60 protein-coding genes (2 of these 60 running past the window's edge) are annotated in these 54,868 nt (G+C 70.4%); 13 read left to right on the top strand and 47 right to left on the bottom strand.

Translation table 11 applies throughout. From position 1 onward, the window contains the following. Positions 1-24 carry the 3' portion of a PIN domain-containing protein gene (locus GTY67_RS21445; protein ID WP_161279695.1) on the top strand. 387 nt of this gene lie to the left of the window's left edge, so 24 of the gene's 411 nt are visible here — the last part of the coding sequence; its start codon lies beyond the left edge, outside the window; its stop codon occupies positions 22-24. A 69-nt stretch (positions 25-93) separates the two neighbouring features. Here the strand turns inward: GTY67_RS21445 and GTY67_RS21440 are convergent, their stop codons facing one another. From GTY67_RS21440 to GTY67_RS21425, 4 genes are all read right to left on the bottom strand, one after another. After that, positions 94-1,470, bottom strand: coding sequence for a M14 family metallopeptidase (locus GTY67_RS21440; protein WP_093693530.1), 1,377 nt, complete (start codon positions 1,468-1,470; stop codon positions 94-96). Positions 1,471-1,646: 176 nt separating this feature from the next. Continuing rightward, positions 1,647-3,197 (bottom strand): helix-turn-helix domain-containing protein, encoded by a 1,551-nt coding sequence (locus tag GTY67_RS21435; protein WP_161279694.1) that lies wholly within the window; start codon positions 3,195-3,197, stop codon positions 1,647-1,649. Positions 3,198-3,272: 75 nt separating this feature from the next. Then, on the bottom strand, positions 3,273-4,079 hold the full coding sequence (locus GTY67_RS21430; RefSeq protein ID WP_093693528.1) for an SAM-dependent methyltransferase: 807 nt from the start codon (positions 4,077-4,079) through the stop codon (positions 3,273-3,275). Then, complete coding sequence (locus tag GTY67_RS21425) at positions 4,054-4,923, bottom strand: helix-turn-helix transcriptional regulator (protein ID WP_093693527.1); 870 nt, start codon at positions 4,921-4,923, stop codon at positions 4,054-4,056. The genes GTY67_RS21430 and GTY67_RS21425 overlap by 26 nt, the downstream gene beginning before the upstream one ends. Before the next feature lie 378 nt (positions 4,924-5,301). Here GTY67_RS21425 and GTY67_RS21420 point away from each other — a divergent pair, with 378 nt between their 5' ends. Both GTY67_RS21420 and GTY67_RS21415 read left to right on the top strand, forming a co-directional pair. Continuing rightward, positions 5,302-5,688: a hypothetical protein gene (locus tag GTY67_RS21420; RefSeq protein ID WP_093693526.1), complete on the top strand. Its 387-nt coding sequence runs from the start codon at positions 5,302-5,304 to the stop codon at positions 5,686-5,688. 148 nt (positions 5,689-5,836) lie between these two features. Further along, the gene (locus GTY67_RS21415; protein ID WP_161279693.1) at positions 5,837-6,307 is read left to right on the top strand and encodes a DUF5707 domain-containing protein; all 471 of its coding nucleotides are present in this window, start codon (positions 5,837-5,839) and stop codon (positions 6,305-6,307) included. A 79-nt stretch (positions 6,308-6,386) separates the two neighbouring features. Here the strand turns inward: GTY67_RS21415 and GTY67_RS21410 are convergent, their stop codons facing one another. Together GTY67_RS21410 and GTY67_RS21405 are read right to left on the bottom strand one after the other, a co-directional pair. Beyond that, positions 6,387-7,658 carry a DUF6596 domain-containing protein gene (locus GTY67_RS21410; RefSeq protein ID WP_343238721.1) on the bottom strand — a complete coding sequence of 424 codons (1,272 nt, stop codon included), beginning with the start codon at positions 7,656-7,658 and terminating at the stop codon, positions 6,387-6,389. A 2-nt stretch (positions 7,659-7,660) separates the two neighbouring features. After that, positions 7,661-8,011 carry a YciI family protein gene (locus GTY67_RS21405; RefSeq protein ID WP_030561860.1) on the bottom strand — a complete coding sequence of 117 codons (351 nt, stop codon included), beginning with the start codon at positions 8,009-8,011 and terminating at the stop codon, positions 7,661-7,663. A gap of 324 nt (positions 8,012-8,335) precedes the next feature. Between GTY67_RS21405 and GTY67_RS21400 the strand changes: the two genes are divergently transcribed. After that, complete coding sequence (locus GTY67_RS21400; RefSeq protein WP_093693523.1) at positions 8,336-8,650, top strand: hypothetical protein; 315 nt, start codon at positions 8,336-8,338, stop codon at positions 8,648-8,650. Here GTY67_RS21400 and GTY67_RS21395 read toward each other — a convergent pair. Beyond that, on the bottom strand, positions 8,626-11,508 hold the full coding sequence (locus GTY67_RS21395) for a LuxR C-terminal-related transcriptional regulator (protein ID WP_161279692.1): 2,883 nt from the start codon (positions 11,506-11,508) through the stop codon (positions 8,626-8,628). The two genes, GTY67_RS21400 and GTY67_RS21395, sit on opposite strands and share 25 nt — an antisense overlap. Positions 11,509-12,029: 521 nt before the next feature. Here GTY67_RS21395 and GTY67_RS21390 point away from each other — a divergent pair. Then, entirely contained in the window at positions 12,030-13,259 is a 1,230-nt protein-coding gene (locus tag GTY67_RS21390; protein WP_161279691.1) for a S1 family peptidase, read from the top strand. Positions 13,260-13,462: 203 nt separating this feature from the next. Here GTY67_RS21390 and GTY67_RS21385 read toward each other — a convergent pair whose 3' ends face one another. Together GTY67_RS21385 and GTY67_RS21380 are read right to left on the bottom strand one after the other, a co-directional pair. Then, positions 13,463-14,128: a hypothetical protein gene (locus GTY67_RS21385; RefSeq protein ID WP_161279690.1), complete on the bottom strand. Its 666-nt coding sequence runs from the start codon at positions 14,126-14,128 to the stop codon at positions 13,463-13,465. Next, positions 14,121-14,642, bottom strand: a complete 522-nt coding sequence (locus GTY67_RS21380) for a SigE family RNA polymerase sigma factor (RefSeq protein ID WP_093693520.1) — start codon at positions 14,640-14,642, stop codon at positions 14,121-14,123. Before GTY67_RS21380 ends, GTY67_RS21385 begins: the two co-directional genes overlap by 8 nt. A gap of 245 nt (positions 14,643-14,887) precedes the next feature. Here GTY67_RS21380 and GTY67_RS21375 point away from each other — a divergent pair, with 245 nt between their 5' ends. The 4 genes from GTY67_RS21375 to GTY67_RS21360 all read left to right on the top strand — a co-directional run bounded on the left by GTY67_RS21375 (position 14,888) and on the right by GTY67_RS21360 (position 18,657). Continuing rightward, positions 14,888-15,523 carry a sigma-70 family RNA polymerase sigma factor gene (locus GTY67_RS21375; RefSeq protein WP_093693519.1) on the top strand — a complete coding sequence of 212 codons (636 nt, stop codon included), beginning with the start codon at positions 14,888-14,890 and terminating at the stop codon, positions 15,521-15,523. Then, entirely contained in the window at positions 15,511-16,518 is a 1,008-nt protein-coding gene (locus GTY67_RS21370) for a CU044_5270 family protein (protein WP_161279689.1), read from the top strand. Before GTY67_RS21375 ends, GTY67_RS21370 begins: the two co-directional genes overlap by 13 nt. A gap of 154 nt (positions 16,519-16,672) precedes the next feature. Beyond that, complete coding sequence (gene coaA / locus GTY67_RS21365; protein WP_093693517.1) at positions 16,673-17,668, top strand: type I pantothenate kinase; 996 nt, start codon at positions 16,673-16,675, stop codon at positions 17,666-17,668. A gap of 23 nt (positions 17,669-17,691) precedes the next feature. Continuing rightward, positions 17,692-18,657 carry a DUF389 domain-containing protein gene (locus tag GTY67_RS21360; protein ID WP_161279688.1) on the top strand — a complete coding sequence of 322 codons (966 nt, stop codon included), beginning with the start codon at positions 17,692-17,694 and terminating at the stop codon, positions 18,655-18,657. A gap of 58 nt (positions 18,658-18,715) precedes the next feature. Here the strand turns inward: GTY67_RS21360 and glmM are convergent, their stop codons facing one another. The 4 genes from glmM to GTY67_RS21340 all read right to left on the bottom strand — a co-directional run bounded on the left by glmM (position 18,716) and on the right by GTY67_RS21340 (position 23,277). Next, complete coding sequence (glmM, locus tag GTY67_RS21355) at positions 18,716-20,074, bottom strand: phosphoglucosamine mutase (protein WP_093693515.1); 1,359 nt, start codon at positions 20,072-20,074, stop codon at positions 18,716-18,718. Positions 20,075-20,319: 245 nt separating this feature from the next. Then, the gene (gene rpsI / locus GTY67_RS21350; protein ID WP_093693514.1) at positions 20,320-20,847 is read right to left on the bottom strand and encodes a 30S ribosomal protein S9; all 528 of its coding nucleotides are present in this window, start codon (positions 20,845-20,847) and stop codon (positions 20,320-20,322) included. Between the two features lie 44 nt (positions 20,848-20,891). Continuing rightward, positions 20,892-21,335: a 50S ribosomal protein L13 gene (rplM, locus tag GTY67_RS21345; RefSeq protein ID WP_018960214.1), complete on the bottom strand. Its 444-nt coding sequence runs from the start codon at positions 21,333-21,335 to the stop codon at positions 20,892-20,894. Between the two features lie 322 nt (positions 21,336-21,657). Beyond that, positions 21,658-23,277: an ATP-binding cassette domain-containing protein gene (locus GTY67_RS21340; protein ID WP_161279687.1), complete on the bottom strand. Its 1,620-nt coding sequence runs from the start codon at positions 23,275-23,277 to the stop codon at positions 21,658-21,660. Positions 23,278-23,367: 90 nt separating this feature from the next. Between GTY67_RS21340 and GTY67_RS21335 the strand changes: the two genes are divergently transcribed. After that, positions 23,368-24,228, top strand: coding sequence for a hypothetical protein (locus GTY67_RS21335; protein ID WP_161279686.1), 861 nt, complete (start codon positions 23,368-23,370; stop codon positions 24,226-24,228). A gap of 50 nt (positions 24,229-24,278) precedes the next feature. On the opposite strand, the gene truA is transcribed toward GTY67_RS21335, so the two are convergent. From truA to rpsJ, 31 genes are all read right to left on the bottom strand, one after another. Next, positions 24,279-25,136 carry a tRNA pseudouridine(38-40) synthase TruA gene (gene truA, locus GTY67_RS21330; protein ID WP_161279685.1) on the bottom strand — a complete coding sequence of 286 codons (858 nt, stop codon included), beginning with the start codon at positions 25,134-25,136 and terminating at the stop codon, positions 24,279-24,281. 90 nt (positions 25,137-25,226) lie between these two features. Continuing rightward, positions 25,227-25,742, bottom strand: a complete 516-nt coding sequence (rplQ, locus tag GTY67_RS21325; RefSeq protein ID WP_093693510.1) for a 50S ribosomal protein L17 — start codon at positions 25,740-25,742, stop codon at positions 25,227-25,229. Between the two features lie 177 nt (positions 25,743-25,919). Continuing rightward, positions 25,920-26,942 (bottom strand): DNA-directed RNA polymerase subunit alpha, encoded by a 1,023-nt coding sequence (locus GTY67_RS21320; protein WP_003966937.1) that lies wholly within the window; start codon positions 26,940-26,942, stop codon positions 25,920-25,922. Positions 26,943-27,081: 139 nt separating this feature from the next. Further along, positions 27,082-27,486 (bottom strand): 30S ribosomal protein S11, encoded by a 405-nt coding sequence (gene rpsK, locus GTY67_RS21315; RefSeq protein ID WP_003956432.1) that lies wholly within the window; start codon positions 27,484-27,486, stop codon positions 27,082-27,084. Between the two features lie 104 nt (positions 27,487-27,590). Then, positions 27,591-27,971, bottom strand: a complete 381-nt coding sequence (gene rpsM, locus GTY67_RS21310; protein ID WP_014047799.1) for a 30S ribosomal protein S13 — start codon at positions 27,969-27,971, stop codon at positions 27,591-27,593. A 195-nt stretch (positions 27,972-28,166) separates the two neighbouring features. Continuing rightward, positions 28,167-28,280 carry a 50S ribosomal protein L36 gene (gene rpmJ, locus GTY67_RS21305; RefSeq protein WP_003956441.1) on the bottom strand — a complete coding sequence of 38 codons (114 nt, stop codon included), beginning with the start codon at positions 28,278-28,280 and terminating at the stop codon, positions 28,167-28,169. Between the two features lie 60 nt (positions 28,281-28,340). Next, complete coding sequence (infA, locus tag GTY67_RS21300; protein WP_003956442.1) at positions 28,341-28,562, bottom strand: translation initiation factor IF-1; 222 nt, start codon at positions 28,560-28,562, stop codon at positions 28,341-28,343. Between the two features lie 182 nt (positions 28,563-28,744). After that, positions 28,745-29,581, bottom strand: coding sequence for a type I methionyl aminopeptidase (gene map, locus GTY67_RS21295; protein WP_093693509.1), 837 nt, complete (start codon positions 29,579-29,581; stop codon positions 28,745-28,747). A 151-nt stretch (positions 29,582-29,732) separates the two neighbouring features. Further along, on the bottom strand, positions 29,733-30,392 hold the full coding sequence (locus GTY67_RS21290; RefSeq protein WP_093693508.1) for an adenylate kinase: 660 nt from the start codon (positions 30,390-30,392) through the stop codon (positions 29,733-29,735). Further along, a complete protein-coding gene (secY, locus tag GTY67_RS21285) occupies positions 30,392-31,705 on the bottom strand; it encodes a preprotein translocase subunit SecY (protein WP_093693507.1) in 1,314 nt (437 codons plus the stop codon). The genes GTY67_RS21290 and secY overlap by 1 nt, the downstream gene beginning before the upstream one ends. Positions 31,706-32,085: 380 nt before the next feature. Beyond that, positions 32,086-32,541, bottom strand: coding sequence for a 50S ribosomal protein L15 (gene rplO, locus GTY67_RS21280; RefSeq protein ID WP_003966942.1), 456 nt, complete (start codon positions 32,539-32,541; stop codon positions 32,086-32,088). Position 32,542: 1 nt separating this feature from the next. Next, entirely contained in the window at positions 32,543-32,725 is a 183-nt protein-coding gene (rpmD, locus tag GTY67_RS21275; RefSeq protein ID WP_015610734.1) for a 50S ribosomal protein L30, read from the bottom strand. Beyond that, complete coding sequence (gene rpsE, locus GTY67_RS21270) at positions 32,725-33,330, bottom strand: 30S ribosomal protein S5 (protein ID WP_003966944.1); 606 nt, start codon at positions 33,328-33,330, stop codon at positions 32,725-32,727. The genes rpmD and rpsE overlap by 1 nt, the downstream gene beginning before the upstream one ends. A gap of 47 nt (positions 33,331-33,377) precedes the next feature. After that, a complete protein-coding gene (gene rplR, locus GTY67_RS21265) occupies positions 33,378-33,761 on the bottom strand; it encodes a 50S ribosomal protein L18 (protein WP_018510591.1) in 384 nt (127 codons plus the stop codon). A gap of 2 nt (positions 33,762-33,763) precedes the next feature. Further along, positions 33,764-34,303, bottom strand: a complete 540-nt coding sequence (rplF, locus tag GTY67_RS21260) for a 50S ribosomal protein L6 (protein ID WP_093693506.1) — start codon at positions 34,301-34,303, stop codon at positions 33,764-33,766. 21 nt (positions 34,304-34,324) lie between these two features. Then, positions 34,325-34,723 (bottom strand): 30S ribosomal protein S8, encoded by a 399-nt coding sequence (rpsH, locus tag GTY67_RS21255; RefSeq protein ID WP_007446728.1) that lies wholly within the window; start codon positions 34,721-34,723, stop codon positions 34,325-34,327. Positions 34,724-34,947: 224 nt separating this feature from the next. Next, complete coding sequence (locus tag GTY67_RS21245; RefSeq protein WP_003948630.1) at positions 34,948-35,133, bottom strand: type Z 30S ribosomal protein S14; 186 nt, start codon at positions 35,131-35,133, stop codon at positions 34,948-34,950. Between the two features lie 2 nt (positions 35,134-35,135). Next, positions 35,136-35,693 (bottom strand): 50S ribosomal protein L5, encoded by a 558-nt coding sequence (gene rplE / locus GTY67_RS21240; protein WP_003966948.1) that lies wholly within the window; start codon positions 35,691-35,693, stop codon positions 35,136-35,138. After that, a complete protein-coding gene (gene rplX, locus GTY67_RS21235) occupies positions 35,693-36,016 on the bottom strand; it encodes a 50S ribosomal protein L24 (protein WP_003966949.1) in 324 nt (107 codons plus the stop codon). The genes rplE and rplX overlap by 1 nt, the downstream gene beginning before the upstream one ends. Positions 36,017-36,018: 2 nt before the next feature. Beyond that, a complete protein-coding gene (rplN, locus tag GTY67_RS21230) occupies positions 36,019-36,387 on the bottom strand; it encodes a 50S ribosomal protein L14 (protein WP_003966950.1) in 369 nt (122 codons plus the stop codon). Positions 36,388-36,494: 107 nt separating this feature from the next. Then, complete coding sequence (gene rpsQ / locus GTY67_RS21225) at positions 36,495-36,782, bottom strand: 30S ribosomal protein S17 (RefSeq protein ID WP_093693505.1); 288 nt, start codon at positions 36,780-36,782, stop codon at positions 36,495-36,497. Next, positions 36,782-37,006 (bottom strand): 50S ribosomal protein L29, encoded by a 225-nt coding sequence (rpmC, locus tag GTY67_RS21220; RefSeq protein ID WP_015610729.1) that lies wholly within the window; start codon positions 37,004-37,006, stop codon positions 36,782-36,784. The genes rpsQ and rpmC overlap by 1 nt, the downstream gene beginning before the upstream one ends. Beyond that, positions 37,006-37,425: a 50S ribosomal protein L16 gene (gene rplP, locus GTY67_RS21215; protein ID WP_003966953.1), complete on the bottom strand. Its 420-nt coding sequence runs from the start codon at positions 37,423-37,425 to the stop codon at positions 37,006-37,008. Before rplP ends, rpmC begins: the two co-directional genes overlap by 1 nt. A 5-nt stretch (positions 37,426-37,430) precedes the next feature. Further along, positions 37,431-38,270 (bottom strand): 30S ribosomal protein S3, encoded by an 840-nt coding sequence (gene rpsC, locus GTY67_RS21210; protein ID WP_018510593.1) that lies wholly within the window; start codon positions 38,268-38,270, stop codon positions 37,431-37,433. Further along, entirely contained in the window at positions 38,270-38,617 is a 348-nt protein-coding gene (gene rplV / locus GTY67_RS21205) for a 50S ribosomal protein L22 (protein WP_004571827.1), read from the bottom strand. Before rplV ends, rpsC begins: the two co-directional genes overlap by 1 nt. A 42-nt stretch (positions 38,618-38,659) precedes the next feature. After that, positions 38,660-38,941, bottom strand: a complete 282-nt coding sequence (gene rpsS / locus GTY67_RS21200) for a 30S ribosomal protein S19 (RefSeq protein WP_003966956.1) — start codon at positions 38,939-38,941, stop codon at positions 38,660-38,662. 12 nt (positions 38,942-38,953) lie between these two features. Next, a complete protein-coding gene (gene rplB, locus GTY67_RS21195; protein WP_003966957.1) occupies positions 38,954-39,790 on the bottom strand; it encodes a 50S ribosomal protein L2 in 837 nt (278 codons plus the stop codon). A 50-nt stretch (positions 39,791-39,840) separates the two neighbouring features. Beyond that, positions 39,841-40,164 carry a 50S ribosomal protein L23 gene (rplW, locus tag GTY67_RS21190; protein ID WP_007446738.1) on the bottom strand — a complete coding sequence of 108 codons (324 nt, stop codon included), beginning with the start codon at positions 40,162-40,164 and terminating at the stop codon, positions 39,841-39,843. Next, positions 40,164-40,814, bottom strand: a complete 651-nt coding sequence (rplD, locus tag GTY67_RS21185; protein WP_161279684.1) for a 50S ribosomal protein L4 — start codon at positions 40,812-40,814, stop codon at positions 40,164-40,166. The genes rplW and rplD overlap by 1 nt, the downstream gene beginning before the upstream one ends. A gap of 4 nt (positions 40,815-40,818) precedes the next feature. Then, positions 40,819-41,463 carry a 50S ribosomal protein L3 gene (rplC, locus tag GTY67_RS21180; protein WP_003966960.1) on the bottom strand — a complete coding sequence of 215 codons (645 nt, stop codon included), beginning with the start codon at positions 41,461-41,463 and terminating at the stop codon, positions 40,819-40,821. A gap of 14 nt (positions 41,464-41,477) precedes the next feature. Then, positions 41,478-41,786, bottom strand: coding sequence for a 30S ribosomal protein S10 (gene rpsJ, locus GTY67_RS21175; RefSeq protein WP_003948644.1), 309 nt, complete (start codon positions 41,784-41,786; stop codon positions 41,478-41,480). 652 nt (positions 41,787-42,438) lie between these two features. On the opposite strand from rpsJ, the gene GTY67_RS21170 reads away from it, so the two are divergent. Together GTY67_RS21170 and GTY67_RS21165 are read left to right on the top strand one after the other, a co-directional pair. Beyond that, on the top strand, positions 42,439-44,469 hold the full coding sequence (locus tag GTY67_RS21170) for a PIG-L family deacetylase (RefSeq protein WP_161279683.1): 2,031 nt from the start codon (positions 42,439-42,441) through the stop codon (positions 44,467-44,469). A gap of 192 nt (positions 44,470-44,661) precedes the next feature. Continuing rightward, the gene (locus GTY67_RS21165; protein WP_093693503.1) at positions 44,662-45,387 is read left to right on the top strand and encodes a trypsin-like serine protease; all 726 of its coding nucleotides are present in this window, start codon (positions 44,662-44,664) and stop codon (positions 45,385-45,387) included. A 120-nt stretch (positions 45,388-45,507) separates the two neighbouring features. Here GTY67_RS21165 and GTY67_RS21160 read toward each other — a convergent pair whose 3' ends face one another. Together GTY67_RS21160 and GTY67_RS21155 are read right to left on the bottom strand one after the other, a co-directional pair. Continuing rightward, a complete protein-coding gene (locus GTY67_RS21160; protein WP_161279682.1) occupies positions 45,508-46,110 on the bottom strand; it encodes a response regulator transcription factor in 603 nt (200 codons plus the stop codon). Positions 46,111-46,710: 600 nt separating this feature from the next. Then, the gene (locus tag GTY67_RS21155; RefSeq protein WP_161279681.1) at positions 46,711-52,920 is read right to left on the bottom strand and encodes a DNRLRE domain-containing protein; all 6,210 of its coding nucleotides are present in this window, start codon (positions 52,918-52,920) and stop codon (positions 46,711-46,713) included. A 165-nt stretch (positions 52,921-53,085) separates the two neighbouring features. On the opposite strand from GTY67_RS21155, the gene GTY67_RS21150 reads away from it, so the two are divergent. Next, complete coding sequence (locus GTY67_RS21150) at positions 53,086-54,255, top strand: histidine kinase (protein WP_161279680.1); 1,170 nt, start codon at positions 53,086-53,088, stop codon at positions 54,253-54,255. Between the two features lie 131 nt (positions 54,256-54,386). Here GTY67_RS21150 and tuf read toward each other — a convergent pair whose 3' ends face one another. Next, on the bottom strand, positions 54,387-54,868 hold the end of the coding sequence (gene tuf / locus GTY67_RS21145) for an elongation factor Tu (RefSeq protein ID WP_018490814.1). 712 nt of this gene lie beyond the right edge of the window; only the last 482 of its 1,194 coding nucleotides appear in the window; its start codon lies off the right edge, out of view; the stop codon is at positions 54,387-54,389.

The following is a 54,868-nucleotide window of genomic DNA, read 5'->3' as shown; positions in this document are numbered from 1 at the left end:
CACAGCGTTCACGACGTGGCCTGAACTCCGGTGCGGGACCGTGCGGGGTTCCGCACCGGAGCAGGGTTCAGCGCACCGCCGGCAGCCGCACCGCTAGCAGTACTGCGCCTCCTTGCCGATCGACCGGTACATGCAGTCCGCGTTCTCGATCAGTTGCAGCACCGCGTCCCGGTTGCGGGAGGTCTCGCGTTCGATGACCTCGTCCGGCGGGTAGAAGCCGCCGCCCGAGGACGAGCGCGGGTACATCTCGAAGGTGTAGCCGAAGATCTTCTGCGAGCCCCACAGCCAGTCGTCGATCGACCCGTCCGTGATGTACAGGTCGCTGGACTGCTCGGCGGTGTACCCGTTGCTCGCCGCCATCTTGCGGCCCACCGCGGCGAACGCGTTGCGGTCGTCGGCCGTCATGCCGGGGGCCGTGTCGTTGTACGTGTAGCCGAACGGCCAGAGCACCAGCTCGCTGTACGTGTGGAAGTCGATGGCCGCCGTGATCTGCTGCTTCCCGCCGACCACCCGGCTGCGGACGAAGTCCGCCACGACCTTCGTCTCGGGCGCGGACTCGGGGCCCGTACCCCGGTACGTCTCCGAGGACGGGCTGGAGGAGGAGCCGCCGCAGCAGCCCCACTTGAAGGCCCAGTTGCGGTTGAGGTCGGTGCCCACGGCGGTGGAGCCGGAGTTGGGCTGGCGGTTCTTGCGCCAGCTGCGGTACGAGCCGGTGGCGATGTCGTACTCGCCGCCGTCCGGGTTCATGTCCGGGATGATCCACAGCTCCCGGCCGTTGACCGCCTGGGTGATCCGGGAGTCCGTGCCGTAGCCCGTGGCCAACTCGCGGAGCAGGTAGAGCGCCATCTCGACGGTCAGGTGCTCGCGGGCGTGCTGGTGGGCCGTGAACAGGACCTCGGGCTCGGCCTCGTCGGTGCCCACGTTGTCGCTGACCTTGATCGCGACGATGTCCCGGCCCTGGTAGGTCTTGCCGATGACGCGCTTACTCATGATCGAGGGGTTGGCGGCGATACGGGCGTCGATGGCCGCGGTCATCTCGGCGTAGTTGTGGTACCGGGAGTCGGCCGGCGGGAAGTCGAGTGCGCCGACGCCGTCGGACCCGTGGCCGTGGGCCTCGGGTGCGGGCAGCGCCTCCAGGACATGGCCCTTGGCCCGCAGCTTCCTGGCCTGGGCGGCGTCCGCGGTGATCACGATGCCGTGGTCGTGCACCTCGTCGATCGAGACGCCCGCGCGGGCGATCTCGGTGCGGGCGGCGGGGGTGGTGCGCCCGGTGATCTCGTACTGGAGCGTCCGCTCGTCCGCGGCGACGGCCGCGTTCGGGGCGGAGGTCTCGGCGGTGGCTACGGCGGTCGCCGGGGCGGCGAGGCCGAGGGCGAGCAGGACGGCGATGGCGGCGTTCCGGCCGGCCTTCGTCCTGGCCTTCGCCGGCCGGGTTCTCGGCCGGGGATTCCGTGCGTTGACGAGTCGCATGCTGGCAGTCTCCTGACTCCGTCGGGGTGGGGGGTGGAGCTGTGCGACGGGCACAGAATGGAGCCATGTCATGAGCGGGTCAAGGTGCCGATTCCGGCCATGATTCGCCCCGGGGGCGGACAGCGACGGGGCCGGCCCGCCCTGAACCCGCCCGTGGCGGCGCGGAGTGCGGGTGCTCAGATACGGCGGTAGGTGCGGCCGCCCCGCCGGGGAAGAGCCCTCGGGTCGTCCCCGGCCTTCGCGGTGGCCTCCAGGGCGAGGTGCAGCTCCGCCCGGACCGTGGCATCGGTGAGGTTCTGCCCGAGGCGCTCGGCGCACCGGGTGAGCCAGCTCGTCAGGGTGGTGCGGTGGACGTGCAGCTCGGTCGCGGCGGGAGCGGTCCTGGCGTGGTGGCGCAGCCAGCAGGCGAGCGCGATCCGCAGGTGGGGTTCGAGCCCCCCGACCAGGCCGACGGCCCAGGCGCGGGCGACGTGGGTGTCGAGGATCCCGCCGGGCAGCGTCTCCAGCCGGGGCCGGCCATGCCCTTGGCCGTTGCTCCGTGCCTCGCAGGTGCTCCACTCCTGGCCGTTGCTCCGGGCCTCGCCCTTGCTCCCCGCCTCCCCGTCACTCCCCGCCCGGCAGTTGGCCTCGTCCTGGCCGTCGCCCCGCGTGGGCGCGCGGAGCGCGAGCAGCAGATGGGCCTGCACGGTGATGTCGTCGAGGTCCGCGCCGAGGAGGGCGGCAAGGCCGCGGAGCCGGGTGCGGACGGTGCCGGGCGAGAGCCCGAGCGCGGCGGCGGCACGGGGGGCGCTGCCGGTGCGGAGCCGGACCAGGAGCAGGTGCCGGTGTTCCCCGGTCAGCGGGCTCAGCACGGACCGTGCCCAAGCGGTGTACGGGCCCGGGGGCAGCAGGCGGGCGAGCTGCGGGGTGCCGACGGCGTCGGCGGGAACGATGCGGTGGGCGGGGGTGGCACTGTGCCGGGCCGCCGCCGCGTCGGCGTGGGCGGTGGGCATCTCGGCCAGGGGCACCGGTCCGGCCAGGCCCGCGAGAAGGCCGTGACGTTCGCTCACCCGGGAGACCAGGCGCAGAATCCGCCCGTCGTCGCTGCCGTGGTGGAGTTCGGCGACCAGGAGTTCGCCGTCCACCTCACCGATGAGGGCGCAGGACCCGCCGTGCCCGGCCAGGGACGGGCGGGCGGCCCGCCACAGGACCTGGTGGGCGGTGGGGACGTCGGGGCCGGTGAGCCGGTAGACCGTGACATGCGTGAGCCCGCCGGCGCTCACGGTGTTCGTGACGGAGGTGGTGTGGCCGGCCAGGAGCAGCCGCAGCAGGGTGGTGTGCAGCCGCATCTGCTCGGCGCGCAGTTCGGCGGCGCGCTGTCCGCGCACCTCCAGGAGGGCCGCCGTGGTGGTGGCGACGAGCCCGACGTGTTCGGCGGGCACGGTGGGTGCCGGACGCAGGACGAGGACGGCTCCGGCCGCCGGGCGCTGCACATGGTGCGGGTGGTCCTGCGGATGGGCCGCGGCGTGGACGCCGTCGGCTGCCGCGGCGGCGGGCGTGCTGTAGACGGCCCCGGCTATCGGGTCGGCCAGCACCGCCGCCCCCTGGACGAGCACGGCGGCCTCGCTGACCAGCTGCGCACCGGACCGCGTCGCGGCCCGCAGCAGCCGGCCCGCCACCGCTTCCGGCGGCACGCGCCGGTCCCCCGGGCCCGCGGCATCGGGTCCCCTCGTGTGCGTGGCGCTCATACCGCACCCCCTCGGCGGACGGAGCGCGCCGCGCACCTGCGGTCCGGGTGCGCGGCGCGGCGATCACGGCAACGGTCAGGGAATGCGGGCCACGGCTCCCCACCCGGCCCGGGCGGTGGTGGTGCCGGTGTTCGCGTCTGGCCGCCAGTTCGGCCAGGACACCATCCCCGGCTCCACCATCTCCAGCCCGTCGAAGAACGCGATGGTGGTCTCCGGCTCGCGGAAGATGTACGGGATCGCCCCGCTGCTGTTGTACTCGTCCTGGACCGCCCGGTGGGCCTCGTCCGAGGCGGTGGAGTGGGACAGGGAGAGGTAGCTGCCCGAGGGCAGCCGCGCCACCAGCCGCCGCACCAGGGACAGGGCGTCGTCCCAGTCCACGATGTGCCCCAGCACGTCGGAGATCACGAGGGCGACGGGCCGGCTCAGGTCCAGGGTCTTCGCCGCGCCCTCCAGGACCGCCTCCGTGTCCCGCATGTCCGCCTCCACGTAGGCGGTCGCCCCCTCGGCGCTGCTGGTCAGCAGCGCGTGGACGTGCAGCAGCACAAGCGGGTCGTGGTCGACGTAGACGATCTTCGCGTCCGGGGCTATCCGCTGCGCGACCTCGTGCGTGTTGTTCGCCGTCGGCAGGCCCGCGCCGACGTCCAGGAACTGCTTGATCCCGGCGTCCCGGGCGAGGTAGGTCACCGTGCGGCGCAGGAAGTCACGCGACTCCTTCGCGAACGTCTCGATCAGCGGGTACTTCTCACGGTAGGCATCGCCCGCGGCCCGGTCCGCCGGAAAGTTGTCCTTCCCGCCGAGCCAGTAGTTCCACACGCGCGCGGAGTGCGCGACGCTCGTGTCGATCTGCGCGGGCAGTTCAGCCCCGTTCCCGGTCGTACTCATCCTGCAGAATCTCCCTCGTCCGGTCCGGACGCACCGCCATCACGCACGACACGTCCAGCATCGCCTGATATTCCTGTACGGGCGGGCCGCTGTCCCACACCTCCGCCGTTCCGGGCAGCCCGCCCTCGCGCACCACATGATCCGCGATCTCGCGGATCTCCACGCGGTAAAGGCTCAATGCCGGGACCCCGGTCAGCGGGTGGGGCGGCGCGTCCTCCGTATGGAGCTGCACCATCACATCCGGCCGGTCCGCGGCCTCCTGGAGCGCGGCGAGCTGTTCGCGCATCACCTCGTCGTCGCCGACCCGGCAGCGCAGCGCGGTGACCGGCAGGACCGCCCACACCCGCGCCTGCTGCTCACGCAGCCGTTGCTGACGCATCACCAGCAGATCGGCGCGCCGCCGCCGGACCGCGGGGCTCAGCCCGGGCCTCATGGCGGCGTCCACGGCCATGGCGTAGGCCGGGGTCCGCAGCAGCAACGGTACGAGCGCCGGGTCCCAGGTGCGCACGATGCTCGTGGCGGACTCCACGCTCATCAGGTCCATGAGCCAGGGGTCCATCGCATCGCGCCACGGATGCCACCAGCCGGGCATGTTGGCGGCGTTCAGCCGGCCCATGATGTCGTCGGTCTCGGCCGCACCCGCCCCGTACCGCTCCAGCAGGGCGGACACCTGCCCCACGTCCAGGGAGGTCTGCGCCTGCTCCAGCCTCCTCAGCGTCGACGGGTGCCAGCCGAGCCGCTCGGCGGCCTGGGGGACGGACAGGCCTGCCCCTTCGCGCAGGTTCCGCAGACGGGCCACCAGGACCAGGTGCTGCGCTGTCCGGCCCGACCTTTCACGTGCCACGGCTCATCCTTCCGCTCCGGGTCGACATCCGACAGTTCACGCAGCCTGCGCGCAGTGCACACAGCGCACCTTGCGACGATCGCGCGCCGCTCCCATCGTGAGTATGTCCGACCCCTCCGACCGCAACGCCGCGGAGCGTTGCCACCGCCTCCCGCACCCCTCGTGGAGCCCCTTTGGCCACCTCGATCCCCGCTCGTCCCCGCGCCCGGATCAGCGCCTTCCTCGACCGCCGCTCCATCATCACCTTTCCACGGGACCGCAGTTGAACGGCGGGCGCCCTCCCGCCCACCGCCTCCTCCCCCGCCCCTGAGCCTCCCCGGCCCCCTCCCTCGCCCCGAACCCGACGGTCCCGTACGCCCGCACCCTGGAGCCCGCCTCATGAACCGCCCGAACCTGACCGACCCGGACCCCCGCCCCGCCCTCGCCCCACCGAGGCGGCTCCCCGCACGCCCCCTGGACCTCCGCGTCCGCACCCGGCGCATCCAGGTCGAGGAACTCGTCGTCGACGACCCCGGCAAGGTCCTCGACCACGCCCACCGGGCCGCGCTCTCCGCACCCGACACCGCCGCCGTCCTGGGACACAGCTCCACCACCCCCCTCACCCTGCCCGCGGCGGCGGCCCTGCTCTGCGCCCTCCACGAGCCCGGTGAACTCGCCGCGATGGGCCTGCGCCTGACCCGCCGCACCACTCACGTCACCGCCTCCGACCAGCAGACCGAGCCCGTCTCCCTGGAGCTGTCCTACGCCCCCGACCCGGAGAGCTGACACGCCGTCCACGACGTTCCCGTACGCCACTGAGTACGAGGATTGAGCACGCGTACTCACGCCCCGAGCACCCCGGTCGTTCCAGCATGGGCACAGCGAAACGATCAACGGATGACCTGACCGGCCATCACTTCACCGAGGAGCTCTCATGTCCAAGCGCGTCGTCACCATCTCCGCCCTCGCCGGTGTCGCCCTGCTGGGAGGGGCCGGGGCCTACGCCTTCGCCGGGGAGAGCGGGAGCAACGGGAGCGCCGGCCCCGAGGTGACGAAGGCCTCCGTCGCGTATGTCGCACCGGGCAAGGACAAGGACGGCTCGCTCACCTTCACCGCACGGGTGGCCGACGGTTCCGGCGTCCGGAACCTCAAGGTCCTGGCCTGGCCCGCGAGCATGGCCCCCGCCCCGGACGCCGGGGACATGGCCCACATCGAGTCCGCCACCTGTGAGCCGACCGGCCCGTCGGGGGACGAGGCCGCGCTCTGCACGTACAAGGTGAAGGTCACGACCGCCGAGGCGGCCGAATCGCCGAAGGGCGCGTGGCACGTGGCGGTCCTGGCCTCCGCGAAGGACGGCGGCAAGACGTTCGCGCCGAAGGCGGCGGGGTTCACGGTCAAGGGCTGACGGGCGCACCGGCCTCCACGACGGCCGCTGTGGAGCGGTCATCCCTGGGGGCATCCGCCGGGCCGCCCCTGGGGGAGGGTCATCCGCCCGGCCGCCCCTCCCCCAGCTTCCGCCGCAGCGCGGCCCTCTCCGGCTCGGTGCCCGCCAGCTCCAGCGCCTCCCGGTAGGCCGCGGCCGCCTCCCCGTCCCGCCCCAGGCGGCTCAGCAGATCGCCCCGCGCCACCGCGTACGGCCCGTACGCCCGCAGCCGGGGCTCACCGCCCAACGCGTCGAGAAGCGCCAGTCCCTCCCCCGGCCCGTCGCGCATCGCCACCGCCACGGCGCGGTTCACCGCGACCACGGGGGACGGGGTGAGGGTGAGCAGCACGTCGTACAGGGCCACGATCTGCGCCCAGTCCGTGGACGCCACGTCCGCCGCCTCGTCGTGCAGGGCGGCGATGGCGGCCTGCACCCCGTACGGCCCGGCCGGCCCTCCGGTCAGCGCCCGCACCACCAGCGCCCGCCCCTCCTCGACCATCGCCCGGTCCCAAAGCCCCCGGTCCTGCTCCTCCAGGAGCACCGGCTCCCCCTCCGGGCCGGTCCGCGCCGCGCGCCGGGCGTGGACGAGGAGCAGCAGCGCGAGGAGCCCGGCGGCCTCCCGCTCGGCGGGGAGCAGGCGGTGCAGTATCCGGGCGAGTCGGACCGCCTCCTCGGCCAGGTCCAGCCGCTGGAGCCGGGGGCCCGAGCTGGCCGCGTACCCCTCGGTGAAGACCGAGTAGACGACCTGGAGCACCCCGGGCAGCCGCTCCGGCAGCTCGTCGGGCCCCGGCACCCGGAACGGGATGCGGGCCTCGCGGATCTTCCTCTTCGCCCGCACGATGCGCTGGGCCATGGTCGCGGTCGGCACGAGGAAGGCCCGCGCCACCTCGGGGGTGGTGAGCCCGGCGAGGCAGCGCAGGGTGAGGGCGGTCCGGTCCTCGGCGGCGAGGGCGGGGTGGGCGCAGGTGAAGAACAACTGGAGGCGGTCGTCCGGCAGTTCACCGATCCCCGTCGGCGCGGCGACGGCCTCGTCCCGTTCCGCGTCGGCCCGGAGTACGGCGAGCCGCGCCGCGTACGCCTGGTCCCGCCGCAACCGGTCCACCGCCTTGCGCCGCGCGGTCGTCAGCAGCCACGCCCCGGGCCGGCCGGGAACGCCCTCGGCCGGCCAGTGGCGCAGGGCCGCCTCGATCGCCTCGGACGTCACCTCCTCGGCCAGGTCGAGATCCCCGAACCGGCGTACGAGGGAGGCGAGCAGCAGCCCCCGCTCCTCCCGGAACACGGCTTCGACCGCCGCCCCGGCCTGTTCCGAGAAGGCCCCCTCGTCCGCCACCACCGTCAGCCCCCGAAGTCCGCGACCGGCCGGACCACGACCGAGCCGCCGTCCCGCGCGCCGGGACAGCGGGCGGCCCAGTCGAGGGCGGCGTCGAGATCGGGCACGTCGATGACGAGGAACCCGCCCAGCAGCTCCCGCGTCTCCGCGAACGGCCCGTCCGTCACGGTCCGCTCCCCGGCCGGTGAGACCCGCACGGTGGTCGCGGTCACCAGATCGGCCAGCGACTCCCCGGAGACGAGGATCCCCGCGTCGCGTACGTCCTTGTCGTAGGCCATCCAGTCCTCGACGGTGCACTGCGGCGCCCCGCCCTGCTCGTCGACGGCCCCGCTGTGGATCAGCAGCATGTACTTCATGGTCCGACTCCTGTCACCTGTGTGGAGCGCCCGCCGTGCGGGTCTCCTTACACGATGACGACGAACGGGCCGGTCCCCGATCGACACGCCGCGCGCATCACGGCACCGCTCGGCCTCGCCCCTGCGGGCCGCCGGGATACGTATGGCCGCCGGGATACGTATAGGTGATCGGCCCGACCCGGATATTCAGGGCCGGGTGCGCTCCGTACGTTGGAGTGACCTGTCAGCGGTCGATCCGACGCGAGGGAACGCAGCTCCGCCGGCGCGAGTGACGCGCAGTCCGCGCCGGTGGGCAGGAGACCGCGACCCCGAGGAGATGGCGCCATGACCAAGCTCTACTTCCAGGTCGATGTCCCCACCAGGAACTCCGTACAGCCCGAGCGGTGCGGCCTGCATGTCTTCACCGGGGCCGCCGAGACAGGGGCGGAGGCCCTCCGCATCGCGCGCGAGGCCTGTGAAGCGGCGCTCGCCGCACGCGAGGCGGGGTTCGCGATCCCGCGCCGGCGCCCGGACGGCTGGGGCGCGCGCGGGGTGCGTACCGGCTGGGTGCTGGACTGGGAGGCCGCGACCGTGGCCGTCTGGGAGCACGACCGACGGTTCTGGACCTTCCCGGCTCAGGGGGTCGGGCCCGGCCGGTGAGCGAGGTCGCGGCGGGAGAGCGCGCCCGTCTTGCGCATCGCGCCGGCGATGTGCTGCTCCACGGTCCGCGGGGAGAGGTGCAGGGTCGCGGCGATCTCCCGGTTGGTCAGGCCGGAGACGGCGAGCTGCGCCACCTCCTCCTCCCGGGGTGACAGCTGGTCGGCGTGCGAGGGGCGGCCGGGAGGGCGGCCCTTCCTGGCGGGCTGGCGTGTACGCAGGAGGGCCCGGGCCCGGGCGGCGTCCCAGACGGCCCCCAGGTCGGTGAAACGCTGGGCGCAGGACTCCAGGTCGGCGAGGGCCTTCGTGGTGGCGGCGTCGGACACCTGGGCCGTCGTGGTGGTGGCGGCGTCGGATACAGGGGCCGTCGTGGCGGCGTCGTCGGACACCGAGGCCGACGCAACGGCGGCGTCGTCGGACATCTGGGCCGGTGAAACGGCGGTGTCCGCCGCCTCCGTTCCGGGGGCCGGGCCCGGCACCCCCACGGTGTCCGCCGCCAGTACGCAGCGCGCGGCACCCTCCGTGGTCAGCGCCTGGGAGTAGGGGCGCGGCAGCTCCGCGTAGGCCGCCGAGGCCTTCCCGTACAGCGTCGCGGCCTCCAGCAGTGCGCCCCGCCGCTGCCCGGCCGGCTCCCCGGCCGGCGCTTCCGTCTCGGCGAGTACGGCCCGGCTCCACACCAGCGCCGCCCTGGCGGCGGGCGCGTCACAGCGGCCGAGGCCCTGGGCGAAGTTCCGGACCATGGTGCGGGCCGTGCTGCCGTCGCCCGCGCGCACCAGCGCCTCCACGGCCCACGGCGCGAGCTCCGCGGCCCACGGCCATACGCCCTTCTCCGCCACCACCTGCCAGGCCGACCGCGCCTGTTCCGCCGCGGCCGTCACCTCCTGCCGGGCCAGGGCCAGGCGGATCACGGCTCCGGCCGCCGCCGCTCCCAGGGGCACGGGCAGTCTCTCGGTCTCGAACGTCCCCCGTTGGAACAGCCAGGACTTCGCCTCGCCCCAGTCCCCCTGGGCGACGGCGAGCAGGCCGCGTACGACATAGGCGTCGGAGGCGATGAACGGCATATCGGCGGTGGTGGCGATGAAGTCCTCGCACCGCTTGGCCAGGCCCAGCCACCGGCCGGTCCACCACGCCTGGAGCAGCAGTGTCCCCAGCGCGCTGTGTTCGGTGTAGGGCGCGCCGGTCCGCGCGGACAGCTCGCGTCCCTGGGCCAGCAGGTCGTCCACCCGCCCGTAGAACCCGAGCCAGACCGCGGAGTCCGCGGCGTTGCACAGACCGCGCGCCGCCTGCCGGACGCAGGCGGGGTCCGTGCTCTCCACGGGCAGCTTCTCCACCAGCTCCCACGCCTCGGGGTCGGCCCAGCTCATCGCGAGCCCCACCCGGTTGGCCAGGACCGCCGTACGCATGGCCTCGTCCCCGCTGTCGTCCGCGGCGGCCATGGCCTTGATCAGCCAGCCCTGGTGGACGTCGAGGGAGACGCCCGGCTGGTACGGGAGGACCAGGGCCGCCATGGCGCGTGCGGCCAGGGCGGAGCGGACTTCGCGGAGTTCGGCGGCGGCGGTCTCCAGCACCCGCCACCCCTCGGGGAACCGGCCCACCTGGTTGCACAGCATCAGCCCGAGATCGAGGCGCAGCTCTCCTCGTACGGCCGGTGGCAGGGCCGCGTCCCGCACGATCTGCGCGAGCACTTCCACGGTCTGGTCCGAGCGCAGTCCGGTCACCGCGTTGCGGGCCAGCAGCGGTGCCAGCCGGGCCCGGGCCTGCGGGGGGATGTCGGGCGTGGCCAGCGTCCGCTCCAGGAGCGTGATCGCCTGCTGGTGCCGGCCGGATGCCTCCGCCGCCTCGGCCGCCTTCTCCACCGCTCTGAGCCATCGGTGGCCGTCCCCGGCCGCCCTGTGGTGCTCGGCCACGGCGGCCCAGTCCACGGGGTGTCTGCGGCTGAGGACGTTCGCCGTCCGCCGGTGCAGATCCTGGCGTACGGGGCCGGGCACGGTGGCACGTACGGCAGAGGCGGCCAGCGGTACGGCGAAGCCGTAGCGGCCCTCGGCCGGCTCCGCCAGGGCCGCGCTCTCCAGGGCCCGCAGCAGCGCGTCCTTCCCCGTCGCGGCCCCGAGCCCCGACACCGCGATCAGCTCCTCACGGGCGACGGGCCCGTCGAGGACGGCGGCCGCCCAGACCACCGGCCGGTGCTCCGGCGACAGGGCGTCCGTACGGCTCAGCACCAGCTCCGCCAGCCGCGTCGGCACACCGGCCGCGTCCACCTCGGCGGCCGTGCCGGTGAAGGCGGGCCACTGCCCCCGCGCCATGGCGAGCAGGTCGACGACCACCCGGGGCACTCCGCCGGTGCGCTCATGGATCCTGGCCACGGCCTCCGCCGTACAGCCGCTCTCGCCCAGCGCCTCGGCGGCGGCCCGGCGGACACGTTCCTCGTCCCAGGGCGCCAGCCGGTTCCTGAGCACCACCAGCCGGTCCGGATACGTCATCGGCGGGCCGCCCAGCGGCAGACCGGGCACCGCCAGCTCCTCGGGGCGGTACGTCACCACGGCCGCCGAGCCCCGCTCCAGCCGCTCCAGCACCCGGCGCAGCCGCCGCAACTCGTCCTCGTCCGCCCGGTGCACGTCGTCCACCAGCCACAGGGTGGGCTCCCGCCGGTGCTCGTCCTCCTCGGGCGGCCCGTCCTCGGCGCCGCACCGCCACCACAGGCGGGCCGGCTCCGGCAGCCCGGGCAGCTCGGCCAGCTCCCGGAGCAGGTGGCTCTTACCCTCGCCTGCGGCGCCCTCGACGAACATCAGCACCGGATCGGCGTGTCGGCCGGGCAGCGCACGCGCCAGGGACCGCAGGGCGGAACCACACGTCGTGATCACGTCGCCACCCTCGCTCTCCTCCGCCCCGGTGGGCCCGGATGCGTCCAGGTGGCCCGGACTACGCCACGAGATCTTTCTCCGCCTCCTGGAAAAACAAGTAGATCACCTGCCCTCGGTGAACGACAGCGGGCCGGACACCTTCGGCGAACAGCCGCCGCGATCACCTTCAGACGGCACCCGGACATGCGTACACGCGGGCATCCCCACACACGGGCATGCGTATACACGGGCGCGCGGAAGAGCTCTCGGCGAATTAGATAGGGGTCCGTATACGCGGCACCCGGATGGTGATCCGGGTGCCGCGTTCGTAGGTTTCCCCTCATCGGCCGATCACTCGCACCTCACAGCGATCAGCCGCATCACAACGGGCTCCCGTCCCACCGGGATCCCGCGAGCTGAGCATGCGCGTTCCGCGCTTCCGCACGCATGCGCCACCCCCCTTTTTTTGTCATGCCCAGTTCGAGCTGGGCTGACCGGTCCTGAGCACGGCGGAACAGGGCCGTATCCCCATAGGAGAAGACGTGAACAGGATCAGCAGGACTCTGTCGATCGGCGCGATAGCCGGAGCGGTGGCTCTGACCGGAGGCATCGCGGCCGCCTCACAGCCCACCGCCGCGGACCCCACCCCCGCCCCGTCCGCCCGTGCGACCCAGCCCACCGGCATGGTGAAGGCGCTCGCCGACTCGCTCGGCGTCTCCGTCGCGGAGGCCGAGCGGAAACTCGACCGCCAGAGCGCCCAGCAGAAGACCCTGGAGCGCCTCGGCAGGTCGGGAGTGCCCACCAGGAGCGCGTACTTCGACGCCAAGGGCACCCTCACGGTCGACGTCACCACCGCGCAGCAGGCCGCCGACGTGAAGGCGGCCGGACTCGCCGCCCGTATCCCCGCCCGGGCCCCCGCCGCCCTCGACCGGATCAAGGCGGAACTCGACCGGCTCGCCGAGAAGAAGCTCCCCGTCGGCGTGGAGTCCTGGCACGTCGACCCGGCCGGAAACAAGGTCGTCGTCACCGTCCGCGACACGGACGACGCCACCAGCCGCGCCTTCGTCGCCGCCGCCCGCTCGCACGGCCCGGCCGTCACCGTGGAGACCACGGCCGACGACGCCCCGCAGGCCGCCGCAGCCATCGCCCCCGGCAGCAAGATGAACATCAACACCTCCGATGTGAACGGCGGTTACTGCTCCGTCGGCTTCGGCGCCCGGGACCAGCAGGGCCGGCAGTACCTGGCCACCGCCGGCCACTGCGTCAAGGGCCTGGACACCCTGTACTTCAACGGGTCGCAGTTCGCCAAGGGGACCGCCACCCGCTTCGCGCACGGCTACGACAGCGTCGACATGGGCGTCGCCGCGATCAGCTCCGGCAACTCCGTCACCACCACGGTCGGCGGCTGGCGCGTCGTGGCGGACACCCCGGTCAGAGGGAGCCAGCGGGCCGCCGTGGGTTCGACGGTGTGCAAGTCCGGCGCGACCACCAGGTGGACCTGCGGCACCATCAACAGCTACAACCACTCGGTCACCTACACCGACCCGGGGCAGCCGCAGACCCTGGTCAAGGGCCTGGCCAAGTCCAGCGTCTGCATCCACAAGGGCGACAGCGGCGGCGCCTGGATCACCAACCAGGGCCAGGCCCAGGGCGTGACCTCCGGCTCCAGCAACGTCAACTGCGACGGCGGCTTCGGCAGCGGCGCCAGCTGGATGCAGCCGCTGGACGACCTGCTCCGCTACTACGGCCTGACGCTGAACACCACCTCCTGAGCGACCGCACCGCCGCGCGAGCCCTCGGGCTCAGCCGCGCCGGGACACGATGAGAGACGGAACACGATGAGAAGGGTGGCCACCCGACCCCCCGGCCGGGTGGCCACCGCCCCGTGCCAGGACCGACGGGTCGGTCGCCCAACTCCACCGGAAGGACGGGTCAGTCGTCCGTCCAACTCCACCGGAAGCACGGGTCAGTCGTCCTACTGCACCGGGACCACCTGCGTCTCCTGCACCGCGACCCACGCCCCCCAGGACTTCACGGTGACGACGAGCTGCGCCGCCGTGCCCCGGGCCACCCCGGTGTACGTGCCGTCCGGCTCCCCCTCGGCCTTCTCCACCCCGCAGTCGGCGAGTGCCGTGTCCAGGTCCTTGACGGCGGTTTCGGCTGCGGCGCGGGTCGCGTACTGGGAGACGCGGTACCGGGCGCGGGCGTCGTTCCTGCCCGTGTAGATGTTGGTGAACTGCTGCTCGGGCTTGTCCGCGTCGCCGGACCACAGCCCGCACGCGGTGTCCAGGCCCACCTGCGGCAGCGGGGCCGTCTCGAGCGGGAAGTCCGTCGCCGGGTCGACGCCCTTCCAGTGCAGGACCTCGTTTCCCGGCAGCTCCGAGGGGTCCGGGGTCTGCACCACCCCGTCGGACATGAACGGGTTCGGGCCCGTGGAGGCCACCTCCGTACCGCCGCCCGATCCCTCCGGCAGCACCAGGCCCGCCCACACACCGAAGCCCATCGCCCCGGCGGCCACCACCGCCACCGCCGCAACGGCCGTCCGGCGGCGGGTCCGCCGGCGGTCGCCGCGGGCGCGGATCGCCGCGGCCGGGGCGAGCCGCACGGGGGTGTCGGTCAGCAGTTCCTCGATGTCAGCCATTCCGGGCCATCCCCTCGTCGTCGTACGTCTCTATGTGCGCGAGCCGCTCGCCCAGCTGCTTGCGGGCGCGGCTGAGCCGGGTCCGTACCGCTCCGCTCGTGGAGCCCGTCTCCCGGGCCACCTCCTCCACCGGCAGATCCAGCAGGTGGTGGAGCACCACGGCCCGCCGCTGGTCCGGGCTCAGCTCGCGCAGGGCCGCCACCAGCGCGGCCCGGTCGCCGAAGACCCCGGACGGGCCCGGGTCGTGCGGCGCGGGTCCGTGGCGCAGCTGGGCGCGGAGCCGGTTGCGGGTGCGGCGCCAGGCGCTGACCGCGAGCCGGGACGCGACCGTCCGCACCCACGGGAGCGGGTCGCCCTCACGGGTCAGCCGGTCCCAGCGCTGCCAGGCCCGTGCGTACGCCTCCTGGACCGCGTCCTCGGACTCCGCCAGGTCCCCGGTCATCGCGTAGACGGTGGCGACCAGGCGTTTGGCCGTCGCCGCGTAGAAGGCGTCGAACTCAGCTTCCGTCGACATCCTGATCCTGACTGTGGTCGTGTGCTGTGGTTGTACGGGAGTTGTCCTGCGGGAGTTCGTCGTGCGGGAGTTGTCATGCGCGCGTTCTCGTCGTCGTATCTCTGTCTGCCGCTTCCTGTCATAGGCACGCCCGGGCGGCCCGCGATGTTACGGACAGGCCCGGAAAACCCGTGAACTTTTCCGTCCGCCGCGGGCAACAGGGGTGACCGACATCCACCGACCCACCGACCCACCCTGGAGGCGCAGTGACCGGACCACCCCCGGCCCGGCCCACCGACGGTGCCGACGACGCGGACGTCATCGCGCAGTCCCTCGCCGAGCCCGAGCTGTTCGCCGGGCTCTACGACCGGCACGCCCCGGACATCCACCGCTACGTCGCCCGCCGGCTCGGGGAGGGCCCGGCGGACGACATCACCGCGGAGACGTTCCTCATCGCGTTCCGCACCCGGGACCGGTACGACACCGCCCGCCGGCTGGCCCGGCCCTGGCTGTACGGCATCGCCGCCAACCTGATCGGCAGGCACCGGCGTACCGAGGTACGGGCGCTCAAGGCCCTGGCCCGTACCGGTCACGACCCCGTCTCCGCGTCCTGGAGCGACCGGGCCGACGACCGGATCGCCGTCCAGGCGCCGCTGGCCGGGGCGCTCGCCGCGCTCTCGCCCGGGGACCGGCACGTCCTGCTGCTCGTCGCCTGGGCCGACCTCGGCTACCAGGAGGTGGCCGACGCGCTGCGGATACCGCTCGGCACGGTCAGGTCCCGGCTGAACCGGGCCCGCCGCAAGGTCCGTGAGGCGCTGAACACCGATCCCGCCTTCACCTCGGCACTCGACCCGTCGCCCGCCCCGGCCGGACAGGAGCTGAACCCGTCATGGACGAAATGACCCGGCTGCGCGAGCTGCGTGCCGACGCGCCCGTACCCGACCGCGCCCACCTCGCCCCCGGCCGCGCACGCCTCACCGACACCATCGCGGGCAACGGCGGACGCCGCGCCTTCGCGCTGAGGCTGCGACTGCGGGACTGGCGGGTCGCCTCGCTCGGCGCGGTGGTCGCGGTCACCGCGGCGGCCCTGGTCATCACCCAGGTCGTCGGCACGTCCCCGCCCGACCGCTCGGCCCCGGCGACCGTCGCGGGCGACCTCGACCTGTCCAGCCCGGCCGCCGCGCTGAACCGGGCCGCCGACTACCTGGAGCGGCAGGAGGTCCCCCCGGAGCCGCGCTCCGACCAGTGGATCTACATCCGAGAGGTCGACCGGCAGCTGGAGCAGCAGTGGACGGAGCTGCCGGAGGAGGGCCGGAAGAAGACGCCCGTGGCGCACAGCCTGGACTCCTGGATCCCGTACGACGACAAGGCCGCCGAGAACGACGCGTCCGACACCGACCACCGCACCGCCCGCGAGTCCTACCGCATCGCCGCGGGGCTGCCGGAGGACCCCGAGGCGCTCCTCGCGGAGCTGCGCAAGGTCTTCCCCACCGACAGCGGCCCCGACGGAGCCCCCGAGGCGAAGGACGAGCACAGCTTCCGCGCCCTGGCCGTCCTGCTGGAGTCGTACCCGATCCCGCCGGACGCACTGGCCCGGATCTACCGGGCGATGGCCACCGTCGGGGGCGTCGAGGTGACCGGCCACCTGATCCGGGACGCCTCCGGCCGCGAGGTCATCGCCGTGACCCGTGAGTACGACCGGAGCGAGAGCCGGCGCGAGATCCTCCTCGACCCGGTGGACTACAGCTACGCGGGAACACGCGACGTCGTCACCAGGACCCACACGATCAGCGGGGACAGCCGACTGCCGGACATCGTCCAGAAGCGCGGCGAGGTCCTCATCGACATCGCCCGCACCCACGCCGCCGTCGTCGACGCCAAGGGCCGGAAGCCCTGACGCAGGACGTACGGCCTCATCGGCCGCCCACGGGCCCGGTGTCCGGCGCAGGGGAGCGGACACCGGGCCCGTGGCGGCCTCCCGGAACACGGGCCCGGCACCCACGTGACCGACCCCACCCTCCACTCCGTTAAAACTCCCGCAACAATGAAGGGTGATCACATCGCCCGCACGGAGCCCGCAGCGTCGCACCGAGCATGCGCCGACCCCCTACGTCGACCTCTCGCGCGACGAGTGGAGCGCCCTGCGGGACAAGACCCCGCTGCCGCTGACCGCCGACGAGGTGGAGCGGCTGCGGGGGCTCGGCGACGTCATCGACCTGGACGAGGTGCGGGACGTCTACCTGCCGCTCTCCCGGCTCCTCAACCTGTACGTCCAGGCCACGTCCGGGCTGCGCGGCGCGCTGAACACCTTCCTCGGGGACGCCGGGAACGGGCACGGGGCCCAGCGCGGCACCCCGTTCGTCATAGGGGTCGCGGGCAGTGTCGCAGTCGGCAAGTCCACCAGCGCCCGTATCCTCCAGGCCCTGCTCGCCCGCTGGCCCGAGCACCCGAGCGTGGAGCTGGTGACCACGGACGGGTTCCTGCTGCCGATGAAGGAGCTGCGGGCGCGCGGGCTGACCTCGCGCAAAGGATTCCCGGAGTCCTACGACCGGCGGGCGCTGACGCGGTTCGTCGCGGACATCAAGGCGGGCAAGGACGAGGTGACCGCGCCCGTCTACTCGCACCTGATCTACGACATCGTCCCCGGCGAGCTCCTCACCGTCCGCCGCCCGGACATCCTCATCGTGGAGGGGCTCAACGTCCTCCAGCCCGCGCTGCCGGGCCGGGACGGGCGGACCAGGGTCGGGCTGGCGGACTACTTCGACTTCAGCGTGTACGTGGACGCGCGCGCCGACGACATCGAGACCTGGTACCTCAGCCGCTTCCGCAAGCTGCGCGACACGGCGTTCCAGGACCCGTCCTCGTACTTCCGCAAGTACACCCAGGTCTCCGAGGAGGAGGCGCTGGACTACGCCCGCACCATGTGGCGGACCATCAACAAGCCGAACCTGATGGAGAACGTGGCTCCGACGCGCGGCCGTGCCACTCTGGTCCTCCGCAAGGGGCCGGACCACAAGGTCCAGAGGCTGTCCCTGCGCAAGCTCTGACACTTCCGGGGAAGGCGTGCCGCGTGCTGCATCTGCGTCTCATCGTGCCCGCCGACGCCACCGACGAGGTGGTCGCCCTCCTGGAGTCCACCGTCGGCACCGCCCACCTCGTGGTCCTGCCCGGCGCGGCCCGCTCCCCCGCCGGGGACGTGGTGCTGTGCGACGTGGCGCGGGAGGCCGGTGACGAGCTGATCGGGAAGCTCCGGCGCCTCGGCATCGACGAGTCCGGGGCGATCAGCGTCGAACACCTCGACCTCACCCTCTCCTCGCGCGCCGACAAGGCGGAGCAGGAGGCGCCGGGCGACAGCGCGGACGCGGTGCTGTGGGAGGAGCTGACGGAGGCGACGCACGAGGAGTCGACGTTCTCCATCACCTACGTCTCCTTCCTCGCCCTCGCCACCATGCTCGCCGCCTGCGGGGTGATGTTGGACAACGCCGTGCTGATCGTGGGCGCGATGGCGGTCGGCCCGGAGTTCGGCCCGCTGGCCGGGATCTCCACGGCCCTCGTGCAGCGTGCGCCCCGGCTGGTGGCGCGTTCGCTGTGGGCCCTGATCGGCGGCTTCGCGCTGGCGATGGTGATCACGGCGGGGTTCGCGTGGCTGCTGGACGTGGTCGGGCTGTTCCAGCGGTCGATGATCGAGGCGGAGCGGCCCATCACGGGGTTCATCTGGCAGCCGGACTGGATGTCGTTCATCGTGGCGTTCCTGGCGGGCATCGCCGGGACGCTCTCCCTCACCTCGGCGAAGTCCGGGGCGCTGATCGGCGTGGCGATCTCCGTGACGACGGTCCCGGCCGCCGCCAACGCGGCCGTCGCGTTCAGCTACTCCGACTACCAGCAGACGATCGGCTCGGGGCAGCAGCTGCTCGCCAACCTCGGCGGGATCGTCCTCGCGGGCACGCTGACGCTGCTGCTGGAGAAGGCCCTGTGGCGGGCCCGGCGCGCGCGGAAGCCCCCGGCGAGCACGCCGGGGGCTTCGGTACGGGCGTGAGGCCCGGGGCGTACAGGCGCAAGAAGCCGGGGCTTCCGTACGCCGTCGGCGCGGCGGCTCAGCCCAGCGCGGACTTCACCACATCGGCCAGCCGGCCCGCGACCGCGCGCGCCTGTTCGATGTCGGCGGCCTCGACCATGACCCGTACCAGCGGCTCCGTACCGGACTGGCGCAGCAGGACGCGCCCGGTGGAGCCGAGCTCGCGCTCCGCCTCGGTCACCGCGGTGGCCAGCTCGGAGGAGGTGTTGACCCGGGACTTGTCGACGTCGGGGACGTTGATGAGGACCTGGGGCAGGCGCTGCATGACCCCGGCCAGCTCGGCGAGGGACCGGCCGGTGGCGGCGACGCGGGCCGCCAGCATCAGGCCGGTCAGCGTGCCGTCGCCGGTCGTGGCGTGGTCCAGGACGATGACGTGGCCGGACTGTTCGCCGCCGAGCGCGAAGCCCTCGGCCTTCATCGACTCCAGGACGTAACGGTCGCCGACCGCCGTCTGGACGAGCTGGATGCCCTCGCGCTCCATGGCGATCTTGAAGCCGAGGTTCGACATGACCGTGCCGACGACGGTGTCCTTGCGCAGCTGCCCGGCCTCCCGCATGGCGAGGGCCAGCACGGCGAGGATCTGGTCGCCGTCGACCTCCTCGCCCGCCGCGTCCACGGCGAGGCAGCGGTCGGCGTCGCCGTCGTGGGCGATGCCGAGGTCCGCGCCGTGCTCCACGACGGCGGCGCGCAGCAGCTCCAGGTGGGTGGAGCCGCAGCCGTCGTTGATGTTCAGGCCGTCCGGCTCGGCGCCGATGGTGACGACCTCGGCCCCGGCCCGGGCGAACGCCTCGGGCGAGACCCGGGCCGCGGCACCGTGCGCCTCGTCCAGGACGACCTTCAGCCCGTCGAGGCGGTTCGGGAGGACGCCGATGAGGTGGGCGACGTACCGGTCGAAGCCCTCCGCGTAGTCGGTGACCCGGCCGACGCCCGCGCCGGTCGGGCGGCTCCACGGCTCACCGGTGCGGTGCTGCTCGTAGACCTTCTCGATCCGGTCCTCCAGCTCGTCGGCGAGCTTGTGGCCGCCGCGCGCGAAGAACTTGACGCCGTTGTCCGGCATGGCGTTGTGGCTGGCGGAGAGCATCACGCCGATGTCGGCGCCGAGCGAACCGGTGAGGTACGCGACGGCCGGCGTCGGCAGCACGCCGACGCGCAGGACGTCCACGCCCGCGCTGGCCAGACCGGCCACGACGGCGGCTTCCAGGAACTCTCCGGAGGCCCGGGGGTCACGGCCGACCACGGCGGTCGGGCGATGGCCCGCGAAGGTGCCCGCCTCGGCTAGTACGTGCGCCGCCGCGACCGAGAGCCCGAGCGCGAGCTCGGCCGTCAGGTCCGCGTTGGCGACACCGCGCACTCCGTCCGTGCCGAAGAGTCGTCCCACTGGTGTCCTCCGAGGTGCTCCGAAACCACAAAAAACCAAAGCAAAGCGAAACTAAACAACCACAACCACGAAAACAGCAAAACGGCTGGGGGGTACGGCAGCAACGCCGACAGCCGGCCCGAGCGTCCCGTGCGGGCCGATGAACGTCTCATGCCGTTATACGCCTGCGGGGCCCGATAAACGAACGCCCCAGCAGCACGGAGTGTGCCGCCGGGGCGTTCGTGTAATGCAGACGAGCAGGCGATTTAGCGCTTGCTGTACTGCGGGGCCTTACGGGCCTTCTTGAGACCGGCCTTCTTGCGCTCGACCGCACGGTCGTCGCGGGAGAGGAAGCCGGCCTTCTTCAGCGTGGCGCGGTTGTTGTCCACGTCCGCCTCGTTCAGCGCGCGGGCCACGCCGAGGCGCAGGGCGCCGGCCTGACCGGAGACGCCGCCACCCGAGATACGGGCGACCACGTCGTAGCGGCCGTCGAGTTCGAGCACCTTGAAGGGCTCGTTGACTTCCTGCTGGTGCACCTTGTTGGGGAAGTAGTCCTCAAGGGTGCGACCGTTGATCTTCCACTTGCCGGTGCCCGGAACGATCCGGACGCGGGCGATGGCGTTCTTGCGACGGCCCAGGCCGGCGGCGGGCTGCGGGTCGCCGAAGCGGCCCGCGAGCGACTCGGAGGTGTACTCACCCTCGACGGGGACCTCCGACTCGAAGGTGGTCACCTCGGCGAAGGTCTCCTCGCCCTCGGTGCCCTCGACGGGGGTCTCAACAGTGGTCTCGGCCACGATGCTCCTCAGATCTTTCTGTATGTCTTAGGGGGTGGCCGGAACTACTGCGCGACCTGGGTGATCTCGAACGGGACCGGCTGCTGAGCAGCGTGCGGGTGCTGGTCGCCCGCGTAGACCTTGAGCTTCGAGAGCATCTGACGGCCCAGGGTGTTCTTGGGGATCATGCCCTTGATGGCCTTCTCGACGGCCTTCTCGGGGTTCTTCGAGAGGAGCTCGTCGTAACGCACCGAACGGAGACCGCCCGGGAAGCCCGAGTGGCGGTACGCCATCTTCTGGGTCTTCTTGTTACCCGACAGGTGAACCTTGTCGGCGTTGATGATGATGACGAAGTCGCCCATGTCCATGTGGGGGGCGTAGATCGCCTTGTGCTTGCCTCGGAGGAGGTTCGCAGCCGTGGTGGCCAGACGGCCCAGGACGATGTCCTGAGCGTCGATGATGTGCCACTGGCGCGTCACATCTCCGGGCTTGGGGCTGTACGTACGCACTTCGTAGCCTTCGCTTCTTCAGTGGATGAGGTCCAGACAACACATGGCACCCCTGAAGCGATCATGCAGCTGGGGCTCACACTGCCGGGACACCGCCCGTATGCGAGCCACTGGTAACTGCTCCAGAGAACCTACGTAAGGGCTTCTCGTACGAAAACGACGAAGCCGATACGCATAACAAACCTCGACACTACCCGCCCTGCCCCGGACGGGTCAAAACGGGCCGGGCACACTCAGCCCCGCCGGCGTTCGAGGCGCGGGGACCCGGAGGCAGCGCCCCCGCACCGCACCCACCACCCCACCCGGCCGCCGACCGCCGAGGTCACCGCGCCCGCTGCACCCGCCGCTCGTCCCACACCGGCTCCGCCGTCTCCCGTACGACCCCGTCCGAGCCGAAGACCAGATACCGGTCGAACGACTTCGCGAACCACCGGTCGTGCGTGACGGCCATCACCGTGCCGTCGTACACCTCGAGCCCGTCCTGCAACGCCTCCGCAGACTCCAGGTCCAGGTTGTCCGTCGGCTCGTCCAGCAGCAGAGCCGTCGTCCCCGCCAGCTCGAGGAGCAGGATCTGGAACCGCGCCTGCTGCCCGCCCGAGAGCCGTTCGAACGCCTGGTCCCCCTGCCGCTCCAGCTCGTACCGCCGCAGCACCCCCATCGCCCCGCCCCGGTCCTTGGCGTGCTCGGACCACAGGATCTCCACCAGCGTCTTGCCCAGCAGCTCCGGGTGCGCGTGGGTCTGGGCGAAGTGGCCCGGCACGACCCGCGCCCCGAGCTTCCACTCCCCCGTGTACGCCACCGGCTCCCCCGCCAGCAGCCGCAGGAAGTGCGACTTGCCCGACCCGTTGGAGCCGAGGACGGCGACCCGCTCCCCGTAGTAGATCTCCAGGTCGAACGGTTTCATCAGCCCGGTCAGCTCCAGGCCCTTGCAGGTCACCGCCCGCACCCCGGTCCGCCCGCCGCGCAGCCGCATCCGGATGTCCTGCTCGCGCGGCGGCTCCGGCGGCGGGCCCGCCTCCTCGAACTTCTTGAAGCGGGTCTGCATCGCGTGGTAGCGGTTGGCCATGTCGGGGCTGTTCGCCGCCTGCTGCCGCATCCGCAGGACGAGCGCCTTCAGCCGGGCGTGCTCCTCCTGCCAGCGCCGCAGCAGCTCCTCGAACCGCGCGAACCGCTCCTTGCGCGCCTCGTGGTACGTGGCGAAGCCGCCGCCGTGCACCCATACGTCGCTGCCCGCCGCGCTCGGCTCCACGCTGACGATCTTCTCGGCGGCCCGGGAGAGCAGCTCGCGGTCGTGGGAGACGAAGAGGACCGTCTTACGGGTCTCCTTGAGCTTCTCCTCCAGCCACCGCTTGCCGGGGACGTCCAGATAGTTGTCCGGCTCGTCCAGGAGCAGCACCTCGTCGGGCCCGCGCAGCAGCGCCTCCAGGACCAGCCGCTTCTGCTCACCGCCGCTGAGCGTGCGCACCTCGCGCCACTGCGCCTTCTCGTACGGGACGCCGAGCGCGGCCATCGTGCACATGTCCCAGACCGTCTCGGCCTCGTAGCCGCGCGCCTCGGCCCAGTCGCTGAGCGCCTGCGCGTACGCCATCTGCGCGGCCTCGTCGTCGACGGTGAGGATCTTCTCCTCGGCCACGTCGACCGCCTTCGCCGCCTCCCGGATGCGCGGCTGCGAGACCGAAACCAAGAGGTCCCGTACGGTCCGCTCGTCCCGCACCGAGCCCACGAACTGCGGCATCACCCCGAGCCCGCCGCTCACCGAGACCGTGCCGCCGTGCGGCTGGAGCTCACCGGCGAGGAGGCGCAGCAGCGTCGTCTTGCCCGCCCCGTTGGCCCCGACGAGGGCGACGACGGCTCCGTCTGCCACCCGGAACGAGGCGTCGCCGAGCAGCACCCGCCCGTCCGGCAGGTAGTACTCCAGGTGGCCGGCTTCAAGATGTCCCATACAGAGCATTGTCACGGCCCGCGAAGCAATGGCCCAACCGGTTTACCTGGGCGGGGTCTGCGGTCGAACGGAACGCTCTAGGATTCGCGCATGAGTTCATGGCAAGGAGGGCCCTCCTGGGGGCCGGGGGACAACGGAACTCCGGGGGACAGCGGGACTCCGGACTGGGCCGCGCTCGCCGAGGCGTCCGCCGCACGCGCCCGCCGCAAGCGGTGGCTGATGATCGGCGGCGGGGTGCTGGCCACCGCCGTGGTCGGCGCGATCGTGGCGACCGCCGTGGTCACCACGGGCGGCAAGAGCGATTCGGCCGGCAGCGCGAGCAAGCTCCCGGCGCCGGCCGACCTCCCCGAGGACACATCGGCGCCCGCGCCCTCCTTCTCGTCGGTGGCACCGCCGCCTCCGCCGGACCCGAAGGAGTACATATCCAGCGCCGACAAGGACAAGGCGCCGATCACCGTCGACGGCTTCTTCCCCGGCGAGAAGCTCGCCATGGGTGAGCGCGTCCACCTCAAGGGCGCCACCGCCCGCACCACCGACTGCGCGACCGGCACCCAGGGCGCCCTCGGCGCGGTCCTCACGAACAACGGCTGCGAGCAGCTCATCCGCGCGACCTACCGCAAGGACGGGGTGGCCGTCACCGTCGGCATCGCGGTCTTCGACACCGAGGCCCGCGCGAAGAAGACGGTCGACCAGGCCTCCGGCGGCCTCGCCTCCCTCAGCGGCGCGGGCGTGCCGACGTTCTGCCGCGGCGGTACGGTCTGCCGCCGCACCACCAACTCCTACGGCCGGTACGCCTACTTCACCGTCGGCGGCTTCACCGACGGCACCCGCGTCACCGCCCAGGACAAGAACGTGTTCGCCGTCGGCGACGACCTGACGAACTTCGTCTTCCGCCAGATCCGCCACCGCGGCCAGGTCCAGGCGTCCGAGGCGGCGGAGGCCGGGGAGTAGAGGCCACTTCAGGAGCCAGGCCCGCAGCAGCCGTTGAAGGCCCACGGCCCTCAGCAGCACCCAGCCGCCCCCGGCAACGTCCGCACGTTCCGCGCCTCTTCGGCCCGGGCCGCCAGCAACTCGTCCGCCGGGTACGCCACTTCCTCCAGCGTCAGCCCGTGCGGCCGCACCACGTGCACCCCGGGGTCGCGGACCTTCGCGGCCAGCACATCGGCGGGCCAGGCGGCCGGGCGGCGGCCGTCCCCGACGAACAGCGCCGCCCCGATCAGCGCCCGCACCATGTTGTGGCAGAACGCGTCCGCCTGCACGGTCGCGGTGAGGACGCCGGATGCCGGGTCCCGTACCCAACTCAGCTTCTGGAGCGTACGGATGGTCGTCGCGCCCTCGCGCTTCTTGCAGTACGCGGCGAAGTCGTGCTCGCCCACCATCAGCGCGGCCGCCTCGTTCATCGCGTCCACGTCCAACGGCCGGTCGTGCCAGAGCACATGACCGCGCGTCAGCGGGTCCACCCCGCCGGGCCGGTCGCCGACCCGGTAGGCGTAACGCCTCCAGAGCGCCGAGAAGCGGGCGTTGAACCCGGGCGGGGCGGGGGCCGCGCGCCAGATCCGTACATCCGGCGGAAGCCTGCCCGCGAGCCGCCGCAGCAGCTTCTCCTCGTGCTCGGCCCACACCGCCCGGGGCAGGTCCACATGCGCGACCTGGCCCCGCGCGTGCACCCCGGCGTCCGTGCGGCCCGCCACCGTCAGGTCGTACGTCACCGAAGACCGGGTCACGGTCCGCAGCGCGTCCTCGATCTCGCCCTGCACCGTGCGCCGGCTGGTCTGCTTCGCCCAGCCGGAGAAGTCCTTGCCGTCGTACGACAGGTCCAGCCGCACCCGTACGAACCCGGGCTCCGCCTCGTCACTCACCGCGTCATCCTCTCACTGCCCCTGGTCAGCAGAACGGGCCCGCACCGCCCCGAAGGGAGATGCGGGCCCGTCCCGTGGTCCTTAAGACGCTCAGGCGTCCTTGGACTCCTCGTCGGCCTTCTCGACCGGCTTGGCGTCCTCGACGGCCTCGGACTCGGCCGCGGGGGCCTCGTCCTTCTTGGCGGCGTCTTCCTTGACCGCGCGCTTCGTCGCGGCCTCGGCCTCACCGGTGGCCTGCTGGGCCACGGTCAGCGCCTCGACCAGCTCGATGACCGCCATCGGGGCGTTGTCGCCGCGACGGTTGCCGATCTTGGTGATACGCGTGTAACCACCGGGGCGGTTCTCGTACCGGGGAGCGATCTCGGTGAAGAGCGTGTGGACGACGCTCTTGTCCGTGATCGTCTGGAGCACCAGGCGACGGTTGTGGATGTCGCCCTTCTTCGCCTTGGTGACGAGGCGCTCGGCGACCGGACGCAGGCGGCGGGCCTTGGCCTCGGTCGTCGTGATGCGGCCGTGCTCGAACAGCGACTTCGCCAGGTTGGCGAGGAGCAGACGCTCGTGCGCGGCGCTGCCGCCCAGACGGGCACCCTTTGCGGGACGCGGCATGGTGATTCTCCTTGTGTGCTGCACCGGCCGTACCAGGTACCGGTGTCAGTTCCCGTGAAGCGGACGCCTCACGGAAGTCATAGCTGCCGGACATCAGGCCCGTCCGGCGGTTGAGGACAAAGCCTCAGCCCCGGCCCGGGGCACCCTTGAAACCGGGCACCCCAGCCGGGAGGCGACTCAGTACTGCTCGGTCTCCACGAAACCGGCGTCCGCGTCGTCGTCGGCGCCGAAGGCGTCGGCGGCGGCGGTCGGGTCGAAGCCGGGAGGCGAGTCCTTCAGCGCGAGGCCCATACCGGCCAGCTTCGCCTTGACCTCGTCGATCGACTTCGCACCGAAGTTGCGGATGTCGAGAAGGTCCGCCTCGGAACGGGCCACGAGCTCACCCACGGAGTGGATGCCCTCGCGCTTGAGGCAGTTGTACGAGCGGACCGTGAGCTCCAGCTCCTCGATCGGCAGCGCCAGATCGGCGGCGAGCGCGGCGTCCGTCGGGGACGGGCCCATGTCGATGCCCTCGGCGTCGATGTTGAGCTCGCGCGCCAGACCGAACAGCTCGACCAGGGTCTTACCGGCCGACGCCATGGCGTCACGGGGACGCATGGCCTGCTTGGTCTCGACGTCGACGATCAGCTTGTCGAAGTCGGTGCGCTGCTCGACACGGGTCGCCTCGACCTTGTACGTGACCTTGAGCACCGGCGAGTAGATGGAGTCGACCGGGATCCGGCCGATCTCCTGGCCGACCTGCTTGTTCTGGACGGCGGAGACGTAGCCGCGACCGCGCTCGACGGTCAGCTCCATCTCCAGCTTGCCCTTGCCGTTGAGCGTGGCGAGAACGAGGTCGGGGTTGTGCACCTCGACACCGGCCGGGGGCGCGATGTCGGCGGCGGTGACCAGACCCGGGCCCTGCTTGCGCAGGTACATCACGACCGGCTCGTCGTGCTCCGAGGAGACGACCAGCTGCTTGATGTTGAGGATGAGGTCGGTGACGTCCTCCTTGACGCCCGGCACGGTGGTGAACTCGTGCAGGACACCGTCGATCCGGATGCTGGTGACAGCGGCACCGGGGATCGAGGAGAGGAGGGTACGGCGCAGGGAGTTGCCGAGGGTGTAGCCGAAGCCCGGCTCCAGCGGCTCGATCACGAACCGGGAGCGGAATTCGTCGACGACCTCTTCGGTCAGCGACGGACGCTGAGCGATAAGCATGGGGAGAGTCCTTCAGTCGTGGGCACCCACTATTTGATGCCCGACAGATGCAACAAGGGTACGGGCGGTACGCCCCGTATGAGGCGTACCGCCCGGACCCGAACGCTACTGACGCACGGCCGTCACCGGCCGCGACGGATCAGACGCGGCGACGCTTCGGCGGACGGCAGCCGTTGTGCGGCGTCGGGGTGACGTCCTGGATCGAACCGACCTCGAGGCCCGTGGCCTGGAGGGAGCGGATCGCGGTCTCACGGCCGGAGCCGGGACCCTTGACGAAGACGTCGACCTTGCGCATGCCGTGCTCCTGCGCGCGGCGGGCGGCCGACTCGGCGGCCATCTGCGCGGCGAAGGGGGTGGACTTGCGCGAGCCCTTGAAGCCGACGTGTCCGGCGGAGGCCCAGGAGATCACGTTGCCCGAGGGGTCCGTGATCGAGACGATGGTGTTGTTGAACGTGCTCTTGATGTGCGCGTGGCCGTGAGCGACGTTCTTCTTTTCCTTGCGACGCACCTTCTTGGCTGCGCCCTGACGACCCTTGGGGGGCATGTCTTGACTCCAGATGGAGAGGGGAGGTGATCGGTCCTACAGCGAAGACCGCTGGTTGCTGCGCTGCCCGGCGAACCGGATGCACGCAGTGCGTCCGCTGAGGACTACTTCTTGCCCGGCTTCTTCTTACCGGCGATGGCGCGACGCGGGCCCTTGCGGGTACGCGCGTTCGTGCTGGTGCGCTGACCGTGGACCGGCAGACCGCGGCGGTGACGAATGCCCTGGTAGCAGCCGATCTCGATCTTGCGGCGGATGTCGCCCTGGATCTCGCGACGGAGGTCACCCTCGGTGCGCAGGTTGGCGTCCACGTACTCGCGGATCTTGACCAGGTCCTCTTCGGCCAGGTCACGAACGCGGGTGTTGGGGTTCACGCCGGTGGTGGCGAGGATCTCCTTGGACCGGGTGCGCCCGATACCGAAGACGTAGGTGAGGGCAACCTCCACGCGCTTTTCGCGCGGGATGTCAACACCTGAAACGCGTGCCATTCAATGGCTCCAGTTGTTAGTTCGGGGGTCTTCCGCAGTGCCGCTCCCGACCGCCGACCACCCGCTGGGAGTGGTGGTACGTCCGGGTCCCCGGCCCCCGCCGGAGGTGTCGTCAGCCGTGGCTTGGACGGGCACTGCGTATGTACGTGATTACGTGCGTCGCGCGAAGAACTGCGAGATGCAGGGGGTCGTGCGTCAGCCCTGGCGCTGCTTGTGGCGCAGGTTGTCGCAGATGACCATGACCCGACCGTGACGGCGGATCACCTTGCACTTGTCGCAGATCTTCTTGACGCTCGGCTTGACCTTCATGGGATGTCAGGTTCTCCGGGTCAGTGCCATCACCGCGCCGAAACGGGGTGCGGGCAAGATCTACTTGTAGCGGTAGACGATCCGGCCACGCGTCAGGTCGTACGGAGAGAGCTCCACCACGACCCGGTCATCCGGGAGGATACGGATGTAGTGCATCCGCATCTTGCCGCTGATGTGCGCCAGGACCTTGTGACCGTTCTGGAGCTCCACCTTGAACATTGCGTTCGGGAGGGACTCGATCACGGTGCCCTCAATCTCGATGGCACCTTGCTTCTTGGCCACGCTTCGCCTTTCGAATCGGCTACCTTGATCGGCTCTCGCGATCTTGTGCCGTACATGTGATTGCATGCAGACACACGGATGCACCAGAGCCGACGAGTCAGTCTACGTCAGCGGACTCCAAAAGACGAATCCGTCAAGTTTGCCCACTGCCGGTGATCCTTAGACCTGCCGGAAGGGTCGGATCAGCCCAGCGGGTCGGGCGCGGCCTCGATGCCGTACTCCGCGAGCTTCGCCCTGCCGCAGTCCGGGGCGGTCAGGACCAGCGGTCCCTGCTCCGTCAGGGCGATGGAGTGCTCCCAGTGCGAGGACCAGGTGCCGTCCGTCGTGATGACGGTCCAGTCGTCGCCCAGGGTCTCCGTACGCGCCGTGCCGAGCGAGACCATGGGCTCGATCGCCAGGCAGACGCCCGGGACCAGCTTGATGCCCTTGCCGCGCTTGCGGGAGACGTAGTTCAGCAGGTGCGGGTCCATGTGCATCTCGGTGCCGATGCCGTGGCCGCCGAAGTCCTCGATGATCCCGTACTTGCCGGTGGCCGGGCGGGGCTGGCGGCGGATGTAGGACTCGATCGCCTTGGAGATGTCGACGAGGCGGTTGTTCACCTTCATCGCGGCGATCCCGGCCCACATCGACTCCTCGGTCACCCGGGAGAGTTCCACCAGCTCCGGAGCGTGACCGGTGCCCACGAAGGCGGTGTACGCGGCGTCGCCGTGCCAGCCGTCCACGATCGCGCCGGCGTCGATCGAGATGATGTCGCCGTCCTTGAGGACCGTCCTGTCGTCCGGGATGCCGTGGACCACGACCTCGTTCACCGAGGTGCAGATGGTCGCGGGGAACCCGCCGTAACCGAGGAAGTTCGACTTCGCCCCGTGGTCGGCGATCACCTTGCGGGCGACCTGGTCCAGGTCCTTCGTGGTGGCGCCGGGCACGGCCGCCTCACGGGTGGCCGCGTGAATGGCAGCGACCACCAGCCCCGCCTCGCGCATCTTCGCGATCTGCTCGGGGGTCTTGATCTGCACCATTGCTCGGCGCCTCTCTGGATCGTCGGGGTGACGGGGGACGGGGACGGGTTACGGGTCCGCTGGGGGCCCACTCCACGATACGGGCGCAAACAGTCGGCCGCGGCGCCCTGAGGCGCCGCGGCCGGCTGTACAGCGGTGGTACGGGTGGGGCTCAGCCCTCGTCGGTCTGCTTCAGCGCCGCCATGGCGCGCTCGGTCACTTCGGTGACCTTGCCGAGCGCGGAGATGGTCACCACCAGGCCCTGGGCCCGGTAGTAGTCGATGATCGGCTCGGTCTGCGTGTGGTAGACCTCCAGCCGCGTCCGGACCGTCTCCTCGCTGTCGTCGTCCCGCTGGTACAGCTCGCCGCCGCAGGTGTCGCAGACACCCTCGGTCTTCGGCTTGTTGTACGTGGCGTGGAAGACGTGCGCGCTGTCGTTGCGGCAGATGCGGCGACCCGCGATCCGCTTCACGACCTCTTCCTCGGGGACCTCGAGATCGAGGACCGCGTCCAGCTTCACGCCCTCGTCCTTGAGCATCACGTCAAGGGCTTCGGCCTGGCCCACGTTCCGCGGGAAGCCGTCCAGCAGGAAGCCGTTCACGGCGTCCGACTGGGCCATGCGGTCCTTGGCCATCCCGATGGTGACTTCGTCCGGCACCAGCTGGCCTGCGTCCATGTAGGCGCGGGCCTGCTTGCCAAGGTCGGTGCCCTGGCTGATGTTGGCGCGGAAGAGGTCACCCGTGGAGATGTGCGGAATCGACAGGTTCTCGGCAAGGTACGCAGCCTGCGTTCCCTTGCCGGCACCCGGAGGCCCGACGAGGACGATTCGCATCAGCGGAGGAACCCTTCGTAATTGCGCTGCTGGAGCTGACTCTCGATCTGCTTCACGGTTTCCAGACCCACACCCACGATGATGAGGATGCTCGTCCCGCCGAACGGGAAGTTCTGGTTCGCCCCGCCGAAGCCTGCCAACGCCATCGTCGGCACAAGAGCGATCAGGCCCAGGTACAGCGAGCCCGGCCAAGTGATCCTGTTGAGCACGTAGCTCAGGTACTCGGCAGTAGGTCGACCTGCCCGGATGCCCGGGATGAAGCCACCATACTTCTTCATGTTGTCGGCGACTTCGTCGGGGTTGAACGAAATGGCCACGTAGAAGAAGGCGAAGAACACGATGAGTACGAAGTACACCGAGATGTAGTACGGGTGGTTACCCGTCACGAAGTGGTCCTGGATCCAGGTGGCCCAGCCTGCGTTGGATCCGGAGAACTGGACGATCAGTGACGGGATGAAGAGCAGCGACGAGGCGAAGATGACGGGAATCACACCCGCCTGGTTCACCTTGAGCGGGATGTACGTCGACGTACCGCCGTAGGAACGGCGCCCGATCATGCGCTTCGCGTACTGCACCGGGATGCGGCGCTGGGCCTGCTCGACGAAGACGACGAGGGCGACCATCACGAAGCCGATGAGGATAACCGTGCCGAACTCGATCCAGCCGTCGGCCAGCTTGCCGCTCTCCTTGATGGCCCACAGGGCGCCGGGGAACGTGGCGGCGATCGAGATGAACATGAGGATCGACATGCCGTTGCCGATGCCGCGGTCGGTGATGAGCTCACCGAGCCACATCACGCAGGCGGTACCGGCGGTCATGGTGATGACCATCACCAGGGTGGTGAAGATCGACTTGTCGGCGACGATCTGACTGCCCACGGAGCAGTTCTGGAACAGCGCCCCGCTCCGGGCGGTGGCGACGAGGCCGGTGCCCTGGAGGACGGCCAGCGCGACGGTCAGATAACGCGTGTACTGCGTGATCTTGGCCGTGCCCGCCTGCCCCTCCTTCTTGAGGGCTTCCAGTCGGGGAATCACGACGGTCAGCAGCTGAAGGATGATGCTGGCCGTGATGTACGGCATGATGCCGAGCGCGAAGATGGTGATCTGCAGCAGAGCGCCGCCGCTGAACATCTGCATCAGACCGAGCAGGCCACCCGAATCGGCCTGGTCGATGCACTGCTGCACCTTCGCGTAGTCGACCCCGGGGGCCGGGACGTGCGCCCCGAGCCGGTAGATCACGATGATGCCGAGCGTGAAGAGCAGCTTCTTGCGCAGGTCGGGCGTCTTGAACGCTCGGGCGAACGCGGTGAACACGGTGCCTCCTGCGACCCCCGCGCTATGCGTCAGAGGCGACGGGTCTGGATGGGACTGGATGGGATCGGATACAAGGCAGCCCTACATCGTAAGGAGGCCACAAAAGATTAACGGCGCTACCCTACCCGGCCCGGGACTGAGCAGGAAACACTCACTGCACACCGGTGCAACGCCCGCTCCCCGGCCCGCGCCGTGAAAGACCGGCCAAGCCACACCATTTGGGACGTGAAGGCCCCTCGGCTCCCCCACCGCCGGTGCGGTGGACACCCGTTCAACCTTTCCCGAGCCTTTACGGTTCCCGTACAGCGCCACAAACGGAGAAAAGCCTGGCCGACCACCTCCGAAGAGGCGACCGGCCAGGCTCAGTTCTGTCCCGGGGCTCAGACGAGCTCGGTGACCGTACCGCCGGCGGCGGTGATCTTCTCCTTGGCGGAACCGGAGACGGCGTCAACCGAAACCTGAAGCGCCACGGAGATCTCGCCCTGTCCGAGGACCTTGACGAGGTGGTTGTTGCGCACAGCGCCCTTGGCGACCAGGTCGGCCACCGTGACCTCTCCACCCTCGGGGTAGAGCGTCGCGAGCTTGTCCAGGTTCACGACCTGGTACTCCGTGCGGAACGGGTTCTTGAAGCCCTTGAGCTTCGGGAGACGCATGTGGAGGGGCATCTGGCCACCCTCGAAGCGCTCCGGAACCTGGTAACGGGCCTTCGTACCCTTGGTACCACGGCCTGCGGTCTTACCCTTGGACGCCTCACCACGACCCACACGGGTCTTGGCGGTCTTGGCGCCCGGGGCAGGCCGGAGGTTGTGGGCCTTCAGCGGGCTGTTCTCCGCCATGTCAGTCAACCTCCTCAACCGTCACGAGGTGGCGGACGGTGTTGGCCATTCCGCGGAACTCGGGGCGGTCCTCCTTGACAACCGAGTCGTTCAGGCGCTTGAGCCCGAGCGAACGCAGGGTGTCGCGGTGGTTCTGCTTGCTGCCGATGTACGACTTCGTCTGCGTGATCTTGAGGCGAGCCATTACGCACCCGCTCCCGCACGTGCACGGAGCAGAGCCGCGGGGGCGACGTCCTCGAGGGGCAGACCGCGGCGGGCCGCGATCTCCTCGGGACGCTGAAGGCCCTGGAGGGCCGCCACGGTCGCATGCACGATGTTGATCGCGTTGGACGAGCCAAGCGACTTCGACAGGATGTCGTGAACGCCGGCGCACTCGAGCACGGCACGCACCGGGCCACCGGCGATAACACCGGTACCGGGGGAAGCCGGCTTGAGCAGGACGACGCCCGCAGCCTTCTCGCCCGTGATCGGGTGAGGGATGGTGCCCTGGATGCGGGGGACCTTGAAGAAGTTCTTCTTGGCCTCTTCGACACCCTTGGCGATGGCCGCGGGAACTTCCTTGGCCTTGCCGTATCCGACACCGACGGTGCCGTCACCATCGCCCACCACGACCAGCGCGGTGAAGCTGAAGCGACGACCACCCTTCACAACCTTGGCGACGCGGTTGATCGCGACGACGCGCTCGACGTACGCGGTCTTCTCGGCGGCGCTGGCGCCACCGTCACGGCCCTTCCGGTCCCGCCGCTCGCCGCCACCGGCACCGCTTCCGCGGCGCTGGGGTCCAGCCATTGGATTTACCTCTCTCTGTTACGTCCGCTGTGCGTAGGAACCGGGGCTTAGAACTTCAGCCCGGCTTCACGGGCGGCGTCAGCCAGAGCGGCAATCCGCCCGGCGTACTGGTTACCACCGCGGTCAAACACGACGGCCTCGACGCCTGCGGCCTTGGCACGCTCGGCGACCAGGGCGCCGACCTGCTGGGCCTGAGCGCTCTTGTCACCCTCGCCACCACGGATCGAGGTGTCCAGGGTCGACGCCGACGCGAGCGTGTGGCCCGCGATGTCGTCGATGACCTGGGCCACGATGTGGCGGTTGGAACGCGTCACGACCAGACGGGGACGCTCCGGCGAACCCGACATGTGCTTGCGGACGCGGATGTGGCGGCGCTTGCGAGCAGCGCGCTTGTAAGCGTCGCCCTTGGCGATCTTCACACCGTATGCCATGGCTACTTACCAGCCTTTCCGACCTTGCGGCGGATGACCTCGCCCGCGTACTTGACGCCCTTGGCCTTGTACGGGTCGGGCTTCCGCAGCTTGCGGATGTTGGCGGCTACCTCGCCGACCTTCTGCTTGTCGATGCCCTCGACGCTGAGCTTCGTGGGCGACTCGACCTTGAAGGTGATGCCTTCCGGAGCCTCGATGAGGATCGGGTGGCTGTAGCCCAGGGCGAACTCCAGGTTGGAGCCCTTCGCCTGGACGCGGTAACCGACACCGCTGATCTCGAGCGCCTTGCTGTAACCCGTGGTCACACCGGTGATCATGTTCGCCACCAGCGTGCGGGACAGGCCGTGGAGGGCCTTGTTCTGACGCTCGTCGTTCGGGCGGGAGACGTTGAGCACGCCGTCCTCACCCTTGGAGACCTCGATCGGCGCGGCAACGGTGTGCGTGAGGGAACCCTTGGGGCCCTTCACGGCGACCGTACGGCCATCGATGGTGACGTCCACACCGGCGGGAACCTGGATGGGGAGCTTGCCGATTCGCGACATGAGCTTTCCTTCCTTTCCCGACTACCAGACGTAGGCGAGGACTTCCCCACCTACGCCCTTCTTGCCTGCCTGCTGGCCGGTCAGGAGGCCGTGGGACGTGGAGATGATCGCCACGCCCAGACCGCCGAGGACCTTCGGCAGGTTGGTGGACTTTGCGTATACACGCAGACCCGGCTTCGAAATCCGCTTGATGCCGGCGATCGAGCGCTCGCGGTTCGGGCCGAACTTCAGCTCGAGGACGAGGTTCTTGCCGACCTCGGCGTCCTCGACCTTCCAGCCGGTGATGAAGCCCTCCTGCTGGAGGATCTCCGCGATGTGCGACTTGATCTTGCTGTGCGGCATCGAGACATCGTCGTGATATGCCGAGTTCGCGTTACGCAGACGCGTGAGCATGTCTGCGATGGGATCAGTCATGGTCATGAGTTGGCCTTCGGCCTCTCTCGCCGGGGTTTCCTGTATGCGCCATCCCTCTCCCCACTCAGTGGTGGGACGGGTGCGGTGCGGGGACCTACGGCGTAGTAAGTCGGTCGTGGGCGGCAGGCGCCCAACCCTTCAAGCCTACGGCATGAAAGGACGGGCTCCTGCCGACCCAGATGCTTACCGAGAGTCTCCAGAACTTCCCTTCGCCCTAGGGCGGAGGAGAGTTACCAGGAGCTCTTGGTCACGCCCGGCAGCTCGCCACGGTGAGCCATCTCACGAAGGCACACGCGGCACAGGCCGAACTTGCGGTAGACGGAGTGGGGCCGGCCGCAGCGCTGGCAGCGGGTGTACCCGCGAACGCCGAACTTCGGCTTACGGGCGGCCTTAGCGATCAGAGCCTTCTTCGCCACGGTCAGTTCTCCTTGAACGGGAAGCCGAGGTGACGAAGGAGGGCACGACCCTCGTCGTCGTTGGTCGCCGTGGTGACCACGGTGATGTCCATGCCCCGGACCCGGTCGATCTTGTCCTGGTCGATCTCGTGGAACATGACCTGCTCCGTGAGACCGAAGGTGTAGTTGCCACGGCCGTCGAACTGCTTCGGCGACAGGCCACGGAAGTCACGGATACGCGGCAGCGCGAGCGACAGCGTACGGTCCAGGAACTCCCACATCCGGTCACCGCGGAGGGTGACGTGGCAGCCGATCGGCTGGCCCTCGCGCAGCTTGAACTGCGCGATGGACTTGCGGGCCTTGGTGACGGCCGGCTTCTGGCCGGTGATCGTGGTGAGGTCCTTGACGGCACCGTCGATCAGCTTGGAGTCGCGGGCGGCGTCGCCCACACCCATGTTGACCACGATCTTGACCAGACCGGGAACCTGCATGACGTTCTCGTACGAGAACTCCTCACGCAGCTTGCCGGCGATTTCCTCGCGGTAGCGCGTCTTGAGACGCGGCGCAGTGGTGGCAGTCATCAGATGTCCTCACCGGTCCGCTTGGCAACGCGGATCTTGTTGCCCTCGTCGTCAAAGCGGTAGCCGACGCGGGTGACAACCTTGTTGCCGTCCTTCTCCACAACCAGCTGAACGTTGCTGACGTGGATCGGGGCCTCGGTGGTGACAATGCCACCCGTCTGCGAACCGCGAGCCGTCTGACCGGCCTTGGTGTGCTTCTTGACCCGGTTGACACCCTCGACGAGGACGCGGTCCTGAGCGGGGTAGGCCACGATGACCTTGCCCTGCTTGCCCTTGTCCTTACCGGTGATGACCTGGACCAGGTCGCCCTTCTTGATCTTCATGCTTACAGCACCTCCGGCGCGAGCGAGATGATCTTCATGAACTTCTTCTCGCGCAGCTCCCGGCCCACCGGGCCGAAGATGCGGGTGCCGCGGGGGTCGCCGTCGTTCTTCAGAATGACGGCGGCGTTCTCGTCGAAGCGGATGTACGAGCCATCCTGACGACGACGCTCCTTGACGGTGCGAACGATGACGGCCTTGACGACGTCACCCTTCTTCACGTTGCCGCCGGGGATCGCGTCCTTGACGGTGGCGACGATGACGTCACCGATACCCGCGTAGCGGCGACCCGAGCCACCGAGAACACGAATGGTGAGAATTTCCTTCGCACCCGTGTTGTCGGCGACGCGCAGTCGCGACTCCTGCTGGATCACGTCTATCTCCTGATCGTCTGCCGGTTCCCGGCGGGTGCCTCTCCGTTACGGGAGAGGCACCTCACCGAGCCTGGCGGAACTGACCTGAGGGGAATGCCCCTCAGGAATTACTTGGCCTTCTCGAGGATCTCGACGATGCGCCAGCGCTTCGAGGCCGACAGCGGACGCGTCTCCATGATGATGACGCGGTCGCCGACGCCCGCAGAGTTCTGCTCGTCGTGCGCCTTGAGCTTGTTCGTACGGCGGATGACCTTGCCGTACAGCGCGTGCTTGACGCGGTCCTCGACAGCGACGACGACGGTCTTGTCCATCTTGTCGCTGACGACCAGACCCTCACGGGTCTTGCGGAAGCCGCGGTCGGTCTTGCTGGTCTCAGTCACAGTCTTCTCGCTCATCAGACGCTCTCCACCGTCTCGATGCCCAGCTCGCGCTCGCGCATCAGGGTGTAGATCCGGGCGATGTCCTTACGGACGGACTTGAGCCGACCGTGGTTCTCGAGCTGGCCCGTCGCCGCCTGGAAGCGGAGGTTGAACAGCTCTTCCTTGGCTTCGCGGAGCTTGTTGAGGAGCTCCTCGTCGCCCAGCTCGCGCAGCTCGGACGCCTTGGTACCGGCCGACATCACGACTCACCTGCCTCGCGCCGAACGATCCGGCACTTCATCGGAAGCTTGTGAGCAGCGCGGGTGAGCGCCTCACGAGCAATCTTCTCGTTCGGGTAGGACAGCTCGAACATCACCCGACCCGGCTTGACGTTCGCGATCCACCACTCGGGAGAACCCTTACCGGAACCCATGCGGGTCTCGGCAGGCTTCTTCGTCAGGGGACGGTCCGGGTAGATGTTGATCCAGACCTTGCCGCCACGCTTGATGTGACGGGTCATCGCGATACGAGCGGACTCGATCTGACGGTTCGTCACGTACGCCGGGGTCAGCGCCTGGATGCCGTACTCGCCGAACGCAACCTGCGTGCCACCCTTGGACATACCGCTGCGCTTCGGGTGGTGCTGCTTGCGGTGCTTGACCCTACGGGGGATCAGCATTTCGGTCAGGCCTCCGTTCCGGTGCTCTCAGCAGCCGGAGCAGCGGCGGCGGGGGCGTCGGCCTTGGGGGCCTCGGCTGCCGGCGACTGCTGCGGCTTACGGCCGCGACCGCCACGCTCGCCACCACGGCCGCCACCACGGCCGGCCGGGCGGTCGGTGCCGCCACGAGCCGGACGGTTGCCGGCGCGGGCCGCGGCGTTCTCGGCGCGAACCTCGGCGATGTTCTTGACGTCGCCCTTGTAGATCCAGACCTTCACGCCGATGCGGCCGAAGGTCGTCTTGGCCTCGAAGAAGCCGTAGTCGACGTTCGCACGGAGGGTGTGCAGGGGCACGCGGCCCTCGCGGTAGAACTCCGAGCGGGACATCTCGGCGCCGCCGAGGCGGCCGCCGCACTGGATCTTGATGCCCTTGGCGCCGGCCTTCATCGAGGACTGCATGCTCTTGCGCATGGCCCGACGGAAGGAGACGCGGGAGGAGAGCTGCTCGGCGACGGCCTGGGCCACCAGCTGAGCGTCCACCTCGGGGTTCTTGACCTCGAGGATGTTCAGCTGGACCTGCTTGCCGGTCAGCTTCTCCAGCTCGCCGCGGATGCGATCGGCCTCGGCGCCACGGCGACCGATGACGATGCCCGGACGGGCGGTGTGGATGTCGACGCGGACGCGGTCGCGGGTGCGCTCGATCTCGACCTTCGAGATGCCGGCCCGCTCCATGCCCTTCGTCATCATGCGACGAATGGCGACGTCTTCCTTGACGTAGTCCTTGTACAGCTTGTCGGCGTACCAGCGGGACTTGAAGTCCGTGGTGATGCCGAGCCGGAACCCGTGCGGGTTTACCTTCTGGCCCATTACCGGGTTCCTTCCTTGCTGCTGACGACCACGGTGATGTGGCTGGTCCGCTTACGGATCCGGTAGGCACGGCCCTGAGCACGCGGACGGAACCGCTTCAGGGTCGGGCCCTCGTCCACGTACGCCTCGCTGATGACCAGCGAAGAGGCGTCGGTGTGGTCGTAGTTGTGTGCAGCGTTGGCGATGGCGCTGTCCAGCACCTTGCCAACCGGCACGCTCGCGGCCTGCGGGGCGAAACGCAGGACCGCCTGAGCCTCCGTGGCATCCATGCCACGGATGAGGTCCACCACTCGGCGGGCCTTCATGGGCGTGACGCGGATGTACCGCGCCTGGGCCCTGGCTTCCATGGTTGTCCCTTCGGTGTAAGTCATAGTCGTTTCCACCCCGCGCTAGCGGCGCTTCGACTTCCGGTCGTCCTTGACGTGGCCGCGGAAGGTGCGAGTCGGCGAGAACTCGCCGAGCTTGTGGCCGACCATCGACTCGGTGACGAACACCGGGACGTGGATCTTGCCGTTGTGCACCGCGATGGTGTGACCCAGCATGGCCGGGACGATCATCGAGCGACGGGACCAGGTCTTGATGACGTTCTTGGTGCCTGCCTCGTTCTGTACGTCCACCTTCTTGATGAGGTGGCCGTCGACGAAGGGCCCCTTCTTGAGACTGCGCGGCATCTAAACCCGCTCCTAGCGCTTCTTGTTCGTCTTGCGGCGGCGGACGATGTACTTGTTGCTCGCCTTCTTGGGAGAACGAGTACGACCCTCCTTCTGACCCCACGGCGAGACCGGGTGACGACCACCGGAGGTCTTGCCTTCACCACCACCGTGCGGGTGGTCAACCGGGTTCATCGCGACACCGCGGACGGTCGGGCGGACGCCCTTCCAGCGCATGCGGCCGGCCTTGCCCCAGTTGATGTTCGACTGCTCGGCGTTGCCGACCTCACCGATCGTCGCGCGGCAGCGCGCGTCGACCAGGCGGATCTCACCCGACGGCATACGAAGGTGGGCCATGGTGCCCTCCTTCGCCAGCAGCTGCACGGAGGCACCCGCGGAACGGGCGAACTTCGCGCCGCCGCCGGGCCGCAGCTCGATGGCGTGGATGGTCGTACCGACCGGGATGTTGCGCAGCGCCAGGTTGTTGCCGGGCTTGATGTCGGCGGTCGGACCGTTCTCGACACGGTCACCCTGCGACAGGCCACGGGGAGCGACGATGTAACGCTTCTCGCCGTCCGCGTAGTGCAGCAGCGCGATGCGCGCGGTGCGGTTCGGGTCGTACTCGATGTGCGCGACCTTGGCCGGCACGCCGTCCTTGTCGTGACGACGGAAGTCGATCACTCGGTAGGCGCGCTTGTGGCCACCGCCCTGGTGGCGAACGGTCACACGACCGGCGTTGTTACGGCCGCCCTTGCTGTGCAGAGGGCGGACCAGCGACTTCTCCGGCGTGGACCGCGTGATCTCGACAAAGTCGGCGACGCTGGAGCCACGACGGCCCGGGGTCGTCGGCTTGTACTTGCGGATACCCATTATCTCTCAGTCCTCGGAAGAATTCCGGATCCTGGACGTCTCGACCTCCGTCAGGAGGTCGGGCCGCCGAAGATGTCGATACGGTCGCCCTCGGCGAGGGTCACGATGGCGCGCTTCGTGTCGGAGCGCTTGCCGAAGCCGGTCTTGGTGCGCTTGCGCTTACCCTGCCGGTTGATCGTGTTGACCCCGGTGACCTTGACCGAGAAGACCGCTTCCACGGCCTGCTTGATCTGGGTCTTGTTGGAGCCCGGCGCGACGATGAACGTGTACTTGTTCTCGTCGAGCAGCGCGTAGCTCTTCTCGGAGACCACGGGCTTGACGAGAACGTCACGCGGGTCCGAGTACGTCTTGCTGGTAACGGTCGCCTCGCTCATCAGGCGTCGCTCCCTTCGGTCTCAGCGGTCTGGGGGCCAGACACGAAGGACTCGAAAGCGGCCTGGGTGAAGACCACGTCGTCAGAGACGATCACGTCGTACGTGTTGAGCTGGCCCGGCTCCAGGATGTGCACCTGGGGCAGGTTGCGCGCGGACAGCCACGCGGCCTCGGCGGCGCGGTCGACGACCAGGAGCAGGTTCTGGCGCTCCGAGATCTTGCCGAGCAGCGTCTTGGCGGCCTTCGTGGAGGCGGCACCCTCGACCACGCCGGTGACGACGTGGATACGGGAGTGACGGGCCCGGTCGGAGAGGGCACCGCGCAGGGCGGCGGCCTTCATCTTCTTCGGGGTCCGCTGCGAGTAGTCACGCGGCTGCGGGCCGTGGACGACGCCACCACCGGCGAACTGCGGGGCGCGGGTCGAACCCTGACGGGCGCGGCCGGTGCCCTTCTGGCGGTAAGGCTTCTTGCCACCACCGCGGACTTCGCCGCGGCGCTTGGTCTTGTGCGTGCCCTGACGGGCAGCCGCCAGCTGAGCGACAACGACCTGGTGGATCAGCGGAACGCTGGTCTTGGCGTCGAAGATCTCCGCGGGGAGGTCGACGGTACCGGCCTTGTCGCCTGCCGGCGAAAGGATGTCAATGGTGCTCATTACCTCAAGCCCCCTTGGCCGCGGTACGGACCAGGACGAGGCCGCCGTTCGGACCGGGGACCGCGCCCTTGATGAGGAGCAGACCCTTCTCCGCGTCAACCGCGTGGATGGTCAGGTTCTGGGTGGTGACGCGCTCGTTACCCATGCGGCCCGCCATGCGCATGCCCTTGAAGACACGCCCAGGGGTGGCGCAGCCACCGATGGAACCGGGGGAACGGTGCTTGCGCTGGGTGCCGTGCCCGGCGCCGAGGCCCTTGAAGTTGTGACGCTTCATGACACCGGCGAAGCCCTTGCCCTTGCTCTTGCCCGTGACGTCGACCTTGACGCCGGACTCGAACACCTCGGCAGTGACCTCCTGGCCCAGCGTGTACTCGCTGGCGTCAGGGGTGCGGAGCTCCACCAGGTGGCGGCGCGGGGTGACGTCGGCCTTGGCGAAGTGACCCTTGAGGGGCTTGTTCACCTTGCGCGGGTCGATCTCGCCGAAGGCGATCTGGACCGCTTCGTAGCCGTCGCTGTCGTTGGTGCGAACCTGCGTCACGACGCACGGCCCGGCCTTGACGACGGTCACCGGGACAACCCGGTTGTTCTCGTCCCAGACCTGGGTCATGCCGAGCTTCTCGCCCAGGACGCCCTTGATGTTCTTGCTCATCTCGGCCCGTCCCCTCAGAGCTTGATCTCGATGTCGACGCCCGCCGGGAGGTCGAGGCGCATCAGCGAGTCAACCGTCTTCGGCGTGGGGTCGAGGATGTCGATGAGGCGCTTGTGCGTGCGCATCTCGAAGTGCTCGCGAGAGTCCTTGTACTTGTGCGGCGACTTGATGACGCAGTACACGTTCTTCTCAGTGGGCAGCGGCACCGGGCCCGCGACCGACGCACCAGTGCGGGTCACCGTCTCGACGATCTTCTTCGCCGAGGAGTCGATGACCTCGTGGTCGTAGGCCTTGAGCCGGATGCGGATCTTCTGTCCCGCCATGGCTACTAGTAGTCCTGTCTCTCGTAACGCTCTGGAACCCGGGGGTTCTCTGGACTCCCCCTCCGACCCACGCGGTCGGGCGTGTCGCATCCCCTCTACGAAAATCTCCCGAAGGAAATCCCAACCAAGGGGGTGCGGCCCTGAACCGCGGAACCGGGGGCGGAACACCCACCGGGTGCCTGGCCGGCGCCCTGCATTGCTTCCCGGAAGATTCCCGTACGTCCGGCCCATACAGGGCCGACGAGTACTGTGGGACTCGCTTCCGGTCCTCCCGGCGGGAGGCGCGCAGCATTGACACTCAACCGAGCAACCTGGTCAGTGTGCCATACGGGGCGCGGGCCTGGCCAATCGAGTCGGGAATCCTACCCCGAGCGAGCGAGTGCTCAAACGCGGGCGCGCATCCGGCGGCACGGTGTCGCGCCGAAGCGGGACGGCCCGGTCCACGGCCCCGGTGCGCAACCCCACGCCCTGACCGGGCAACCTCCGTGCCGCGCTCCCCGTCTATCCCCCCGCAGGCACGGTCGACCAGCCGCTGACCTGCGGGAAGAGCCAGGAGTACGCAGGACAGGGCGACCGTTCGCCCGCTGCGGGGGAAGCGGGAGCGGACGGGGTGCGTGGCGTGGTGGATCGATCTGTCCTGTCCCGAATACGGATGCCCCGGCGCACGCTCCTCCTGACGGCCACCGCGACCGCCGCGCTCGCCGGATGTGCCGTACCGGCTCCGAGGCGCCGGGAGCCGGTGCCGGATCCGGCGCCCGGGCTGGCCATAGCGTCCACGCGGCGGGCGCAGATCATGCAGCTGCTGGCCCACCCGGACGACGACCTGTACTTCATGAACCCGGACACCCGGCAGTGCCTGGACGCCGGGGCCCCGCTGGTCTGCGTGTATCTGACCGCGGGCGAGGCGGACGGCGTCAACAAGATCCCCGGGGCGCCCCACCCGGCCCCGGACCGGGCCGCGTACTCCTCCTCCCGCCACCAGGGTTTGCGCCAGGCGTACGCCGAGCTCCTCGGCCTCGACCGCTTCACGCCCTGGGAGAAGTCGGTGCTCCCCCTGCACGGCGGCCACCGCGCCGAGGTGAACGTCCTGGTGAACGGGGTGCGCCGGGTGGAGCTGGTCTTCCTCAACACCGCGATGCACACCGGCCGGGGGCGGCTCGGGCTCCCCAGCCTCTGGCAGGACCGGCGCCTCGTGCTGCGTACCGTCGTCGCCGACAACTCCCCGCTGGACAGGGCCGGTTCGTATACGTACGACGGTCTGGTCGACGTCCTCGTGGGGCTGCTGGAGCAGTACCGGCCCACCCTCGTGCACACCCTGGACCCCGACCCGGACCTCCAGTTCAGCTCCGAGGCCCAGCGGCGCCGGGACAGCGAGCAGCGCGGGTACTCCGACCACGCCGACCACACCGCGGCCGGCTGCTTCGCCTGGGCGGCGCTGATCCGCTGGGTGGCGCGGGCGACGGCCGCCAAGGAGCCCGTGCCCGGGTTCACGGTCACCTCGTTCCGGGGCTACTACAACCGGCACTGGCCCAAGAACCTGCCGCCGGAGGTGCTGGAGCGGAAGGCCGCCCACCTCGTCCCGTACGGCGGCTCACCCGACTGGGAGTGCGGCAACCCGTCCGGCTGCGGCGACTACAACGTGGGCGGCGACCGGCCCCTGGCCAACCCCAAGGGCTGGGTCCGCTCCACCCACCACCGCTACCCGGGCCCCCGCCCCGCCCTCGCCTCCGGGGCGGACGGCCGGCTCACCGCGTACGGGGTGCTGGGGCTGCGCGCCGTGCGGTGGCGGGAGAGCGCACCCGGCAGCGGGGTCTGGGACGCGCCGGACGACCTGGGCGGCGGGCCGCTCGCGCCGGTGCTCGGCTCGGCGGTGACGGCGGACGGGCGGCGGCTGCTGTTCGGGCTGCGGTTCGCGGCGCTCGGCGGGCACGGCTCGGACAACGAGCGCGAGATCGTGGTGCTGGAGCAGCGCTCGCCGGACGGCCCCTTCCGCGCCTGGCGGGGGCTCGGCAACCCCGCCACCGGCCGGGACCACGGGCGCCGCATCGGCGTGCCGGTCGCCGTCGCCGCACCGGACGGCCGCGTCCACCTCTTCGTACGGAACGCGGAGAAGGGGCTGAGCACCCGGGTGCGCGACGCGGACACCGGGCGTTGGAGCGGCTGGCGTGACCTGGGCGGCGGCGAGGTGCAAGACGGGCTGAACGCGGTCGTGGACACGGCGGGGCGGGTCCATGTGTACGCCGCCGGGCACCGCGCCGTGCACCACTGGGCCCAGGACGCCCCGGGTGGTGAGGTCACCGCCCGCGCCCGGCTCACCGATGCCCCGGTCCCCTCCCACGCCCCGGCCGCCGTGCCCGCGCCGGACGGATCGGTCGACCTCTACTACCGGGCCGCGGCCCGCGCCGCGCTCACCGCCGTGACCGGCGCGGATACCCCGGCCCCCCGCTTCGAGGGCTACGGTGCGGTGGCCGCGGCACCCGCACCCGGTGGCCCGGTCCTCCTCGGCCGCACCGCGGCGGGCGCGCTCCACCTGCGTACCGCCGAATCCAGCGCCGTACGCTCACGGGGGCCCGTCGCCCTGGACGGGGCCGCGCTCCACCTCGGGGCGGACGGGGCACCCACCGTCGTGGGGTTCGGGCCGGACGCGGCGCCGTGGATCTGGCGTCCCGGGGGCGCCGCATAGAGGTGCCGGATCCGGCACCCGGTGGCCACACCTGGGGGTTCTCGACGCCTCCGTGGCGCTACCTAGGGTTCGCCACCCCATAACGCGGCGTTATGGGAAAGCGTTAGTACCCGGCGGATGGGTTCTTCGACACTCTGGGGCCGTCAACCCCCACAAACACGCCCCTCAGCGTGCTCCCCGAAATGAGGAACCATGCGAATAGCAAGGCTAGTTCCCGCTGCCCTCGCCGCCGCGGCCACCGTCCTCGCTCTTCTCAGCCCCGCCGCCACCGCCGCCCCCCAGCCCCCGCTCCAGGACGCCCCGCCCCCGACCACGCAGATCATCGGCGGCGGCCAGGCGTCCAACGCCCCGTGGGCCGCACGGCTCTTCTCGCAGGGCAGAGAGACCTGTTCGGCGACGATCATCGCGCCGACCTGGATCCTCACCGCCAAGCACTGCGTCACCGGCGGCGGCCTGTCGTTCCGCATCGGCAGCCTCGACCAGCACAGCGGCGGCGTGGTCGCCAACGGCACCCAGACCTACACCCACAGCTCGGACCTGGCGCTGGTCCGCCTGGACCGCTCCGTGCAGACGACCTACTCCCGCCTCGGCAACCCCGGCTCGGTGAGCGTCGGCCAGAGCGTCCAGGTCTGGGGCTGGGGCGCCACCTCGCAGTGCGGCTCGGAGGCCAACTGCCAGTCCCGCTACCTGAAGGTCGCCAACGTGACGGTGACCGGCGGCTGCGGTGACGCGTACGGCGGCTCGGCGATCTGCGCCCGCCGCGGCAACGGCATCACCGCCGGCGGCGACTCCGGCGGCCCGATGACGGCCAACGGCATCCAGGTCGGCGTGGCCTCCACCAGCGACCGGCAGACCACGACGGCGTACACGAACGTCACCGCGTACCGCTCCTGGATCCAGTCCATCGCGGGCGTCTGACCTGCCGTCACCCCCTGGGGCGGCGGGCACCTGACCGACCCGCCGTCCCTCTGAAACGTAGGGCCCCCTTACCTCGCCGCCCTGAGGTACCGGGGCCCTACCTCCATGTGGGGCCGGGAGCTACAGCCACCCGTGCTGCGTGGCGATCCGCACGGCGTCGACCAGCGTGCGGGCGTGGAGCTTGCCGACCGCCGAGGAGAGCCGGTTGCGTACGGTGCCCACGCTGAGGAACAGGTCGGCGGCGATCTCCCGGGAGTGCGCCCCCTCGGCGGCGAGCCGCAGGGCCTCCGCCTCCTTGTCGGTGAGCGGACTCGGCCCCGACCGCTCCTCCCCGCGCATCCGGGCGTCGATGACCCGGCCGCCCGCGGCGATCCGCCGGACGGCGTCGGCGATCTGCGCGGGGGGCGTGCTCTTCAGCAGGTATCCGGCGGCCCCGGCGTCCAGCGCCCGGCGCAGATGGCCGGGCCGGTCGAGTGCGGTGAGCATCACCGTACGGCAGGAGGGCAGGGCCCGTACGAGCTGGTCGGCCACGGCTATCCCGTCCAGGCCGGGCAGGTCGATGTCGAGGAGCGCCACGTCCGGACGCAGCCGCTCCGCCTCGGTGATCGCGGCGGGACCGTCCGCCGCCTGGCCGGCCACCTCGATGCCGATTTCGGCCGACAGGAGTGCCGTCAGACCGGACCGCACCACGTCATGGTCGTCGACCACCAGCACCCTGATCACGGATTCGATTATCGCCCACGGCCCGGGCGTTCACGGCGACGAGGACTCCCCGCCGTACGCACCACACCGCGACCAGGACTCCGACCAGGGCGGGCAGGAAGTAGAGGAGCATCCACGGTCCCCGGAGCACCGCGCACAGGACGGCGAGGGCGTACACCACACCGGCGACCGCCCACACGGCGGCCACCTCGGTCTTCTCGCGTTTCGTTCGCCCTGTCACGGCCCTGCTCCCCCACTGCTCGGCGCGCCATGAACGCCTGGTGGGCAGGCGGCGCAGATCGGTCCACGGTCATCCGACCATGAGGCACGGAGCGGGGGGAGTGAGATGTTCACGCGTCCGTCGCCGAGTCGCGCGACGCACTGTGGGGTGAAGGCCGTATGCGGCCTTCACCCCACAGTCGCTCAGGCAGGGGATCTGCCTTCGTACAGCTGCTTCAGATCACTCTCTCCGCTGCCGGATGCGGGTACCGACCAAGGCCCCTCCGCCTATCCCGAAAACCACGAGTGACGCCTGGCTCTGCCAACCGCCCCCGAAGAGAACGGCGAGCACTCCGCCGATCGCCAGAAGTGCAACGAAAATCGCTATGTCGGACAGTTTGATCATCGCCGGCGCTTACCTGTGCCCTTCCTGAAGAACCTGGCACCGAACTTCCAAGCGGCTCCGCCCACACCGTTGGCGAAGCCGAATCCAGCCCCTTGCCAGATACTCGCCCGGAAGTCCCGACGACTGTAGCGGGCGCGGTTGCCGAAAGTCCTCTTGGCCCGGTAGTCCGCAGCACCCCAGGCGGCGCCGATGGCCGCACCGGCGACGATACAGCCGAGCCCTCCCGTCGCCGCACAGACACCTGCGGTGGCAAGGCCGGCGACCGCGTACACCGCACCGCGCAACAGCCTGCGCTTCCACCGGTTGGAGATGCCCCACTTGCCGTCGAGATCGAGGCGATTGAGCGGGTCGGCGTGAACGTAGTCGTAGGCGTTGGCGTTGCCCCCGTACACCGGGTCCACCGACAGGAAACGCCCGGTCGCCGGGTTGTAGAGGCGCACCCCCATGAGCGTGAGACCCGTCAGGGTCTCCGTGGAGCGCTGCTTGGCGCCGAGCCAGGTGTAGCGGGTGGCTTCCTGGCCATCGCGGGGGTTGCCGTACTCGTCGCTGTCCAGAACGACCGGAGCCTTCTCCGGGTCCAGGGGGAGCTGGAGGGCCACATCGCCGTGGACGGTGGTGAGCTGGAGCACCGTGTCGCCGGTCTTCGACGTGGTGGCCGCGAGGTCGCCCGAGGGGGCCTCGACATTGCGGCTCAGCACCCCGGTGCCGGTGTCCTCCACGATCCAGCGAGGGTTGTCGCCGTCGCCGTCGTAGTGGTTGAGCTTGGAGCCGGTGCGGGTCCAAGTGGTGCCGGAGCCCGTCTCCACCGTCCAGGAGCGGAAGCGCAGTCCGGCGTCGAGCTGCCAGGTCTGGCGCTGGTCGCCCGCCGTCTGACGGTGGACCAGGTCGTTGGCGTAGTAGCCGATGGTGCTGCCCGGCAGCGCGGTGGTGCGGCCGAAGGCGTCGTAGGTGTGGCCGGACCCGATGAGCCGGTCGGCGCTGTCGTAGGTGTAGGCGGTGGAGGTGGCTCCCGTGGAGGTGCAGTCGGCGCCGGGGGCGGCGGCCGACGTGGACAGGGCGGTGCGGTTGGTGCGCTTGTCGAAGGTGTAGGCGCGGCGGGTGCAGACCTCGCCGGCCGTGTCATCGACACCGGTCAGCCGGCCGGCCCGGTCGTAGCGGTAGGTCTGGCTGGACCAGCCCTGGTGACCGGTCACCTGACCGTGGACGGACTGGCTCACCCGGTCACTGAAGACGGTGGTGCCGTCGCTGTCGCGTGTGTAGACGCGCGAGGTGGTGGAGCCGGCGGTGTCCTCGGTGACATTCAGCGTGTAGCCGCCGGGCAGCTTCTCGGTGGAGACGGAGCCGTCGGCGTCGTATGCCGTCGAGAAGGCCCCGGCGACGGAGTCCGTGGTCCGCGTGGCCAGACCGCGCGGCTCGGCACTGTGGTCGTAGGTGTACGTCACGGTGGACGGGATCGAGTCGGTGACCTTGACCTTGCGGTCGAGCAGGTCGTACTCGGTCTTCGTGACACCGCCGTCGGCGTCGGTGTAGGAGATCAGGCGGCCGAGCTTGTCGTACGCCTTGGTGATGGTCCCGCCGGTGGGCGAGATGACCTTGGTGACCTGTCCGGTGGCGGCGTCGTACTCGGTGGTGGTCTCCGGGACCTCCTGGCCGAGGCCGCCCGCGGTCTTCGAGAAGACCGGTCGGCCCGCGCCGTCGTACGTCGTCGTGGTCGTCCGGTACACCCCGCCGACCTCGTCGGTGACGGTGGCCGGGTTGCCCCAGCGGTCGTACTCCGTGGTGTTGTTCACCAGCTTGTTCGGCTGCGAGCCGCCGCCGGTGATGTCACCGCCCGGTCCGGTCCAGCACACCCGGTCCGCCCACTCCGGACGCCCCTTGCACCAGCCGGTACCGGTCGCCGACCAGTATTCGGTGATCCGGGTGGCGGCGTCGCTGCCCGTCCCCCCGGGCAGCACCTGGGAGGTGATCCGGCCCTGTCCGTCGTAGCCGGTCGTGGTGGTCAGGTTGAGGCCGCCGGCGTCCTTGGTGGTGAGGGTGGGCAGGCCCTTGACCCAGTCGAACTGGACGGACTCGACCCGCTTCTCCCCCATCGCCGAGTAGTAGTCGCGGACCCGGGCCCCGGAGACGGTCAGGGTCACCTGGTCACGAACCGTGGCCGTGCCGTCGGTCGGGCGGCCCTCGTCGTACTCCTTCACCGTCCACGAACGGGCCGGGACCGAGGTGCCGGAGGCGACCAGGACGGTACTGCCCTCCTTGAGGTCCTCGGTCAGGTCCACCCGGCGGATCGGGCCGAACTGCTCCAGTTCCCGCGTCCCGCGCTCGTCGTAGAGGGACGTGGTGGAGAGCAGCTGGGCCCGCTCGGCGGCCGAGCGGCCGATGATGCCGAGATCGGTGAGCACGTCCCGCTCGTCCGCCGTGGCGCCGAGCGCCAGCGCCCGGTTGCCCGCGGTCAGCTCACGGACGGTGTTGCCGAAACGGTCGTACTCGGTGGCGCTGATGTGACCACCGGGCGTGGCCGAGTCGACCGTACGACCGGAGGCGTTGAGGTAGGTCACCGTGGCGCGGCGGTATCCGCCGGATGCCAGGTCGGCGCCGTCGTGCGAGGCGGGAACGGCGTCGGCGGGGAAGACGGCGGTGGCGTCCGTGGGGTGGTCGAGCTGACCCCAGGCCGCCACGGAGGCCGCGCCCATGGCGTACGGCGCCTTGGCGCCGGTGAGCGGGACACCGTAGACGACGCTCGTGGTGGCGTTGCCCTCGACCGTCTCGGCGGTGCCCTGCTTGAGGGCCTGCCGGGAGGACTTCAGCAGCATCCCGTCGCCGGGAGCCGTACCGGCTCCGGCGTTGCCGTAGGTGAAGGTGTACGGGAGCTGGCTCTGCTGCTGCATCCAGGTGACCCGGCCGCCGTAGTAGGCGTACTGGGTCTGGGAGGCCTGGCTGAGCCGGGGGTCCCACTGCTGGCGCAGGCTGCCGCCCGAGTCGTAGCGGTAGGTCGCCACGGCGGTGGCCGTGGCTGCGGAGGCGCCGGGGCTGGTGGCCCAGACGCGGATCTCGCGGACCTGGCCGGTGAAGTCGCCGAACTGGGCGTTGGTCTCCGTGCCGGTGGCCGTGGTGGTGGTCGCGTAGACGAACTCCAGGACCTTGCAGCCCTTGGTCGCGGGCGTCGTCTCGCACGCGGCCGTGGTGGCGGCCGAGGTCGGTGCGATGATCCGCTTGGGGCGGGCGAGCTTCTTGCCGCCGACCGTGACGGTCTCGGAGACCACCTTGGTCGTGGAGTTGGCGATACCGTCGAAGAGTGTGGTGCTGACCTGCCAGGTGGTCGCCGCGGCGTCCGCCTTGGCGAAGGTCGTGACCGTCCCCTCGGTGTCGGAGAGCGTGAACGTGGTGCTCACACTGCCCTTGAGGGTCAGGTCCTCGGAGCCGGGCTCCGGGATCCACCCGTTCTTCGCCGCGTTGGCGGTGAAGTGGATCGCGTCGCCCTCCTCCAGCACCACGTCGACCGCGGTGTCGGAGATGCGCCGGACATGGCTGTAGTCGGACTCGGTGGCCTCGGCGGCGGTGCCGGAGACCCACTCCTTGCCGAAGATCGCGGCCTGGCCCTCCTGGTCGGCGCCCCGGTTCGGGGTGCGCGAGGCGGCCGTCCGCGACACCGACAGGTCGAAGAGCGAGACGTCGGTCTCGGAGAGCGTGTAGTTGCCGGTCAGCAGGTTGACCGAGCCCGGCCCCACCTCGGTGGTGGCCGCGCCGTCCGCGTTGCGGTCGACGACCGCGGTCAGCGGCACGGTGCTGCTGGTGGCGGAGTTCGGGCCGGTGAAGTCGGCCTTGAGCTGGATCGTGCCGTCCGGGTCGACGGTGCTGGTGGCGTTCCACACCAGGGGTGCGTTCCTGCCGTTGGTCAGCGGGACGGGCCAGGCCGTCAGCGCGGTGCCGCCGGAGGTGACGTGCCCGGCGGGGATGCGCACCCAGGGGTCGGCCTCGGAGCGGCGCCAGGAGAAGGCGACGGCGTTGTACTTGCCGGCCTCCGCCTCGGCGACCAGCGGCAGCCGCCGTGCGGTCCGCTCACCCTCCGAGGGCTGGACGAAGCCGCCCGAACCGGCGTGGAAGAGGTACTCCAGCGCCTCGGACTTGTTGTCCGCCTTGTCGACGGAACGCACCTGGAGGGTGTGGCTGCCGTTCTTCCGCGGGGAGAGGGTGATCGTCCGGTTCGCGGAGGTGCCGCCGGCAGCGACCTTGGTCCAGTTCACCCCGTCCAGGGACCACTCGAACCAGTTGTGGTCGGACCCGCTCGGCGGGGTGACCGTGAAGGTGCCCGGCTGGCCCTCGCCCTTGACCCACTGCCCCACCGGGTAGTCCGTGGAGGCGATCTTCGTCGGGGCGGAGGGGGCCTTGGTGTCGACCGTGAAGGTCTTCCACTCCGACCAGCCGGTGTTGTAGTGCGTGCCGTCGTAGGGACTCGTACGGAACTTGTACGTCCTGCCCTCGGCCAGCACCCCCGCCGGGACGGTCACCGACGCTGCCTGCCCGGACGCCACGAACTTCGACACGATCGGAGAGCCGACCTGCGTGTTGGTGGCGCTGTCGAAGATCTGGAAGGTGCCGTTGACCTTGTCACCGTCCGCGTCGACGAACGTGTCGCGCAGCGTCGGCGTCAGGGTGTTGACCATGTAGGCGCCGGAGTAGGAGAAGAACGGCGGACCGGCCTCCTGCTTGGTGCCGGTGCGTGGCCGGAAGTTGTACGTCACCGAGAGCTTCGGCGGGTTCTTCGCGGCGTTGGCGGAGTTCACCCGCTTCCACTGGGCGACCGTGGTCTCGCTCTTGGCCCGGATGCCCACATGGCCGCGGGTGGCCTTGGCCGAGGCCCACTCCTGGGCCAGCGTGGTCACGTTCGCGTTGATCCAGCCGTCGGGCTGGGACGTGCATGCCGCGTTGCCCCGCGTCTCGGTGGACTCCGCCTTCAGCGCGGTCATCGTCGGCCGGTTGGTCCACCGGCTGGCCGTCGTCGCGGCGGGCGAGGACCACACCTGCCATGGCTGGAGGGCGCAGGTGGTGTTGGCCGAGTGGAAGTTCCACAGGCTCAGCTTGGCGCTGGAGACCAGGGCGTCGGCGATCGGCGCGGTGTTCCAGGTGATGAACGACTGGGCGGTACGGGGCGTGCCGTTCGCGTTCGTCGTGCCGGGGTTGCCGAAGTCCAGCTCGATGTCGTTGGACAGGTTGCCGGTCTCGCCCTGCTGGACGTACGTGTCGAAGACGTTCGACAGCGATGAGGTGGACGGGTCCACCGTCACCGGGTACTTCGTCTCCGGATCGGCGAGGAACTCCGCGTCCGGCGTGACGACCAGGTCGACGGAACCCTTCGTGCGCACCACCTTCATCGCCACCGGCACCCGGCGCGTGTGCTCGCCGGAGACCTTGTCGACGGTGGCGTCCCACATGACCGGCGCGGGCATCAGGGCCCGCTTCTTGTTCTTCCGGTCGGTGAACAGCACACTGCCGTCCGCCTGCTCCTCGGCCGTCAGCCCCTTGGCCTTGAGCGGCAGGGTGTACGAGTAGCCCTCGGCCGGACGCTTCTTGATCTCGACGTACTGTTCGAAGCCCGTACGGGTCGCCTCGACGATGACGTCCGCGCCCGGCAGCGCCTCGGGGTAGGTGGCCCGCGTCCCGTCCAGCACGGGGGCGGGCAGTCCGCCCTTCCACTGGAGGGTGATCCGCTCGTCGCCCTCGCCGAGGGTGACCAGATCACGTGCGGGGGCCTTGTCCGCCTCGCGCGGCGAGCGCGGCGGCGTACCGCCCTTGCCCGCCAGGCTCAGACCGTTCGGGTGGGCCTTGGCCTCGACACCGTCGGCCGTCTCGCGCAGTTCGACGTCGACATCGGTCCAGCCGCCGTTCTCCTCGAAGCGGACCGGACCGGCCGTCAGCTCGGTGGTGAGCGAGCCGTCCCTGTTCACCCACGTCGTGGAGGTCTCGGTACGCTCGGAGAGCGCCTCCACCCGCTTGCCGTACAGCTTGGCGGCGACCTTCGCCGAGAGGATGTCCGCGGCCTCGCGGGGCCCCTCGGCGACCGGCTTCTCCTCGACCGGAGCCTTCTGCACCTGCTGGGTGAGGGCCACGGCCTGGCCGCTCTCCGTCACCAGGGCCATCTCCACCGCGAGCACCATGGCCGCGCCGAGGGCGATTCGGGGTAGAAGGCGTCTTCGCCGTTGCAGGGCCATCGATGAGCCCTCCCACCCATGGGCGGGAGGTATGTGGTCCGACACGTTCGGCAACTCTCTGTTGTAGTGGGCATCAAACAGAGGCGATCAAATCAGGGGGACCAGTGGTGAAGAAGTGAAGATTTCACGATGTCAGGTACACGAAGTGGACCGGGGGAGGCGCTGATGCGGCGTCCGATCCGCCTCGGCACAGCCGCGCCCCAGGGCTCCGGGGTCGCCCTCGGGGCGCTGATCGTCCTGGTGGTCGGGTCCCTCGCCCTGGTCGCCCTGGACGTGGCGGCCTCGCCGCTCGGCAAGCGGTCGGTGGTCGCCGGGCTGACCGTGCTGGTGCTGATGCCCGCGCTCATGCTGGGCCAGTACGCGCCGCCGCCGTACCGGCTCCCCTACCGCTGGCGGTGGGGGCTGCTGCTCGTCCAGGCGGTGCTCACGTATCTCCCGCTGCTGCTCTTCCACTACCGGTGGCTGAGCCTGCTGGGCTTCCTGGCCGGGGCCGTCCTGCTGACCCTGCCGCCGGGCACCTCCGTACCGCTCGCGCTGGCGGTCGGGGCCAGCGGGCCGCTGCTGGCCGCCACCGGCCTCATCGACACCAACCGGAGCCCGCTCAGCGTCCTGCTCGGTACGGCGATCACCGCGAGCACCGTCTTCGCGGTGGCCCACCTCGCCCTGCTCACGGCCCGGCTGCACGGCAGCAGGGAGCAAGCGGCGCACCTGGCGGAGCAGCGGGAGCGGGCCCGGATGCAGCAGGACCTGCACGACCTGGTCGGGTCGTCGCTGACGGCGATCGCGTTGCAGGGGGAGAGCGCGCTGCGCGGCAGCGGTACGCCGACGGGCTCCGGGCCGGAGCGCGCCGCGCTGACCGAGATCATCACCCTGGCCCGGCGGCTCCACGACGATGTGCGCTCCATCAGTCGGCCGGACGGCGGCCTCTCCCTCTCCGAGGAGCTCGCCCACGCCCAGCGGGTGCTCAACGCCTCCGGGGTGGAGGTGCGGACCGTGCTGCCACCGCGGACCGGGGCCGCCCCGGCGGTCGTGGGGTGCCTGCGCTTCGTCCTGCGCGAGGCGGTGGGCAACGTACTCCAGCACAGCGCGGCCACCTACTGCGAGATCACCCTGCGGGCCGACGGTACGGCGATCCGGCTGACGGTCCGCAACGACGGCGCCGAGCGGGGCGAGGCGGGTTCGCCGGTGCCCGGGCAGCGGCACGGGACGGGGCTTGCGGGGCTCAGGGGGCGGGTCCTGGCGCTGGGCGGGGAGTTCACCGCCGGGGCCGGGGGCGGGGTCTTCACCCTGACGGCCGCCGTGCCGTCGGCCGGGGCCCTGGCGGACCGCCCGTAACGCGGGGCCGCGCGCCCAACCCCCGTACCTCTGAGGCTTTCGGACATGGCGAAGGGCCCCGCTCCTCTTACGAGGGGCGGGGCCCTTCTTGCAGCTCAGTGAGCCACCAGGTCCAAGGACCAAGCAGAGAACTACTTGATGATCTTGGTGACCTGGCCGGCGCCCACGGTCCGGCCACCCTCACGGATGGCGAACTTCAGGCCCTCTTCCATGGCGACCGGCTGGATCAGCGCGACGTCCATGAGGGTGTTGTCACCCGGCATGACCATCTCGGTGCCCTCGGGAAGGGTCACAACGCCCGTCACGTCCGTGGTACGGAAGTAGAACTGCGGGCGGTAGTTGTTGAAGAACGGGGTGTGGCGGCCACCCTCGTCCTTCGACAGGATGTAGGACTGCGCCTGGAACTCGGTGTGCGGCGTGACCGAACCCGGCTTGATGATGACCTGGCCGCGCTCGACGTCCTCACGCTTGATGCCACGGAGGAGCAGACCGACGTTCTCACCGGCCTGGCCCTCGTCGAGGAGCTTGCGGAACATCTCGATGCCGGTGACCGTGGTGGTGGTCTTCTCGGTCTTGATACCGACGATGTCGACGGTCTCGTTGACCTTGAGGA

The organism is Streptomyces sp. SID8374 (assembly GCF_009865135.1).
Taxonomy (GTDB): Bacteria; Actinomycetota; Actinomycetes; order Streptomycetales; family Streptomycetaceae; genus Streptomyces.
Note: the sequence above shows the minus strand (reverse complement) of the source record. Positions and strands in the feature narration are given on the sequence as shown.

Bases quoted from the DNA above. Each gene is read 5' to 3' on its own strand.
- GTY67_RS21380 (WP_093693520.1), bottom strand. From the start codon at position 14,642: ATGTCGACGGAAGCTGAGTTCGACGCCTTCTACGCGGCGACGGCCAAA.
- GTY67_RS21430 (WP_093693528.1), bottom strand. From the start codon at position 4,079: ATGAGTACGACCGGGAACGGGGCTGAACTGCCCGCGCAGATCGACACG.
- rpsK (WP_003956432.1), bottom strand. From the start codon at position 27,486: ATGCCCCCCAAGGGTCGTCAGGGCGCAGCCAAGAAGGTGCGTCGCAAG.
- rplV (WP_004571827.1), bottom strand. From the start codon at position 38,617: ATGGAAGCCAGGGCCCAGGCGCGGTACATCCGCGTCACGCCCATGAAG.
- rpmD (WP_015610734.1), bottom strand. From the start codon at position 32,725: ATGGCTCGCCTCAAGATCACGCAGACGAAGTCGTACATCGGCAGCAAG.
- rplW (WP_007446738.1), bottom strand. From the start codon at position 40,164: ATGAGCGAGGCGACCGTTACCAGCAAGACGTACTCGGACCCGCGTGAC.
- rplE (WP_003966948.1), bottom strand. From the start codon at position 35,693: ATGACTGCCACCACTGCGCCGCGTCTCAAGACGCGCTACCGCGAGGAA.
- rpsE (WP_003966944.1), bottom strand. From the start codon at position 33,330: ATGGCTGGACCCCAGCGCCGCGGAAGCGGTGCCGGTGGCGGCGAGCGG.
- rplQ (WP_093693510.1), bottom strand. From the start codon at position 25,742: ATGCCGCGTCCCGCAAAGGGTGCCCGTCTGGGCGGCAGCGCCGCGCAC.
- rpsJ (WP_003948644.1), bottom strand. From the start codon at position 41,786: ATGGCGGGACAGAAGATCCGCATCCGGCTCAAGGCCTACGACCACGAG.
- GTY67_RS21400 (WP_093693523.1), top strand. From the start codon at position 8,336: ATGACCAAGCTCTACTTCCAGGTCGATGTCCCCACCAGGAACTCCGTA.
- rpsM (WP_014047799.1), bottom strand. From the start codon at position 27,971: ATGGCACGCGTTTCAGGTGTTGACATCCCGCGCGAAAAGCGCGTGGAG.
- GTY67_RS21165 (WP_093693503.1), top strand. From the start codon at position 44,662: ATGCGAATAGCAAGGCTAGTTCCCGCTGCCCTCGCCGCCGCGGCCACC.
- rplC (WP_003966960.1), bottom strand. From the start codon at position 41,463: ATGAGCAAGAACATCAAGGGCGTCCTGGGCGAGAAGCTCGGCATGACC.
- rpmJ (WP_003956441.1), bottom strand. From the start codon at position 28,280: ATGAAGGTCAAGCCGAGCGTCAAGAAGATCTGCGACAAGTGCAAGGTG.
- map (WP_093693509.1), bottom strand. From the start codon at position 29,581: ATGGTGCAGATCAAGACCCCCGAGCAGATCGCGAAGATGCGCGAGGCG.
- rplF (WP_093693506.1), bottom strand. From the start codon at position 34,303: ATGTCGCGAATCGGCAAGCTCCCCATCCAGGTTCCCGCCGGTGTGGAC.
- rpmC (WP_015610729.1), bottom strand. From the start codon at position 37,006: ATGTCGGCCGGTACCAAGGCGTCCGAGCTGCGCGAGCTGGGCGACGAG.
- GTY67_RS21290 (WP_093693508.1), bottom strand. From the start codon at position 30,392: ATGCGAATCGTCCTCGTCGGGCCTCCGGGTGCCGGCAAGGGAACGCAG.
- GTY67_RS21415 (WP_161279693.1), top strand. From the start codon at position 5,837: ATGTCCAAGCGCGTCGTCACCATCTCCGCCCTCGCCGGTGTCGCCCTG.
- GTY67_RS21405 (WP_030561860.1), bottom strand. From the start codon at position 8,011: ATGAAGTACATGCTGCTGATCCACAGCGGGGCCGTCGACGAGCAGGGC.
- rplX (WP_003966949.1), bottom strand. From the start codon at position 36,016: ATGAAGATCAAGAAGGGCGACCTGGTCCAGGTCATCACCGGTAAGGAC.
- GTY67_RS21340 (WP_161279687.1), bottom strand. From the start codon at position 23,277: ATGGGACATCTTGAAGCCGGCCACCTGGAGTACTACCTGCCGGACGGG.
- rpsH (WP_007446728.1), bottom strand. From the start codon at position 34,723: ATGACCATGACTGATCCCATCGCAGACATGCTCACGCGTCTGCGTAAC.
- GTY67_RS21370 (WP_161279689.1), top strand. From the start codon at position 15,511: ATGGACGAAATGACCCGGCTGCGCGAGCTGCGTGCCGACGCGCCCGTA.
- rpsQ (WP_093693505.1), bottom strand. From the start codon at position 36,782: ATGAGCGAGAAGACTGTGACTGAGACCAGCAAGACCGACCGCGGCTTC.
- rplD (WP_161279684.1), bottom strand. From the start codon at position 40,814: ATGAGCACCATTGACATCCTTTCGCCGGCAGGCGACAAGGCCGGTACC.
- rpsS (WP_003966956.1), bottom strand. From the start codon at position 38,941: ATGCCGCGCAGTCTCAAGAAGGGGCCCTTCGTCGACGGCCACCTCATC.
- rplR (WP_018510591.1), bottom strand. From the start codon at position 33,761: ATGGCATACGGTGTGAAGATCGCCAAGGGCGACGCTTACAAGCGCGCT.
- GTY67_RS21385 (WP_161279690.1), bottom strand. From the start codon at position 14,128: ATGGCTGACATCGAGGAACTGCTGACCGACACCCCCGTGCGGCTCGCC.
- GTY67_RS21150 (WP_161279680.1), top strand. From the start codon at position 53,086: ATGCGGCGTCCGATCCGCCTCGGCACAGCCGCGCCCCAGGGCTCCGGG.
- GTY67_RS21155 (WP_161279681.1), bottom strand. From the start codon at position 52,920: ATGGCCCTGCAACGGCGAAGACGCCTTCTACCCCGAATCGCCCTCGGC.
- GTY67_RS21335 (WP_161279686.1), top strand. From the start codon at position 23,368: ATGAGTTCATGGCAAGGAGGGCCCTCCTGGGGGCCGGGGGACAACGGA.
- rpsC (WP_018510593.1), bottom strand. From the start codon at position 38,270: ATGGGCCAGAAGGTAAACCCGCACGGGTTCCGGCTCGGCATCACCACG.
- GTY67_RS21420 (WP_093693526.1), top strand. From the start codon at position 5,302: ATGAACCGCCCGAACCTGACCGACCCGGACCCCCGCCCCGCCCTCGCC.
- GTY67_RS21320 (WP_003966937.1), bottom strand. From the start codon at position 26,942: ATGCTTATCGCTCAGCGTCCGTCGCTGACCGAAGAGGTCGTCGACGAA.
- rplB (WP_003966957.1), bottom strand. From the start codon at position 39,790: ATGGGTATCCGCAAGTACAAGCCGACGACCCCGGGCCGTCGTGGCTCC.
- GTY67_RS21435 (WP_161279694.1), bottom strand. From the start codon at position 3,197: ATGAGCGCCACGCACACGAGGGGACCCGATGCCGCGGGCCCGGGGGAC.
- rplO (WP_003966942.1), bottom strand. From the start codon at position 32,541: ATGGCGGAGAACAGCCCGCTGAAGGCCCACAACCTCCGGCCTGCCCCG.
- GTY67_RS21440 (WP_093693530.1), bottom strand. From the start codon at position 1,470: ATGCGACTCGTCAACGCACGGAATCCCCGGCCGAGAACCCGGCCGGCG.
- rplP (WP_003966953.1), bottom strand. From the start codon at position 37,425: ATGCTGATCCCCCGTAGGGTCAAGCACCGCAAGCAGCACCACCCGAAG.
- GTY67_RS21170 (WP_161279683.1), top strand. From the start codon at position 42,439: ATGCCCCGGCGCACGCTCCTCCTGACGGCCACCGCGACCGCCGCGCTC.